Below are 55,713 nucleotides of genomic sequence, written 5' to 3'. Positions count from 1 at the left end.
AAACCAGATGAGGTGGATGGCTCCCGCTCACGGCATCTAGGTGCCAAGGTGTGAAGACCGTCAGGTATTCACGAGCAAAATGGGAGCCACCCAGATGGATATTAGCACGATCGGTCTCGATTTGGCCAAGAACGTTTTCCAGGTTCACGGCGTAGATGCACAGGGCACGGCCGTTGTTCGCAAGGCATTGCGGCGCTCGCAGATGCTTCCCTTCTTCGAGAAGCTTCCGCCTTGCGTGGTTGGCATGGAGGCCTGCGGCACGTCGCATTACTGGGCTCGGGAGCTGATCAAGCTGGGCCATGAGGTTCGGCTGATGCCGCCGGCTTACGTCAAGCCCTACGTGAAGCGCGGCAAGACCGATGCTGCGGATGCGGAAGCAATCTGCGAGGCAGTGACGCGCCCCACGATGCGCTTTGTGCCGGTGAAGTCAGCGGAGCAGCAGGCGGCGCTGTCGATGCACCGCACGCGGGATCTGTTCGTCAAGCAGCGCACGCAGCTAATCAACATGATGCGAGGGCTTTTGGCCGAGTTCGGCATCGACATCCCCCAAGGCATCAATCGAGCTTTGGAGAAGGCACGTGCGATCGTCGACGGGGAAGCGCCTGACGTGCCGTCCGATGCTCTTCGCATCGTTGAGCGGCTGTCGCAGCAAGCCCTCGATGTCCACGCCCAGGTACGGGAGATCGAACGTGATCTGATCGGGTGGCAGCGCAAGAGCGACGTTGCCACCCGCCTCATGACGATCCCGGGCATTGGCCCGATCGGAGCGACGGCACTCGCAGCGTCGGTCAGTGATCCATCTCAGTTCCGCTCTGGCCGGCAGTTCGCGGCCTGGCTGGGGCTAACCCCGCTTCAGAAGTCCAGCGGCGGCAAAGAGCGGCTCGGCCGCATCTCGAAGATGGGCGACAGGTATCTTCGTAAGCTCCTGGTGGTCGGCATGACGGCAGTGGTGCGGAACGCGAAAAGAAAACCGGAGGCGGTCGATCCCAACGTTCTCGCCTTGCTGGCGCGCAAGCCCGCACGGGTGGTCACCGTGGCTTTGGCAAACAAAACAGCGAGAATCGTCTGGGCCATCATGACCCGCGGGGAAGTCTATCGTGAGCGCCACGTGCCTGCGTTGGCGGCGTAGAGGCAAAACGGAATAGCGGCGAAAGCCACTTCAGGAGTTGTGAGAGCAAAGCGAGATGATGGCGAACCGGTCAGACCGGGAACCGGGACAACCCAGCGAATGGCCGAGGCGATACAGCCTGTAAACCAGTTCGGGACCCAGTTCGCGGACACCATCAGGGCCAGCAGTCTACTTCATGGCTGCATCAACAGGCCGGACAGAAGTCTGCACCCGACCCAAGCGCCAGCACATCGCATTTGCCCTTGCAACGCGGGAGCCATCCACAGAAGCCATTCGCCAGATATTACGGCAACGCGGCATTCACGGTCGCTAGGCTTCCGAGGCCACTGACGAAGGCGGCCATCTGCCCTCCGCCCCGCACATTTCACAGGAAGCAACATATTCTTCTTCGTCGGGGCGCCATGTCACGTTGATCTTGAACGAGCTGCAACGCCCACACTTCTCGGGGCTCCGCGCTTTCGATTTAAGCGCTAGCGTGATCAGCTCGTGGACTAGGTGTTCCGTCGCGGAAAGACACAGAGCGGCGTCGGATCGCGTAGCGTTTTTAGCATGGGTAAGCCAGTTGGCGAGTTGCCAGCCTTTTTGGCAGATGGCCTTGAGATAGCCGCGCACATATTCTGCCGCACCGCCAGCCGCCCTGGCTCCGATCACGTGATCCGACCATGCAATGAAATCGCCCTTCTTGGGCGGTTCTCCTAGGTCGTCGAACAATCCAGCTGCGACGACTTCTCGCGTGAATGAGGTCATCGCCTCGCGGCACTGCAGGCCGATGCCTTGGAAATCCTCGATCTCGTCAGCTTCGTCGAACGCGAGTTGGGCCTGATAAATTTTGCGCTGCGTGATCGAGAGGAAGTCGAAAACTTCGTCTCCACCGGCAATCTCCCGACGCGCCTGAACCCGCGCCATCAGTCCAATATGGAACGACAGCGTGTAGTCGAGGCTGGGCATGAGGATCTGGGAATAGAGGTTAGTAGGGTTTGTGATGACCCACCAGCGATTGAGATTCGTGTGCACGTCCCAAACGCTGTAGTCTGTCCCCATTACCCGTTCGGTTTTGATCTTCTCGGCGTGCTGAACGATCTCCTCTGCAAGTTCAGTGGTCCCGGTTTCCTCCAACTCGTGCTCGCGCTTCTTGTTGCACTGCCATTCAATGTAATCGACGATTTCCCGGACTTCATGCTCGGATTGCTCAGACACAAGGTTCCGCAGCTCGGTTTTGGGAAGCTCCGGCGGTATGATGCAGTCATTGGGGTTTTCGGCGTCGGGCTTGTCATTCATTCTGCCGGCATACCTCGTGATCAGATGCGTCGCGAGTCCGCTGCCAGTCTTGCGCAGTCGCAGGCGGACATTCCGGAAGCCGCTCATCGTCGCCAACTCGCGCGCGGCCTAAGTGGCGACCAAACGGCGGGTTTTCACAACAAGGGCGCAAAGCACGCAGGCCGCGACCGAAGGGAGCGGCCCGCGCATTAGGGCGGGCCGGACGGGTCAAACGAAGCGGCCGCCCCGTCAGGGGCGGCCTCGACCGTCGGCGGCTAAGCCGCCTCTTTCCCTTCCTCGAGATTTGCCAGTTGGTGCAGGAAGGCAACGGCGCGCTCGGCGTGAGCAGCGGCTTGGACAATGGCGCGAGCGTCGTTTTGCAGCACTTTGATCCAGCTCGCGATGTAGCTGGCATGATCGGAGCGCGGGTCAATTGCCAAGCCGAGGTCGGCAGCGAGGAAAGCCGCGCCAAGCTCGGCAACCAGTTCCTCGCGCGCGTAGCCTTCATCGCCCCATTTCTCGCGGCCGAAGCTGCGATCAAGGCGGCTCTCATGGCGAGTCCAATGCACGGTTTCATGGCCCCTCGTGGTGTAATACCCGTGGGCATCGTGGAACACCGCGAAGGGCGGTAGCTGGATGCGGTCGGGGCCGGGCGCATAGAAGGCACGGTCGCCGCCGTGGTTCACGGTCGCGGGGATGGCGGCAAAGAATGCGTCCGCCGCCTCGATGCGCTCTTCCTCCGGCGCGGGTTTCGGCACGATGTGAAAATGCTCGGGCAATCCGTCGATCTGTGCCACGTTGAACACGGTGTAGGTCTTCAGGAAGCGGAACGCCTGTTCCCTGTCTTCTCCGGTTTCCTCGTCGCTCACGGTCTTGCGGCTGTCGCCGTAGTAAACAACTGTCGCGCCCGTTTCGCCCTTGCGCACGTTTGCGCCGAGCGCCTGCGCCTGCCGGTAGGTCATCCAAGAGGGCGACACAAAGCCCGACGCTTGCGCCTCGATCCACAAGAGCAGAACGTTGATCCCGCGATAGGGCTCGCCGGTGGCGCGCAGAGGCCGGGGCTGCCCCGATGCGGCCATGTCGCCGCCGCTCCATGGTTTCAGCCAAGGGCGGGTGCCTTGCTCCAGCTCGGCCAGAATGCGGCCGGTGATGCGGTGGTGGGGGTCTTGCTTGGCGGTTCGTTTAGTCATGTTCGCCTCCTTCCGATCCGCGGCAAGCGGGTCATGCCGCGCATGACCCCTGCCGACCCGGCGAGGGGCGGAGAGAGAGGGGGCAAGGTCCGGTGCCGGGGGTGGTGCGGGCGCAGCGCAGCGAGCCTCGGCCCCAAAGCGGCACCTTGCAGGGAGAGAGAGGCAGAGCCTCTTTTTTCCTCGAACTGGAGAATGCGCGACGCTGGCGGCGCTCAACGCAGGGCGGACGAAGCCGCCCTATTCCGCGTCAGGGATGGCAACCCGCATGGGCGGAAACCACCCCTCCGGTTTGCGCGGGGACCGCGCGGCGGGTTCCGTCGCGGCAGCGATAGAGCCCGATCCGAAGGAGACGCCAAAGTAACAAATTGGGCGTAGGTAAAGTATAGGCGATACTAAGCTGGTTCTGAGAGACCCGATTCCTGCCCCGGCGAGGAGGCAAACGGGCAAAGCAACACAGGGGGAAACAAATCAGATGGCCGGATCGACGTTCCAGACCAATCCCATCGACTTGGACGAACTGCTTAAGAAATGCCACAAGGGCGAAATTCAGTTGCCGGATTTTCAGCGGAGCTGGGTCTGGGACGAGGATCGAATCAAGAGCCTGATTGCCTCGGTCTCGCGCGCTTTCCCTGTCGGCGCGCTCATGTCACTGGACACTGGCGGCCCGGTCAATTTCAAGCCGCGCCCCGTCGAGGGCGCACCGGCCGAGGCCCGTCAAACGGCGCCACAATCTCTGCTGCTCGACGGTCAGCAACGCATGACGTCGCTCTATCAGGTCACACTGCGCGGCAAAGTCGTGGAGACCGTCACCCCGAAGAAGAAGCGGGTGAAGCGCTGGTTCTACATCGACATCGCCAAAGCGATTGACCCGACGGTGGACCGCGAAGAAGCGGTGGTCGGCGTACCCGAGGACCGCATGGAGCGCACGGCTTTCGGGCGGGAAGTCACGCTCGATCTGTCAACGCCGACCAAAGAATATGCGGCGCTGATGTTTCCGGTCACCCAGGTGTTCAACTGGGATACGTGGCAGGACGGCTTCAACGATCACTGGTCGGGCGACGAGCATAAGGAGGTGCGCGAGCAATTCCGCACCTTCAAGGAGGAGGTGCTCAAGAACTTCTCCAAATACCGTGTCCCAGTGATTGCGCTCGACCGCTCGACATCGAAGGAAGCCGTCTGCGTCGTGTTTGAGAAGGTGAATACGGGCGGCAAGCCGCTCGACGCCTTCGAGCTGGTCACGGCGATGTATGCGGCGTCCGGTCACGAACTGCGCAAGGACTGGTATGGCGATGAAGGCATCAAAGGCCGCCGCCAGCGTTTTGTCGATACCCTGCGCCCAGCGGATTCCGATGCCGGCATTCTGGCCGGTGTCGGCAATACAGATTTCCTGCAGGCCATTTCCCTCTTCTTCACCCGTGATCGGCGGCGTGCCGCCGAACAGGCGGGCAAAGAAGGCAAGGAATTGCCCGCAGTGTCGGGCAACCGGCAAGCTCTGCTCGATCTGCCGCTCGATGCCTACAAGAAGTATGAAGCGCAGGTGGAGCGCGGCTTCGTCCAGGCCGCGAAGTTCCTGCACATGCTCCATATCTACCGGATATTCGATCTGCCCTATCAGTCGCAGATCGTGCCATTGGCGGCGATCCTCGCCGACATCGGCGATGCGTGGGAGCATGAAGCCAATCGGGCAAGGCTGGTTCAATGGTACTGGAACGGTGTGTTCGGCGAGCTGTACGGCTCCGCGGTCGAAACGCGCATCGCCAAGGATTTCATCGAAGTGCCGCGTTGGCTGAGCGGCGGTCCGGAGCCCGCGACGGTTAGCGAAACAATTTTCCGCTCCGATCGCCTGAAGACCATGCGAATGCGGCTTTCAGCGGCCTATAAGGGTATGAACGCCCTGCTGATGAAGGAGGGTGCGCAGGATTTCCGGTCAGGCCAGGAGTTCGACCACACCGTATTCTTCGGGGAGAACGTGGACATTCACCACATCTTCCCACAGGACTGGTGCAAGACGCGAGGCATCAAGCCGGCCGTGTATGATTCCATCATCAACAAGACTCCGCTATCGTATCGCACCAACCGGATCATCGGCGGTGTCGCGCCAAGCGAGTATCTGGCGAAGCTGGAAAGCGGAAACAGCTCCACGCCGCCAATCGCCAGCGAAAAGCTGGACAGCTATCTGCAATCTCACCTGATCGACCCCGCTCTCCTGCGTGCCGACGAGTTCGAAGCCTTCATGGAAGATCGGCAAAAGCGGCTGCTTGGTCTGATCGAACGGGCGATGGGCAAGGCCGCCTATAGCGGCAACGTGCCGGAAGAGGGCGAGGATGCGGAGGAAAGCGAGGATGGGGCGGAAGCCGCGTTGGTCGCGGCCGCCTGACAGGTCTCGTTTCAGGAATCGGGCAGCACCAGGGGCAAGAATATTCGCCGCACCGTGTGCGGCGAATATGGCGGCTAATCCCCGCAGCGCCAAGAGAGCATGATATTCCGTAGGCAAAAATTCACGAAAGCCGCGAACTTGGACAATCGCGATACAACGGCTGGCGCCGGGGGCTATTGGCCCCCGGCGTCCTCGACCTTGGCTTCCCGCTTCGGCGTATAAGCCCGCATCACGATGCGGCCTTGCAGCGGAACGGCGTCGCAGAGGAGGTTGAAGCCCTTGCCGTCCTTGTTCGGCCAGGCCGCGCCGATCTTGGTCCAGTTCGCATCGCTGCCGTTGCCGGTGACGCGGTAGAGCATGAAAGCGGGGCTGTTGGTTTCGGTGGTCATGTCAGTTCTCCTTCTCGAGGCTGAGCCGCAAGCGTTGCGGCCGGTGTGGAGAACAAGGCGCGGCGAATAGGTCGCGGGGTCATGCCAGCCGCCAGGCTGCCCGGCAGGGGAAGCTGCACAAGACGATAGTCGCGGAAGCGCCCGCAATTGACGCCCGATCTGGCCAAGCCAGTGAATCCACGAACGAGGCCGTGACGCTTGCGGCTGCTCAGAAATGAAGGGAGCGACCGCCCAACCAGCGGCCGGCCTATCCTCTGTGCAAAAGCACCGTCACCATTGCGAGGAAGCTGCCCTGCGGCACCGGGCCAATGCGCGCATCATGTGATGTTGAACACCTTTGTCGCTGATGCCGATCTGCTCGGCGATTTCCCGATAAGTCATGCCTTTCAGGCGGTGCATGAGGAAGATGCGGCGAGTCCTGCGCGGCATGGCCCTGAGCGTCCGCCGATAGATCCGCCGCACATCTGCCTCTTCGATCCGCCATGCCTGTTCGGCATGCACCGGGGCGTCGCGTTCGTCGTCGTAGGGGAGGGCGATACACTGCTCCCGCATCTTCCGGCGCGCGCGCTCGATCAGCAGGTTGCGAGCCGACCGCATCAGATAGGCCGTCGGATTCTCAACCCGGTCGAAAACCCCGCTGCGCAGCAGCCGCGTGAAGGTTTCCTGCACCAGATCGGGGGCTTCGTCGCGGCCAACCTGCTTTCTGAAATAGCGGAGGAGGCGCCCGTGCTCTGCCCGATAGAATACCTCGAACGCGGCGGTTGGATGGGGAGCTGTCATGGCCGGGCTCCCCGGCGCTCGCGTGCATTCAAAGGCGCGTCGCGCGAGGCGCGATAGAGGGTGATGCCCGCTTCGATCCGATCGAGAATGAAGGTGTCGCGCTCGGCCCTGGCGATGCGAATGTCGGCCTTGGAATAGATTTCAAGATCGACTGCGCAGCGGTCGCCGAGTTCGCGGTGTATGATCCAACGGGCGCGATCCCAGCAGCTCTCCTCTTTGAAGAGCGGGTGATTGACGATGACCCAGAGTTCGTAATCGGAGAAGCCGATCGTGCGCCGGTCCTCGTACCATGATCGCCGCGCGTAGGGGCCGATCAGGACGATTTGCTTGATCCGGCCGGGCTGGGGCGACTGGACCTGCGTTGGATCGAAACAACTCCGCAGAATGCGCGTGATCCGTTCGATCTCGTGCTGCTTGCGGCGAATGAGATGGCCGACGCGCGCCATCACGACTTCGCGCGCATACACGTCGAATGGGGGTGTCATGTCGAACTCGCACACTGGCGGTCCACGCATTCGTGCGCGGATGTGCAAGCGGTGTCCGCTGTGCCGGATTTCGGCTTACAACAACTGCCCGACCGTGGTGGCCGGACCTACATGATGCCTGGCAAGGTTATCCTAGAGATGGCCGCCAGTCGTTCCATCCCGTGGCAGCGAATATGCCAGAATCGCGGAGTCCCGGCAAGTTGCCGGACGCGCGGCGGCTATTTCTGCGCGGCGGCTTCCAATTCGGCGATGCGCTCCGAACAGACCTGATGGACGACGCGCCCCAATTCCTCGACGCGCTCGCCCAGCCATTCCAGCTCTTCTTCGCCGATCTTGTAGTGCTTGGAGTATCGGGCCTTGGTGTAGGCCTCCTTCAGCTTCTGGAACATCGCGCGCTCGCGACGATTGGTCTCGGGCCAGATGCCATACAGCCGCCGATCCAAGCCTTCGGCAAGCGATCGAAGGAAGGCGATGTTATGGTTGTAGGGCGCGTAATATTTTAGAGTTAGCAGAAGGCAGGAGTAAAGCCGCTCTGTCGTCTGATGGAAATCAAACGCAGCATCTTTCAGCAAACCTTCCGCCAGGGCGTATCTTGCCAGCTTTTGACGGGACATCGCTCCTGCCATGCCGTCCTCGAAGTATTCCCGCGCTGCCACCAGCGCCTGCTCCGGTGTCTTGGGCTTTGGCGTCGCCAATTCGCGCTCATCGGCCTCATAGAGCGCGATCCCATCCTTGGCGACTTCCATGAAGAAGACGCGGCCATGCGCGAGGCCGTCGTTCACCTCGTGCAGCGAATGGACGATAAAATTGACCGGAGTGCGGAGCGCCTTCTCGATCGTATAAGCTCGGATCAGTCGTTCTTCTGCCTTCGCCCAATAGGTGGCGCGGTCGGTTAGCTCCTTCTGGCTGACGATGATGAGGATGTCGTAGTCGGACTTATACTGGTTTGCCGAAAGCGGCGCATCGACCCAATCGCCGCGCGCATGGCTGCCGAACAGGATGATCTTCAGGATACGCGCACCCTTTCGGCGCCCGGTCGCATTCTCCGTCGCCTGACCGAACTCATCGAAGATGATTTCGACGACACGCTCAAGCTCGCGCTGCTTGGCGCTAGGCAAATGATCGAGGTCGGTGCGCATTGCTAGGAACCTTCAAGCAATGCCTGACCATTGGCAAGCGCTATCAGGGCACCCGAATGGGCCGGGACCACGGGCCCGGCCACGACCCTACTTTCACCCAGTTCGGACGTTTCGCCCGTCAGGCATCATCCTGGGCGACGAACTCCGCCCTTACAGGATCATAGACGTACTGCGTGATAGTCCCATCGCTGATCCGGGAGATCAGTTCGCTGATTATCGAGAGTGGCGCAAAAAACCACTCGCGTGGTTGAACAGTCTTGCCGAACCTGTCTCCGGCGGAGAGGTCGAGACGAGCAGGACCGAGCGCCCGGTGGATCAGCCTTTCCAGCTTGGTCCGATTGATGTTGTAGAGCCGGTATTGGTCGACGATTTCGACATCCGCGAGGAGGAAGGTCGGATCGTTTCGTGCATTTGCGATGCGACTGGCAACGGGCTGACCAGTCACTCCGATCTTATGAATCAGCTCGCGGTGCTCGTCGATGTAAGGATGCGAAGACTTGCTGCGCAGGACATAGATCGTGCCGCTCTCCAGATCGTCTGGCTCAGCCGTGTCCCCAAAGAGCGGACCCGCGCTTTGCTCGCTCACGCGCCGGGCAGACTCATCCCGGTAGAGCGATTTCTGGAACGAGCGGGAGAGCACGGTTGCCTCGGTCGCATTGTCGTAGATGATCCGAACCCGCCGATCGGCGCGCTCGTACTGTGTTGTGAATGCGTCTGTCGACGCAGCGACGTAAGCCAGCTGCCCGCCGACGATAAAAAAGTTTCCAGGCTGAATCTCCGCCAGTGTGACCTCTGAGTTTCCGAGCGGTTTGGTTTGGCGGAGCCCCCCCTTGAGGTCGGCCTCAATGCCCTCGAACAATGGCCTGAATTCCTCGAAATCTTCGCATTTTTCACGGTTGGCGATCTCTTCGGCCGCGCGCTTTTCCGCACGCGAGCTTACGTGACGCAGCTTGGTGATGTCGTCATCGGCGTCTTGCTCGATGCCGAGCTCGGCCAGAAGCGCGCTATCGTCGAGTTCGCTCGAAACTCTCCCCACTGGTTCGGCCGCGTCCAGAATCCCCTCAGAGTCTAGGTTGGCCAGGAGTTCGCGCGCTTCCGGAAGCGCGCGCAGCCTTTCAAGGCGCACCGCATAGAGCCGTTCGAAGATGTCGCGATCCTCGCCGTGTTGCGGCAGGCGGCCGTTTTCCTTCACGAAACGCTGGATGTCCTCGAAGCCGGCAATGATCCGCTCCTGGAGGGGTGTGAGCGTACGCACCGGCTCAGGCGCGGTATCGACGCCAAGCTCGGCCAGCAGTTCGAGATCGCTCAGCTCAGCCATTGCCCGCCTCTTTGGTCGCATGGCGCTGGAGGAAGGCGACACCTTCGGCCATCTTGCGCTCCCACGCGTCCTGCGACGTCAAAGACGGAAGGCGACCGCGCTCGCGCTTAAAGTCGAGCGCTCGTTCGGCAAGCGCGCGGGCTTCGTCGTAGGTCAGCTTCTCCTTCTTCGCGTTGATGACCGCTTGCACTTGCAACAGCGTCTTTGCGTCCATCGCCTTGGCGAGCACGGCATAGGTCGCGCTGAAAGGATTGACTCGGTCGATGAGGTCGATGTCGAGGTCCGTAACGCTAAGTGCGAATTTCCGCACGCCGTCGATAAAGGCGGTGGTCGGCTTGAGTTCTCCATTCGCATCGGTGGTCAGCGCGACCTTCGCCTGCTGTGTCAGCGTCATCGCGGCGATGGCCTGCTGGCGGATCGCTTCCTGATCATGATCGCTCAGTTCCGGATATTTCTCCCGGATGATCTTGCCCATCTTGAGCTGAGTAAGCTCTTCAGGAACGACGTCGGGATCGAACACGCCGCGCTCCACCACCGACTTGTCTTGGACGAAGGTGGCGATGACCTCATTGAGGTCTTCGCGGCAGATGCGCGTTGCCTCGACGCTTTTCGGCAGTTTGAGGCCCTTGATCTCGAAATGCATCTGGCCGTGGTCGTTGACCCCGAAATTCGTTTCACCTTCCTTGTACCCGCCGGGACCATAATCGAACCCCGGCTTTGGTCCGGCATCCTTGGGCGTGAAATCGAACCGCGGTGCAAGCACCTGCTCCATCAGCAGGCTGGCGGCGATCGCCTTCAAATAGTCGTTGATCGCGTCGACCACGAGCGGGTCGTCCGCCGCAGGTTCGGCGATCAGATTGGTGAAGCGCGCGCGGGTCTTGCCGGGTGCATCGCGTGTGGCGCGACCGATGATCTGGATGATTTCGGTAAGGCTGGAGCGATAGCCAACGGTCAATGCGTGTTCGCACCAGATCCAGTCAAAGCCTTCCTTGGCCATTCCAAGCGCGATGATGATGTCGACGAAGTCGCGGTCCTCGCGCGCATTGGGCGATTTCAGGGCTGCGGCGACCCGGTCGCGCTTGGCGGCATCGTCGTCGACGAGGTCAGCGACCTTGATCACATTCCCCGCAGCAGTTCTGATAAGGTGGAAGCCTGTCTCCGGATCGATGCCCTGCCAATCGCCGAGGTGGTTCATGATGTCTTCGGCCTCGCGATGCTTGTCCTTCAGACTCTCGCGCGAGTTGACCGAGGGAATGTGGACGATGGTCTTCACCGTCGGATCAAGCAGTGCCGAGATTTTCTCGGTGTAGGGACCAGTGTAAAAGCTGTAGCCGATATCGAGCGTCTTCAAATACTCGTAGCCGTTGAGCTGTTGGTAGTAGGTGTAGGTGACCGTCTCGAACTTGGCCTCGTCCTCGGGGGCGAGCACCGGAATGGCATCGCCTCGGAAATAGCTTCCGGTCATCGCGACCACGTGCGCCTTGCCGCGGCCGATCAGCTGCGCAAGCTGAGCGCCAAGTCGGTTGCCGGCATCGGCGGAGACATGGTGGAACTCGTCGATCGCGACGAGGCGATCATCGAAGGCTTCCGGTCCAAGCTCGTCGAAGGCGAAGCGGAACGTCGCGTGGGTGCAGACCAGCACCTTCTCGTTGCTCGCAAGGAATTCACCGACCGCCTTGACCTTCGACTTGGCGACCTTCGGATCATCCGCGCCCGGCGTGTTGCACAGGTTCCATTGGGGAGCGACGGTCCAGTCAGTGAAGAATCCGAACCTGCTCAATGGCTCGCTGCCGAAGCTCGCGCCGATTGAGCGCTCGGGCACGCAGATGATGGCCTGCTGGACGTTCTGGTTCGCCAGCTTGTCGAGGGCGATGAACATCAGCGCGCGTGACTTGCCCGAGGCGGGCGGGGACTTGATCAGTAGATATTGCTCGCCGCGCTTCTCATAGGCCTGCGCCTGCATCGGGCGCATGCCCAGCTCGTCGGACTTGGCCGATGCACCTGTCCGGGCGGTATTGAAGGAAACCGCGGGAATGATTTTGTCGTTGGCGCTCATTTGAAAAGCTCGCTGTGTGTTCCAGCCCGCGTGAAGTAGATCGTTCCGGCCCTTCCGATCTTCTCGTCGACATCGTAGATCAGCAGGAAGTCGCCACCGATGTGACATTCACGGTACCCCTGCCATTCGCCCTTGAGGGGATGATCCAGCCATTCGGGGCCGAGGGGCGCGTCATTGGCGACGAGAAGGAGCATAGCCTCCTTCAACCGGTTCATGTCATATCTGCCGGAACGCGAAAGCCGCTCCCAATCTTTCAGGAACGCCTTCGTGTATTCGATCTGGCGCGGAAGAGCCGCGCGCTTGCTCGCGGCGGGCTTTTTCAATTGCCCGGTTTTTCGTTCGCGCGCAGCTTGCCGCTCTCTTCGTCCAGCGAAGCAAACATATCATCGGCGTTGCCGAAACGAGCGCGACCTTTGGCCTTCATCTGCTCGACCTCTTCCATTGCCGCGCGGGTTTCCGCATTGGGAACCTTGAGCTCCAGCGGGAAGGCCTGATCGGCGGCGATGCGATGGAACAGCAGGCGCACGGCATCGGCGGTCGACAAGCCCATTGCCGCCAGCGCCTCGGTCGCGCGCTCCTTCAGATCATTGTCCATCCGGACGTGAATCATCGAGCTATGAGCGTTCATGACACCTCCTGTATCTCAAATGAGATATATGCTTTCTGAGGTTTGGGAGTCAAGATATCTCAGTGGGAAGCGAGCCTGAAAAACGGAGTGCGACGAGCCGCAGCGAGGTCAAAAGGCTTCCGTTCCCCTTTTGCTGGATTGAAAAAGCGCGCCTTGTGCTGCTTTCTGCTGATATCGACCGAGATAGGCGAAAAGCGGGCAAACCATGCCCGAAGGTTTTCTCTTCTGGCTGGAGATAGTAGCTTGGCTAGTTCGGCTGCATGAGAACAATCTCCATGCTTCTCTGCCTTTTCGAGGATCATCACTGCAGCCAAATGAGCAGCTTCGTCTTTCTCGCGCCCCTTCAGGATTGCGATCAGCTGCAAGAGATTTGCTAGTTTCCATTTCCCGCCGCCACCCGGCGCTTTGTACTTTGCCAGTAGTTGGCGCTGCTTCCCGCTCAGCTCGCCTGGCAGCGCTGGCTTGATGGTAGATCGAAGTTTCTTTGCCTTTGATGAGCCGAGCAATTCGGGCAGGTCGATTCCGGCATCAATGAATGCTCGTGGAACTGAAAGCGCATTGGGGATCGAGAACGCAAAGCGCCTCTCGTCTGCGCAAAAGATTAAACGCTGTGGGCCGTCCACGATGACGATCTTGCCGACGAAAGAATCTGCGCCACCCTTAACCAGAACGACCAGGTCCTCCGCTTCACCCACTTCGATCGTGAGAAGAGTGCGTCGTCGATCTTCGCTTATCTCGGAAATCTTGACGACGCCGGTAATGATGCCCTCGCGTTCGCCCAGCTCATCAAGCAATCCGACATCGACGATCGAAGTTCGTTGGTGCGGACCTTCCGAATCTGATCGACCGTCAACATCCATGCAACCGTGCCGGTACCATGGTGGGCCGAGCGGTGGATCGATCCAGACGCTGCCTCCGTTGTGGCGGATGAAGAAGACGGCATCGGAGCACTTCGGGCACTTCGTGCGGATGCAGCTACTCTCGTCACTCCTTCGCACCCGCTCACTGCCGGCAGTTCCTCGACCGCCCGAGCATCCACCTTCGAAATGAAGGGGCGTGGGTCGCCCGTCGATGAAACGGAATTCTACCGGCTGGCCGCACTTGTCGCAGACCTTCATTCCGGGATCGCTCCCTTGGAATGTGCCTGCGTCGTCATCACGCCGCCGTTGCGCTGGTCATTTTGGTGTAGAGTTCGAACAGTTTTTCGAGGCGCTCGGTGTCGTTCTTAAACCGGCGGCCGATGTAGATGCGCTCCAGGACCTCGTCATTGCGATCGTGTGCATGGCGGAGGTTTTCGGGCATCTTCTCCGGATCGTAGAGTTCGGCGATGGTCCTGGGGAAATGCGCCTCGCGGGCGAGGAGGATGTCCTCGGCGCAGCGGGTCAGGTCGGCTTTGTGCTGTTCGGTGAGCTTGGGAATTGGGAAAGCGTTGTAGCACAACGCTGATGAATATCGGAGGTCAGTTTTTAGTCTTCCTGCTACGACACGGACCCATGCCATATGCATCAAGCTCAGGATTATGGACAGGTTCCAAAGCTCTGGATCGTAGATCGCTTGAGCGGAGTCGCTGATAATACTGTTCTGGTCAAGGAGGCCGAATGGGATATACTCGCGTCTCTCTGACGAAACGCGCGGTGCAATGACTGCATAGCGATCAGCTCGGTGGGTATACCTGAATTGATGGGGTCGTGCAGCCAAACTCCTAGCTACATCGCCGCCGCCCTGCCTTGATAATTTAACGTTATCGATCCGCTCGCTGATCTTTGGAATCTGCTTTGCTAACTGCAACTTTCCTTCGTCTATCCAAATGCAAAAACGCTGCTCTCCGTTTAAAAAGTCACGCGACCCGCAAAGCCGTTTCACAAATTGGGCAGCTTCGGGTTCGCTGGCAATTAGCGCATTCTTTTCTTCGTTTGAGAGGACCAAATTTCCGCCGTCATAGGGGCTATTTCCTGTGATAATTGGCGCCATTTCAGAAATGGGCGAAAGCGTCTGGGTTACGATGTCCTCGCTTCCCGGAATTAAATACGGACCAATAAGGTCCACCTGCCGTGCAAGACCATCCGAATACAATGTCTTCCCGCCACCTTGCCTTTTCCTAAGTCCGATAATCGAGCAAATCACTGCAGCATTGCGGGTGGCATTGTTGCTCCATTTGAAGTCTCGATGGGCGAAGAAGATTTCTACGTTCAAACTATATATGTGTGGCCAAAGCTGGTGGACTTGCGCACCTTGGTTGACCGAATTCGTAACCACAAATGCGACGCTTGCAGCGGTTTCTTCTGCGTACTTTGCGCCCTTAATCAACCATCCTGAGACATAATCAAGCTCTCCGATTTTTTTCTTCGTCCCAAACGCTTGGGCGAGTTCGTTCTTTTGTTCTAAAGTCTGCCCTTTGCCTCCCAAATAGGGGGGGTTCCCGCACACATATGTTTCAGCGCCCTCATTTTCGAAACGAATCGTGCCCCTGTCCAATGGGGCGCCATAGAGATCGTCGACGAAAATTTTCCCTCCGCCTCTGCCGCGCGGTTCGCATACGCTGAGCCAGTCCATGCGAAGCGCGTTGCCGCACTTAACCCAGTTCTGGCTATCGAGCGGCAGGAAATCAGCGAGTGCCTCTTTCTGGCCGCGGTAGAGTACATCGCACTGGAACTCGGCGATGATCAGCGCAAGGCGTGCGATCTCTGCCGGGAAATCGCGCAATTCGATGCCACGAAAGTTGGTGAGCGGGATGTCGCTGTCGCGTTCGCTTTCGCCGCGCCGCTTGTTTATCTCGGCCTCGATTGCGCGCATCTGTTTATAGGCGATGACGAGGAAATTGCCCGATCCGCAGGCCGGATCGAACACCCTAATCTTGGACATCCGGGTGCGCAGGTTGAGCAGCTTGCGGGTATTGTCGCCCGCTTCCTCCAGTTGCTGGCGCAGGTCGTCGAGAAACAACGGATTGAGCACCTTCAGAATGTTCGGCACGCTGGTATAGTGCATGCCGAGCGCCCCGCGCTCCTCGTCATCGGCGACCGCCTGGATCATGCTGCCGAAGATATCAGGGTTGATCTGTTTCCAGTTCAAACCGCCAATGTGCAAAAGGTAGCTGCGCGCCATCCGGCTGAAGCGCGGAACCTCCACACTACCGGAAAACAGCGCACCGTTCACATAGGGAAAGGCATCGGCGTGAGGCGGGATATTTGCCGCCTTGCGATAGCGATCGTCCAGCTTGCCCTCGTGTCGCGTGGGCGTGTCCATCGCTCGGAAGATGTTTGAGATGATCTCGTGCGTGTTGGAGCTGTCACGGTCGCTGAACCGCTCGACGGTGGAGGTGAATAGCCCCTCTCCATTAAAGATGTCGGTATCCTCTGCGAAGAAGCAGAAGATCAGCCGTGCCATGAAATGGTTCATGTCGGGCCGACGCTCCGCCGTGGCCCAATCGGGGTTTTTCTTCAACAACTCGACGTAGAGCTTGTTGAGCTTGCTGGTGGCGCGGATGTCGAAGCTGTTCTCGCGGATTTGCTTGACAGTGGTGATGCCCGCGAGCGGCAGGAAGGCGCCGAAGTGGTTCGGGAAATCGGTGTAGGCGCAGGCGACGGATTCGCCGTTGACCAGATCCTCCGCCTGCAGATCGACGCCGTCCGTGGCGAGGATGAACTTCGCCTTCGCCGCGCTCGTCTTGGGGCTCCCCCGCAAGGCCTTCAGCGTCTCGTCGACCGTTCCCGGGTCGCAGGTGGCGATATGGATATTGTTGCGCTGGAGGACGCCGCCTGGAAGGTCCGAGGCATTTGTTGTCCCTGCCCGCAATTGCTTCAGCGTGTTCGCCTTCCGTCCGAATGCCTCGAGAAACGCGAAAGGAAATTCTGCCTGGTCAAATGGCTGGGCAGCCAGCTCCGATATTGCCTCTTCGATTTCCACTGCATTCATGGCGTGACACTACGCCGAGTGCTTGCAGATTCACAAGATGAGAGAGGGATGTGCGGGAGGGAAACGGTGGCGGCTTTGGCGCCGCTTGATCGTTTGCTGGCTCAGTGACGCCGCAGTGAAGAGTAACCGACGTTCGCGATCCTCTCTTGGCGCGAAGCTCGTGGATTGCTTGGCGCTGTTTCCACAACCGAGTGAAGCTGAGGCCGGAGTTTTCCCTATCTGTTCCGCCTGCTCCTGTGGTAGCTCTGCGTCCTATTCGACTCTTCCAAGATTGCGACATGGCGAAAACAATCACGTCCAATCAGCTGATAGGCGAAATCGGCGAAGCGGCCGTCCGGCTGAAGTTCCTTGGCATCGGTTTCCAGTTCGATGCCCGCTCACGTCTCGAAGCCGGCATCGACGGCATCGCCGAAGTCATGGTGCAAGGGCAGCCCACCGCCCGCATGATCGCGGTCCAAGTCAAGAGCACCGCCAGGGGACGCTATTCCTCGGAGACCGACAATGGCTTCTGTTATTTGGTCCGCAGCGCCGATCTCGCTTATTGGCGGGGCTCGAACCTACCTGTGATCCTGGTGCTCTATCGGCAGGATGACGAGAGCTTCTTCTGGAAGGCGATCCCCTCCGACCTCGGTGATGGTGAGCGCCGGCTGCAATTCGACAAGCAGACCGATTGCCTCGACAGCGCGGCGGTGGACCGCCTCGCCGACCTCACAGTGCCAAAGGCCGGCTTCGGTTATTATGTGCCGCCGCTAGGGGGCGGCGAGGAGGCCCTGGTCAACATCCTCCCTCTCACACTGCCCACCGAGCTGTTCGTCGCCACCACACCATTCACCCCAAACAAGGCGGTCGCGACCCTGCTGGACGGCGACGAGACGCCGCGCTTCGATTGGGTCATGCGCGGCGGACGCTTCTGGTCCTTTCATGACCCCCGCACCTCGGCCTGCCGCGAACTCGTCGACGAAGATCAGGTCGAGGCTATTGAGACCGAATATTTCGCGTTTCACGACGACGAGGACGAGCGGCATATTTTTTCGCATCTGCTGCGCGACACGCTGCGCCACCAGTTTCGGGACGATCTGTGGTGGTCGAAAACGCGGAAGCTGCTCTACTTCTGCGCCTTGGAGGAAGGCGTTTCGCGCACCTTCTACTATGAGTCAGCGAAGAAGAAGACCGACGCAGATGTCGTCAATGTGGTGCGCAGCAAGACCGATCCGGACCGGGTCGATTTCGTGCGCCATCACGCCTTCTCGCCGCGCTTCGAGCTCCTCGCTGGCCAATGGTATCTGGTCGTGAATCCGAGCTATTATTTCACCACTAATGGGTTCCGGCCCCATCCGCATCCCGCCGCCCTCCTGGCCGGAAAGAAGCGCCTCGACAACAGCAGCGCGCTACGCGGGCAGGTCATCATGTGGCACCGCTTCCTTTCCGCCAGGCAATCCGAGAAAGGCGATCTTTTTGCTGCCGCACCCGTCATTGAACCTGGCCTGATTTTCGGCGCGCCGCCCAGCATCGAGCTCAGCACGCGCGTACCCGAAGATGTCTGGGGAAGCCCGAAGCGCAGGGTAGAGGACGCCGACGAGCAGGAGGGGCTGTTCGCATGACACCGTTCCCTACAAAGATTTTCGACGAACCAGAGCTCGAATTCGGCGACAGGCACCATCATCCCGATCCTCGGCTCGGTCTCATGGACGCGGGACCGCTCCAGACCTTCGTCGGCGACGTGATCAAGGTGGCTGTGGTCGGCAGCGCCAAAACCGTCGAAGATGCGAAGGGCTTCATCGACACCGCGTCAACCGGCATCGAAGGCAGATCGGAGAAGCATCCCAACCTCCATCCAGCGTTTCCCGGGCTGAGCAATCAGAATCCCTATCGCTGCCGTTTCGAGGTTGATGACGGTGCCACCGCCATTCTGTCGCAGGCACAGATCGACAAGATCGCCAAAGAGCCGAGCCACGAAAAGGCCGTCGAGATGGCAGTCGACGCCATCGTCGAGCAGCTTCAGATGCTCGATGATGGAGGCAGCCGGCCACATGTCGCCTTGGTCGCGCTGCCGGTGCGGCTGATCGAACGAGTCTGGAGCGCCAAGGTCGACTCAGATGGCACTACCGAGGAAGAAGACAGCGCGGGATCCGACGCTCCAAATTTTCGCGGGCTGCTCAAGGCCAGAGCCATGGGCCTCAATTTTCCGATCCAAATCGTCTGGGAGGATGTGCTCGACGACAGGGCCATTATCCCGCGCAAGATCAAGGAAACGAGCGCGCGCAAGATCCAAGACATGGCAGGACGCAGCTGGAATTTGCTGACCACGCTCTATTACAAGGGCAGCGGCCGTATTCCTTGGCGCCGCTTGCCCAAGGAAGGCGAATATACCTCCTGCTATATCGGGATCAGCTTCTACCGTGAGGTCGGCGGCCAGCAGCTTTTCACGAGCTCGGCCCAGATGTTCGATGAACGCGGGCGTGGCTTCGTGCTGAAGGGCAATCGCGCCCATACCGAGAGCCGTGGGCGCCATCCTTATATGGCCCGCGACGACGCCAAGGAACTCGTCGGCCGGGTGCTCGCCGCCTATCGCACCCATCACAAGACGCTGCCGGCACGTGTCATCGTGCTTAAGACTTCCCGGTTCCGTCAAGATGAAGCAGAGGGAATCTACGAAGCGCTCAGCGAGGCCGGCACCGAGCTGCGCGATCTCGTGTGGGTGCAGGAATCCTATTCGGTGAAGGTGCTGCGCGACGGTAACTATCCCGTGCTGCGCGGCACGTTTGTCGATCTCGGCGGAAAGGGCTTGCTCTACACCAATGGCAGCATGCCCTATTACGGCACTTATCCTGGCATCTACGATCCGAGGCCGTTGCTCCTCTGTCCCCATCCCGGCAGCGACAGCACGATCTCGCAAATCGCCGAGGAAGTGCTCTCCCTCACCAAGATCAACTGGAACTCGACCCAGATGAACCAGCGGCTCCCGATCCCCATCCGTGCCGCGCGCATGGTCGGCGAGGTTCTGAAATATGTGAAAGAGGGTCAGGCCGTCAGCACGGACTATCCCCGCTACATCTAGTTTGGTGATGTCGTCGGCCATCGCCTCGGTTTCGCGCTACCATTGTCGCAGCGCCGCATCTCGCGGATAAGGGAGGGTGACTGTCTGGCGATTAAGGGGTTCTCGACGCTCCCGCTGAGGGCGCGATGCTCGCCTCGTCTTTGGAGGCTTTAAAGCGCGATAGGGCTCGAACCTAGTAGTCGCGACCAGGAGTTTGCATCCGTGGGTGTCGAGGAGAACGACACTCACGGAGGCCCACCTTCATCCCAGCCCGGCCATCGCCACCTTGCCGTTGGCGGGAGTCGGCATGAGAGCCTGCGCGATGGCAGTTTGCACCTGTCCCGCTCGTTCGCTGATCGCAGTAGTCAGCTTGCCGCGATCATCGGTGAAAATCGCGACCGACTCCTTCGCGCGAGAAATCCCCACATAGAAGCTCTTTTGATCGACCAGATTGGTCGCCCGACTGTCGGCGTGGATCATCACATGTGTCGCCGTGCGGCCCTGGGCGGCAAAGGCGGTGTCCACGTAGGCATGGGCAATATGCCTGTCGCGGGCGACGTCGAGATTCAGCGTTTCGGTTTTACCGTCGGCGGTCTGGATGGTGGCGGTGCTGGCCTGCCCGTCCAGCGCGATAACTTCACCGCGTTCACCGTTGATCCGGCCCGCCTCCCGGTCATTGCGGGTGAAGCGGACGGTGTCGCCGGTTTTGAGTTCCAATGGCTGTGGTGTGAAGGCCTGAGCATGGCCCGCGCCCCATTGTCGCAATCGCCAATCCACCTCGCGCCCGTTTTCCGATTTCAAGGTGATAGCCGATTTGGCCGGGTCGATGCTTTCGACGCGATATGCTTCGCCGCGCGTCACGCCCTTGGCGGCGTAGTCGCGGGTAAAGCGCACCACATCGCCTTTGTCGTAGCTCAGGGGATCGCGCGCCTCGGCGCGGGTCAGCCCCTTGTTGGCGAGACTCTGCATGGTGACGGCGGGGCCGGCGAGAGCGCCCGATCGGGTCAGGGCGGCACGGATATCCGCAGTCAGGGTATCGCGCCCTTCGCGTGACGGCTCGATCACAAGAGTGCGAGCCCGAACTGCCTTGTCCAAGCGAGCGTATCGCTCGGCGAGGGCGGCGAAGCGAGCTGCCCGATCGGCATGTTCGATGATCTGGCCGCCGCCCCGGTCCAGCGCGGCCAGCGCCTTCTTGGCATCCCCGTCGATCGACGCCAGCACCGCCTCTTTAGTGGCTTTATTGGTTTGCCGCACGATCTCAGCGAGCTTGGCGGTCTCCATGCCAGCAGTCTGCAGCTGCCCAAATGCTGCGCCGGCCTCAACCGAACCAAGCTGCTTTACGTCGCCGACGAGGATGACGCGGGCGTCATGCTTAGCGGCAAGGTCGAAGAGGCGGGCCGTGTCGCGGGCGGACAGCAAAGACGCCTCGTCTACGATCCATGCGGTGGGCTGGCCGGGTTGGGGCCGCTCGGGCGATAGCAGGTGGCGCGCCACGGTATCGCCGCGCGTGCCCAGCGCTTCACCCAGAACCATTGCCGCCGATGCGGTGGGTGCCAACGCGATGACGGACACACCCTGTGCCTCGGCTTCGCGGGCGACGGTCGCCAGGACGGTCGTGGTCTTGGCTGTGCCCGCGTAGCCTTGCAGGGAGGTGATGCGATTGCGGCTGGTTAAAAGGTGCTGGGTCGCGGCACGCTGGTCGGCATTCCAGCCGAAGCCCGCTCGTTCGGCCTGCACTGCTGCGCTGGCGATAGCCTTGGCGGCGGCAAGCGGCGATGCGATGGGGGCGAGGGTGCCGCGCCCTTCGGCCTCGATCCGCAGCATCCCGGCTTCGGTTTCGACATTCGAGCGCGTGGTGAACCCGGCGAACTGTGCACCGCGCCGGTCCAGGAATGTCCGATCGATCAGCTCGCCCTGCTTGGTCGCCGTTTCGATGGCGGCCTCGATCTGCGCGTAGCTGACCTTGCCAAGCCCGATCCGTCCGGCTTCCTCCTGCAAGGCGGCAGCGGAGAACACCGATTGGCGCTCGCCGAGCTTGTCGCACGCCTGAGCGACAGCGCGAACTGCGGCCTCATCTCCCTGTGTGTCGAGACACAGCCGATGGGAAGGCGCGGCGGCCCTGGCCTCGGCTTGCTCGATCATCGCCAGCCGCGCCGCCGGGCCGAAACCGGCGCCGCTCGCCGTCTCCCGCCACTGCGCGACAAGCGAGGCATGGTCGGCGGTAACCTTCGCCTCACGGGTGTCGAGCGTGGCGACCTGCTTTTGGGCGGCGCTGGCGGCGTCACGGGACGCGCCGCGTTCGGCAAGTGCCGCCTCGATCTCGGCGCTGCGGGTGCTGAACGCGGCCATCGCCTCGGCGGACACGCCCTTGATCTCGAACAGCGAGTCCTTTCCCGCCTCGATCGCATAACCCAGTTCGCGCACTTTCAGCGCGAGTTCCTGCCGATAGATTGCGCCGATCTGTTTCTGGAGTTGGTAGATGGCCCGCGGCTCGAGGCTGCGCCAGGTGCCCTGCTCGTCCCGCGTCGCATTCATGATGACGTTGTGGGTATGAAGCTGCGGGTCCTGGGCCCGGCTGGTGCCATGCTGGAAACTCGCGATCACGAGATTGCCGGTGGCCTCGCGGCTGACGGTGCCGCCGTGGCGGATGCGGGTGGCGGCCATATGTTTCTCGACATGGGCCATCGCGGTTCTGACCGCTTCGCCATGCGCGGCGATCAATCGCCGATCGCCTGCGACCTCGGCCATGATGGAAACCGACTTGGGTGCGCTCAGCGTCACGTCCCATCCCGGCCGATGCTCAAGCTGGCCATCGCGGAAGGTGCCAAGCTGCTCACCCGCCACCTCGCCGTCCAGCAAATTGCGAAAGCTGTCGCGATCCACCTCGCCCGACAGGCCTAGCGCTTCCGCGCCCGTGCCCTGCCACTCGGAAGGCGAAAGCCCGCCTTCGGCATAATAGTCGTCCGCCTCGTAATAGCTGCTCGCCTGCGCCGAACTGGTCAGGGCCGAAACCGACGCCACCATCACACCGGTCCTTGGCTGGCGGGCGGGGGTGAGGACGGGGGCAACAGCGCGGGTGCGGCGCCGCCGGTTTGCTTCCAAAGCATGGTTCCCGGATCACTAGCGACAAATCCCGGCTGGCTTGCGGGACCGCGCCGCACGATGTGATCGGCGGTCAACCTGATCCGCGCCACCGGCAAGCCATCGGGAAACAGCAAATACCCTTCGTGCCTGGCCAAGCGCAGTTCGCTTTCCAGTACGGCGGGTCGCATCTTGCGCATCTGGCCCAAGGTGGTGCGCATCCTTTCATCGCCGTCGGCGAGCGCGTCGGTCATGGTCTGGATTTCGATCTCGCACTCGCCGATGGTCCGGCTGGCCCATTGCCGGGTTTCGCTGTCGATGGTCTGCAGGAACAGCTTGGTGTTGCAGCAGCCCAGCATGGATTCGGCGAGCTGCGGGCCATAGCGGTGTCGCATCTGACCAAGCGCCTGGAACGTCAGCACGACCGCAGCACCGAACTTGCGCCCTTCGGGCAGCAGGCGGGCGAGGTTATCGACGCGCGGCAGGTCGGCCAGCTCGTCAAGTACGAACCAGATGCGCCGGTCGGACGACGGAGCAAGCCCCAGCACGGCGCTGGCGGCACATTCGAGCCAGCAGGCGAGAAGGGGCTTCGATGCTTCGAAATAATCCTCTTTGCGCGGCACGAATATCCAGGGTTTCGCGCCCCGGCGCTTGTCCAGCCCATGAATGAAGTCGCGGAACGCGAAGGGCTTTGCGCCGCTGCCCTCCACGCGAAGAAACTGGATCAGGTCGGCCGCCTTGGCGAGCATGAACAAGACGCTGCCGGTCGCCCGGTCGGCATCCTCGGCGAAGGTTCGCGCCGACGACGTGTTCTTCAGCCGCTCCTTGAGTTCTTCCTTGGTGCTGATCTGGAACATGGCCAGCAGTTTGGACAGGCTAGGCGCGCCCTGCTGCCAGAGTTCACGAAGCATGTTGGCGACAAGGATGCGGGCGGTTTCCAGCCACACATCGTTATCATGCTGGCCGGTTTCGGTGACGAACTGATGTGCGATGCGGGCGGCGTCGGCGGGATGGGCGATCTCGGAGAAGGGCGTCCAATAAGCGCAGCGGGCATCGAACGGATTGAGTATGATGTCGCCGCGTCCGGGCCGGTAGTAGTGCGCAACGAACTCGCCGCTGGTGTCATAGACCAGTGCGGCTTCGCCGCGCGCCTCGATCGCGTCGAGCAACTGGCGCAACGCCGTGGTCTTGCCGCTGCCGGTCGTGCCGATCATCGCCATGTGCCGGGTTTCCAGCCGTGTTGGGATCGGCACCTTGCCTATGGCGAGTGAGCGGGCATCGGCGTCGCTGCCGGTCAGTGCTGCCAGCTTCTTCTCGGTCGTAACCAGGGTTCCGGCGATGATGCGATCCTGCAAAGCGCGCTCGCGCCGCCGTTTCACCGCCTGACGAAACAGGATCAGGCATACGAGCCAACCCGCAAATCCGAACTGAGCGCCTCGGATCACGGAGGAGAGGGCGAGGCCGACAGACTGCCGATAGTAGGGGTGCGCGACGACTGCGAGAGCAGATCTACCTTCATATGTCTGGCCGTCGATACGAACGCTGACCTCGGCATCGGCAGCCATACCAGCCATGGCCCAAAGCTTGGCCTTCGCCATGCAAAAGGCGGCGATCGCGTCTATCCTGTCCTGATCCAGCATCGCGTAGGGGACGACCGCCGCGCCTAGGGCGACCGATGACAGTATGATGGCGCAATGCCGTTTGAAACGTGACCACTGACTTTGGCGATGCTGTCTGCGAACGGCGTCGGCATGGATGCGGCGATCATGGGATTGGAGCCCGCCCGTCATTGGCGCTTCTCCCGCGAGAGTTGCCGCTGACGCTCATAGGCCGCGTTGACCTCGGCCGTCACAGCCTCGTCGTCCGTGCGCATTCCCAGCGCCGCGCTGCGGGCATAGCAATAGGCGGCGCAGGCGGTGAACAACGCCCGGTCCAGCACCCGTTCGACATCCACGATGCGGGTGCTGACGGACGCTAGTTCGGTGACGATCTCTTGGGGCGCCGTGGACGGTGCGGGCGGGGCGGCAAGCGTCGCGACCCCGGCCTTCACGCTGCGCTGGAGCATGGCGTAGACGCTGACACCTTGCTGTTCGGCAAGCGAGCGAAGTGCCTTGTCGAGCGAGACCGGCAAGCGGACTGTGTGGCGGACGAGCCTCATCGCCTGTCTCCACCGCGACAGCGATCCGCTGTCTCCGAAAATGGCAGAAGTTCGCCATTCTTGGCGAAGCAAACAAAGGTGCTGTCGGATAGCCGTCCCGAAAAATGGCAGAAAAGCTGGATGCACCCGTGCGTGAGGTGTGTATCCAAATTGCGGGTCCGATGCGCAGCATCGTGGCCCTCCAACATGGCCACATGGGCGATGCTCTCAGTCATGATTGGGCCGATTCCGGCAAGCGCGGCACAAGCTGCCCGAGGTTTTGCCGGAGCAGCAATCGTGTGAGCTGCTGACGCTCAAACCCGAGGTGTTTCCGGCCTCTGGTTTCGAGGAGTGTTCTGCGACCCAGCGGTCGATGACCGCGCGGGCTGCACGGTCTGCTTTCGCGCGGTCGATCTCACGCCGCGCACGCGGCCGATCGTGTAGCCGATGCTCGCAGATCCAGTCGGCGATTGTCTGCTCGATGGCCTCCTGCACCCGGCAATCAAGGCGCTGGGTTTCGACCGGATCGAGATGCGCGGTCACGAAGGGGGCTTCGATCAGCCCGCCGAGTGGGAGGTAGGTTTTGCCCGCAGCCTGCAGAGGGCCATCCACCCGCAATGTCGAGACCACACCGCGGTGGACATGGAGCGGCGGGCGCTCGTTGAAGGGCCATTCGGCTATCGAGCAGCGGTAGGTTTCGCCGTCGGCTGTGTCGGCGAGGAGCCGTTTGATGAGCGGCAGGCTGAAAGAGGCGATGCGAAAGTCTGCGGTAAAGCGCAGCGTGACTTTGCGGCTTGCCCAGAAATCGGCAATCCGGCCCAGGGCACGGGAAATGGGCATGTGGTGTCCTTTCGTGAATCTCACGTTTGCGGGTCCGTGGGGGCGCGAAATGGTGGGGGCGCGGATCGGCCTTGGGGGTTACGGGATCGCCGCAGAGCGAGGGCGGCTCAGTAGCGGCGGGGCTGGAGGCTGTTCAGCCATTCCTCGACATCGCCCGAACGCCAACGAATCTTGCCGGCGCCGATGTGGTAGGGGCAGGGGAAGCTTCCTTTGCGCACGCGGCGGTAGATGGTCGTGCGGGACTTGAAGCCGGTGACATTGAGCACGTCGGTGACGGTCAGAAGCTGGTCTTGATCCGGAGGCATTGCGTCGTCCTTTTATTCACTGGAATGCTGGACGTGCCGCCGGGAGGCGTTGAGCGCTATTCAGTTCCCCATTCACGGGAATTCATGCATCGGCAGCCTGCGCAGAAAGTTATTGAACGGCGGGTACACGCCCGCGTGAATCTTCTCCATCCGGCTGTCGCTGAAGCCTTCCTCGCGGAGCACCGCCTTCTTGTCTTCGAATGGCCTTCCGTCGAGGTCCGGCCGTCGCAGTGCGACAATGATCGCGATGGCGTCGCGAAAGGCGCGAGCGTTACCCGATCGATCCAGGAGCCATTGGATGCGCCGGTCGAACAGATCACGATCTACGGTGTCGAGCAATGTCCTCGATGTGACCAGTGTCGGGGCAACGCGGCTGTCCGGTTTGATCCATAACTGGCTCATCGGGAGTGGGCGATGCGGAATACAGCGCCACAGGCTCTGTTCGCGGCTGAGGACGAGCAGCGCGCCGTGATCGGCGAGGAACGCGCGGCGAGCGCTGCTTGGCAGCGGCCTGATCGTTCCATCGGGAAGTCGCTCCTCACAGGCAATGTCACCGCAGGCGATCAGATGCCGAAAGTCGTCGAGCGCCCGTAAGTTGTGTTCAAGCGCCGTGCCGGGGCCGGTTGCGAGTTCGTCGATTTCCGGCTCTCGGCGCACCTTCAACTGATCGTGAGCCCATAGGAAGGCCACGCCGCCGCCGAGCAGAATGGCCACTCCGATAACCATTGGGGTGAACGCGATAGCCACAATTGTACCGGCCACTGCGGCGGTCGCTGCCGCAATCCGTGCTACCTCGAGCCTGCGGCGGCGCTTGCTCCCGTTCTTCGCCGCCGTGGCCATCGCATCTATCGCGCTCTGGGGAATGATGGTTTCAAGCGGCGTTCCTGGCGGCTGCTTCAGAAACGCGATGAAGCCATCCCGAATTCTGACGAACCCCGGGCGAAGAGGCGACTGCTCTTGCATGTGCCCCATGATCTAAGCGCAACGGGTGCGAATCTTCAATTGAGAATGGCTTGGGCAGGGTCTGGTGCGGATGCATTTTGTAGAGTCGCGTTGCGTTTTATTGCACGGCATCTGCACCACCAGCGCACCACCAGCGGCAAAATCGGGCTTGGAAAAGCCAAACGGGCGGCTCGCGCCGCCCGCTTAAATTATTGGTTTTGCTTGGAAACCACTGGTCGGGACGACAGGATTCGAACCTGCGACCCCCACACCCCCAGTGTGATGCGCTACCAGGCTGCGCTACGTCCCGTATCCAGTGGAGGGCGGCCCTATAGGGCGGGGGTTCGGAGCTGGCAAGCATCGATCTTCGGGGTGTGGCGCCAGCGCGATTCGTTGCCCTGCACTTGCAATGCTGCTAGGCGCGCCCACCTGATCGCCGGGGAGGCGAGGGGTCCGGGAACGATCGGGCCGCGCGTGTTCCCGGCAAGCTCCTGGTCTCAACCTCGATAGGTTCATTTTTCATGCTCGATTTCCTTGCCGCGGCAGCCAGCGCAGATGCGCCGCCTGCGTGGATCAACTGGCTCCCGATCGTCGGCATGATCGCGATCTTCTGGTTCCTGATCATCCGCCCGCAGATGCGCCAGCAGAAGCAGCATCGCGAGAAGATCGCCGGGATCAAGAAGGGCGATCAGGTGGTCACCGCCGGCGGCCTCGTCGGCAAGGTGATCAAGGTCGACGAACACTATGCCGAGATCGAGCTGGCCCAGGGCGTTCGCGTCAAGGCGGTGAAGAGCACGATCGGGGATATCGTTCCGCCCGGCGGCACGGCCGCCAACGACTGAGCGGGAGATAGCGAATGCTCGATTTCCCGCTGTGGAAGAAGGGATGGTTCTGGGGCCTGACGCTGGCTCTCTCGGTCCTCGCGCTTCCGTCGCTCTTTTCGCTGTCGGGCGCTCGCTGGCCGGCGGCGCTGCCTGATCCCGAGGTCAATCTCGGGCTCGACCTTGCGGGTGGCAGTCACATTCTGCTCGAGGCCGACCCGGCCGAGATCGTCACCCAGCGCCTGCGCAACATGGAGGAATCGGTCCGCTCGACCCTCCGCCGCGCAGAGCCGCAGATTCGCGTGGGCGACGTGTCCACCGCCGACCGGCGGCTGAGCTTCATGGTCGAGAGCGTCGCCGACGTCGACCGTGCGCGCCAGCTGCTCGAGCCGTTGCTGAATGGCGAAGGCCTGGTGCGCGAATGGGACCTTTCGGTGGTCGACGAGACGCGGATCATCCTGACCCCGACCGACGCCGGTCTCGATGCCGCGCTCAACGCGGCGATGGATTCCTCGCAGGACGTGATCGACCGGCGCATCAACGCGCTCGGTACGCGCGAGCCGACCATCATCCGGCAGGGCGACAACCGCATCGTGGTGCAGGTGCCCGGTCTGCAGGATCCGGAGCAGGTCAAGGAACTGGTCGGCCGGACGGCCAAGCTGGAGTTCAAGCTCGTCAACGAGAACGCGCTCCCCTCCGACCTTGCCCAGGGCATCGTCGAGCCGGGGCAGCAGATATTCCCTTACGCGCCCGACAGCGGTTTCGCCGGGCAGAGCCTCGCGGTCTATCGTCTCGGCGGGATCGACGGCAGCACGCTGGTCCGGGCTCAGGCGAGCCGCAACCAGGAAAACCAGGACGTCGTCGTCATCCAGTTCGACCAGCAGGGCGGCAATCGCTTCGCCAAGCTGACCTCCGAGAACGTTGGCAAGCAGTTCGCGATCATCCTCGACGGCGAGGTGATCTCGGCGCCGGTGATCCAGGATCAGATCCTGGGCGGCGTGTCGGAGATCTCGGGTAACTTCACCCCCGAAACCGCGCAGCAACTGGCGATCTCGCTCCAGTCGGGCGCGCTTCCGGTGGACCTGACCGTGGTCGAGGAACGCACGGTCGGGCCGGACCTCGGTGCGGAATCGATCCGCCTCGGGATCATCGCGATGATGGTCGGCTCGATCGCCGTGGTCGTGCTGATGATCGCCACGTACGGCCGGTTCGGCGTCTATGCGACGATCGCGCTTATCTTCAACGTGCTGATGATCCTCGGGATCATGGCGGCGATGAACACCACGCTTACCTTGCCCGGCATCGCCGGCTTCGTGCTCACGATCGGCGCCGCGGTGGACGCCAACGTGCTGATCAACGAGCGAATACGCGAAGAGCGCAAGCGCGGGCGGCGCGTGATCGCAGCGGTTGAGAACGGCTACAGGGAAGCCAGCCGTGCGATCTTCGACGCCAATATCACCAACTTCATCGCCGGCGCGCTGCTGTTCATGTTCGGGACCGGGCCGGTGCGCGGCTTCGCCGTCGTGCTGGTCATCGGCTTGTTCACGAGCGTGTTCACCGCCGTGTCGCTGACCCGCCTGTGGGTCGCCGGCTGGCTGCGCAGGGCGCGGCCGCAGGACCTCCATCTGTAAAGGGGATCGGGAAATGAAACTGCTCAAGCTCGTCCCCGACGACACGAACATCAAGTTCCTCAAGTGGCGCATCCCGTTCTACGTGATCAGCATGGTGCTGATCGCCGCGAGCTGGGGGCTGGTGCTGACCAAGGGGCTCAACTACGGCGTCGACTTCGCCGGCGGTCTCAACATCACCGCGACCTTCACCGAAAGCACGGAAGCGCCGGTCGGCGACTTGCGCGACCGGGTGGCCGGCCTCGGCTACGGCGAACCGGTGGTGCAGCGCTTCGGCGAGGACAACCAGGTCTCCATCCGCGTGCCGCTGCCCGAGAGCGCCGAAGGCAACCCGGAGGCGGCGCAGGCGATCGCGAACGAGATCGTCGACGAGTTGCAGACGAACTTCGACGACTTCCGGCTCGACGGCAACGAGAACGTCTCCGGCAAGGTCTCCGACGAGTTCCGGCAGGATGCTGCCCTCGCGCTGATCGCCGCGATGCTGGCGGTGGCGCTCTACATCTGGATTCGCTTCGAATGGCAGTTCGGCGTGGGCGGCCTGTTCGCGCTGTTCCACGACGTGTCGCTGACGCTGGGCATGTTCGCGCTGTTCCAGATGGAGTTCAACCTGCAGAGCATCGCCGCGATCCTCGCGATTATCGGTTACTCGCTGAACGACACGATCGTGATCTACGACCGCATCCGCGAGAACCTGAAGAAGTATCGCAAGATGCCGCTGCCCGAACTGCTCGACCTCTCGGTGAACGAGACGCTGGCCCGCACGGTGATGACTTCGCTGACGCTGTTCATCGCGCTCATTCCGCTGCTCCTGTTCGGTCCGGCGAGCCTGTTCAGCATGGTCGCCGCGATCACGCTCGGCCTGTTCGTCGGCACGTACAGCTCGGTCTACATGGCGGCGCCGATCCTGATCTGGCTGGGGGTCGATTCGCACAGCTTCGTGCCGCAGGAATCGGCGGCCGACCGGCAGGAGAAGGCCGCGCGCGGGGAGGTCTGAGCTAGATCAGACCTTCGTAGCGCCGCGCCAGTTCCGCGGCGTGCGCGGGCCAGCCGAAGCGGTCGACCGTCGCCGCCACGCGCTCGCGCGGCGGCGGGTCGGCGAACAGCTTGCGTAGCGCCGACGCGATCGACTCGATATCGCGCGGAACGACATACCCGGCCTCCGGCCCGGTCACGAGTTCGCGCGCGCCGCCGGCATCGGAGATCACGATCGGCGTGCCGCAGGCGAGTGCCTCGACCCAGGCATTGGCGAGGCCTTCCTTCTTCGAAGGCAGCGCCATGGCGTCGGCGGCCGAGAGCACGACCGGCAGCATGTCGTGGTCGACGGAGCCGAGGAAATGCACCCGATCCTCGACCCGCAGATCGCGCGCGAGGCTGCGCAGGTGTTTCTCGTCCTCTCCCCTGCCGACCAGCAGCAGCCGGGTGCCCGGGATGCTCGCCACGGCGCCGATCACCAGATCCTGACCCTTGCGGTCGATCAGCGCTCCGACCGTCGCGACCACCTTCTCCTTCTCGCCCAGCGGGATGCCGAGCGAAGCGCCCAGCTTCGTGCGCAGACCCGAGTGGGCGAGGGGGCGGAAGCGGTCGCGGTCGAGCCCCGTGTAATGGATCGCGATCCGGCCCGGCGGCATGCCGAGCGCGATCATGTCCTCCTTCAGCGCCTCCGACACCGCGAGCAGGCCGCGCGCACCGGCTGCCGCCTCGAGCATCTGCTCGCGCGCGAAGGATCGGGCGCCCCAGTAAGTGATGTCGGAGCCGCGCGCCTTGATCGCGCAAGGCAGGCCGAGCTGGCGCGCGATCCATGCGGCCGCGGGCCCATCGGGGTAGAAGAACTGCGCGTCGACCAGATCGAACGGGCGCTCCTCGTGCAGCCGGCGCACGAGCGGCAGCACCGCGCGCGCGATCATGCTCGGATTGATGCGCGCGCCGACCCGCGGGACCAACATATAGCTCGGCCGATGCACCTCGACGCCGTTTTCGATGCCGTCGGTCGCGGCCTTGGCCAGCGCGCGATAGCGGCCGAGCGCGAGCGGCGGGATGCCGATCGGGTTGATCACCGTGACCTGCCAGTCGCCGCGCGCCGCCAGTGCTTCGAGCGAGCGGGCCACGAAGGTGCCGAACTGCGGGGTGTGCGCGTTGGGATAGAGCGTCGCGATCGAAAGCAGGCGACGAGGGGATGTCACAGGCGCCGCACCAGCATCTCCGCAACGGCGATCCAGGGCGGCGATTCGACCACCTGCTGCTTTTGCCCCGGGCCGGGGGGGAGAACGCCGACGAGGCCGCCCTGCCGATCGATCAACCGCCCAAAGGCGAAGCGCCCGCCCTTGCGTGGCACCAGCACGTCGCGGTTGATCGCCCGCGACGCCTCGTCGGGGTCGAGCTGGCGCATCCAGAGCTGATCGCCCGCGAGATAGGGACCCGTCGAAGCCTCGACGGTCAGCACCACGAGCGGGGCATCACCGCCGAGTTCGGTCGGCGGAATCGCGTCCCGCGGGCGAGGAACGGCGTCCGCGCCGTTCGCCCCCAGCGTGGCGACGACTTGCGGATGCTGCGACTTGTCGGACCGAACCAGCGTTTCCGGATCGACGCCGAGCGCCTGGCCGATCCGGTCCATCCACTTGGTCGAGAGATTGCGCATCCCGGTTTCGAGCCGGCCGATCGTCTGCGCGGTGGTCGGCGGATCGCAGGCGGCGGCCAGATCGGCGAGCGTCAGGCCTTTCTCCCTGCGAATGTCCCGGATTCGGTTGATCATGACACTTCCCTGCTTAACCCATCTGGTTTTCACTTTCCTACATGCGTGTCGTTTTGGCAAGTGATGATTCGCAGGTCGCCAAGGAGACAGTCATGCCCCGCAAGCTCGCCGAACGTGAATTCACTCCCGAAGGTCCGGGCCGTCGCGCGCCCGCCCGGGCAACCCGGCGAACGGTGACCGTAAACATCGCCGAATCGCCGCTTGCCTGGCTCCATGCACGCGGCCACCTCACCGACCGGCTGTTCGCCGCGGGCGAGTGCCTGCGCGCCGATTACGAACGCGCGGGTCTGGGGCCGAGCGTGACCATGCGCTGGGATCCGGTCCGCATCAAAATCCAGGGCCGCGGGCCGGGGCTCTCCCCCACCGAGGGCCAGATCGCGGCCAAGCAGCGTTTCGACGGCGCCATCGCGCTTGCGGGAAGCGGGCTGGCCGACATCCTGTGGCGCGTGGTCTGTGGCTGCGAGAGCCTCCCCAATGCCGAACGCGCGCTTTCCTGGCCCGCCCGCAGCGGCAAGCTCGTGCTGAAGATCGCGTTGGAGCGGGTGGCGGATTTCTATGGCATCCCCTGACACGCTCTGATCCTCCCCATTTGGCTTTGCAAAATGGGGAGGATTTCAGCCCTCGACCATCTCCGCCAAGCTCAGCCAGCGCTCCTCCGCAGCATCCTTCTCGGCGCGGGCGTTCTCGAGGCCCTTGCTGATGTTGGCGAACTTCTGCGGATCGCGCGTGTAGAGTTCTGGGTCGGCGAGGATTTCCTCGCCGCGGGCGATGGCCGTTTCCAGTTCCTCGATCCGCGCGGGCAGAAGCTCGTAGTCGCGCTGGTCCTTGTAGGAGAGCTTCTGGCTCCCCTTTCCGCTTGCGGGAGAGGGCTGGGGGGTGGGCGTGTTCGGAGCCTTGGCAGACCCACTCCCCGTCCGTCCCGCACGCGGGAGAGGAGACTTGCGCTCCTTCCGCTTGGCCTCCCAATCCTCGTAGCCGCCGGCGACGATGTCGACCACGCCGCTGCCGTCGAGGCCGAGCGTCAGCGTGACCGTGCGGTCGAGGAAGTCGCGGTCGTGGCTGACGATCAGCACGGTGCCTTCGTAGTCGGCGATCACTTCCTGCAGCAGGTCGAGCGTTTCGAGGTCGAGGTCGTTGGTCGGCTCGTCGAGCACGAGCAGGTTCGACTTGCGAGCGAACTCGCGCGCCAGCAGCAGCCGGCTGCGCTCGCCGCCCGACATGATCCCGACTTTGGTGTCGACGACCTTGGGATCGAACAGGAACTCCTTGAGATAGCCCTGCACGTGCTTGCGCACGCCGCGCACCTCGATCCAGTCGCCGCCCTCGGCGAGCACCTGACGCACCGTCTTGTCGCCTTCGAGCAGGCTGCGCTGCTGGTCGATCATCACGCCGGTGAGCTTTTTGGAAATCTCGACCGTACCTTCGTCGGGCGCGATCTCGCCGGTCAGCAGCTTGAGCAGCGTGGTCTTGCCCGCGCCGTTCGCTCCGACGACGCCGATCCGGTCTCCGCGCTGGATGCGCAGCGTGAAGTCGCGGATGATCCTGCGCTCGCCGTAAGACTTGGAAACGTGCTCGGCGACGATCACCGACTTGGACTTGAACTCCTCCTCGGTCGCGAGGCCCAGCTTGGCGGTGCCCTTGGGCGCGATCATCGCGGCGCGCTGGGCGCGCATCTGCCACAGTTTCTCGAGCCGTCCCTGATTGCGCTTGCGCCGCGCGGTGACCCCGCGTTCGAGCCAGTGCGCCTCGATCTTCAGCTTCGCGTCGAGCTTCTCCGCCGCACGCGCTTCCTCGGCGTAGACTTGCTCTTCCCACGCCTCGTAACCGCCGAAGCCGACTTCCTTGCGCCGCAGCGTCCCGCGGTCGAGCCAGATCGTCGCGCGGGTCAGGCGCTTGAGGAAGGTGCGGTCGTGGCTGATGACCACGAATGCACCCTTGTAGCGGTCGAGCCAGCCTTCGAGCCAGTCGATCGCCGCCAGGTCGAGGTGGTTGGTCGGCTCGTCCATCAGCAGCAGGTCGGGTTCCTGCGCCAGCGCCTTGGCGATCGCCGCGCGGCGCCGTTCCCCGCCGCTCGCGCCCTTCGCCGGCGTGGCCATGTCGATGCCGAGCTGGCCCGCGATCGCCTCCACCTCGTGCTCCGCCGGCGCGTGCTCGCCGCGCAGGGCGAAGTCCATCAGCGTGTCACAGCCGGTGAAGTCGGGATCCTGCTCCAGCAACACGATCCGCGTCCCCGGCTTGACCTTGCGAATGCCGCGGTCGGCCTCGATCTGGTCGTCGATCAGACGGAATAGTGTGGTCTTACCCGCGCCGTTGCGGCCGATCAGCGCCAGCCGGTCGCGCGGGCCGATGTGCAGGTCGATATCGGCCTGTTCGGGCCCGCCGAACAGCCAGCGGCCGCCCTGCTGCAGCCCGAGGCCTTCCCAGGAGAGGATCGGTGGTTGTGCCATGAGGCGCGCGAGGTAGGCGAGGGCGCGCCGTGCCGCAAGCGGCGAAGGGCTACTGTCCCTGCGCCGCCCGCTGCTCCTCCACCATCCGCGCCACGCTTTCGAGCAGGGCGGGCGCGTCGTAGACCACGCCGTCCTTGATCGTCCAACGCACGCCGCCGACGGTTTCGATCTGGTTCGTCTCGCGGTTCAGGCGCTTGTGGCCGGTGCCGTAGAGTACCTTCAGATTGTCGAGCGGGTTCTCGGGCACGATCACCAGATCGGCCAGCTTGCCGGCGCGGATGCTGCCGATCGGGGGCTCGATCCCCTTGGGCTCGTAGATTTCGCGCGCACCGTTGATCGTCGCCGCCTGGATCACCTCCAGCGGGCTGAGCCCGGCTTCGCGCAGCATTTCCAGCTCGGCGATATAGGCGAAGCCCCAGGTCTGGTAGATATAGCCCGGGTCGGAGCCCGCGGTGACGCGGCCGCCCTTGTTCTTGAACTCGTTGGTCAGCCGCATCCACGGACGGTAGAAATGGCGCCAGGCCACTTCGTCCTCGGTCGTCCAGTCGTGGTAGTAGCTGCCGTGGTTGGTCAGGCTCGGCTCGTAGAAGTTCATCAGCGAGGGCAGGGTGTACTTGTCGTGCCACTCGAGCGTGCGGGCACGCATCACGTCGCGGCTGGCAGAGTAGATGTTGAACGTCGGGCTCAAGGTCACGCCGCTTTCAACCAGGAAGTCGACGTACTCGTCCCACTTCTCGCTGCCCGGCGCGACGATCTGGTCGGCGAGGTCGGCGACCTCGCCGAAGCGGTCCTGCTCGTCGAGATAGTTGTAGCCGGCCGGATACTGCGGCACGGTGCCGTCCTTCAGCAGGCTCTCGAAATGGCCGTAGAAGTGCGTCACCCCATCGAGCCCGAGCTCGACCGCCTTGCGCGCGTTGACCTGCGCCACGCCGACTTGCGCGAGGTGCGCGACACTGCCGAGGCCGAGCTTGTCCGCCTCGTCCAGCGCGGCGCCGAGCACTTCGGGCGTTTCGGAGTTGAAGAACTTCACCCCGTGGAAACCGGCCTGCTTGATCCAGCGCACCCAGGCGCGCGCCTTCTCCGGCGTGTCGGGCGTGCCGCCGTCCCACTTGTCGCCGAACGCCGCGTAGGGAATCAGCCGCGGGGCGGCGATCGTGTTCGCTTCGCTGCGGGCCGCGTCGCTCAGGTCGGGCTGGTCGGGGCCGAAGTAGAACGAGACGCCGCGCACCGTCGTCACCCCGTGCGCCAGCCACAGCTTGTAGCCGTAGGAGGGCTGCGGTGCCTTGCCGGGATCGCCGTTGTGCCCATGCACGTCGACGAAGCCCGGGAGCACGTACATGCCGCTCGCGTCGATCGTGCGGCTGGCGCTGTCGAGCACCTTCTGCGGCGCACCCGTCAGATGGACCTCGGCGATGCGGTCACCCTCGACCACGATGTCGACCGGCCCCATCGGCGGGGCGCCGGTGCCGTCGATCATCGTCGCGCCGCGGATCACCAGCGAGGGGTAGGGGCCTTCGCCTTCGCCTGCCGGCCGGTCGGGCACCGGTTGCATTCCGGGCTGCGCGGCGGCCGCGGCGCTCCACGCCAGCGCGAAAATCATGGTAAGTGCGCGCAAGATCGTCATTCTGACCCTTCCTCCCTTTGTGCCCCCTATTGCCGTGAAGGCGCTTCGGAACAACCCGGTTCAGCCACGCGTAAGCGTGACGGACCCAACAAAAGGCGAGAATTCGCCAAGGAGCTTCCAAATGATCCGTTACGCCGTTCCCGTGCTTGCCATGACCGCGCTGGCCGCAACCACCGCCCACGCCGCCGAAGTCCAGATCCAGGCTCAGGGTCCGGTGATCGAGCTGACCGTGAACGAGATCGTCCACTCCGCGCCCGACGTCGCCCAGATCGGCGCCGGGGTGACGACCCGTGCGCCGACCGCGCAGGAGGCGGTGAAGCAGAACGCGCAGGCGATGGAACAGGTGATCGCGAAGCTGCGCCAGCTCGGCATCGCCGCGCGCGATATCCAGACCTCCAACTTCAACCTCAACCCGCAGTACGACTTCGACCGGAACGGCGGCTCGCGCACGTTCGTCGGCTACGACGTGAACAACCAGGTGCAGGTCAAGCTGCGCGATCTCGAACGCGCGGGCGAAGTGCTCGACGCGCTCGTGTCGGCCGGGGCGAACAACATCTACGGCCCCAACTTCATGCTCGAAGCGGACGAGGCCGCGAAGCGGGAGGCGCGCACCAAGGCGTACCAGAGCGGTCAGGCCATGGCTCAGGAATATGCCCGTATGGCCGGCTTTTCCGGCGTGCGCCTGCTGGAGATCTCCGAAACCTTCCAGAGCTATGGCGGTCCGCAGCCGGTCATGATGCGCGCCAGCGCGGAGGCGGCCGACGCGGGCACGCAGATCGAGCCCGGCGAAGTCGGCACCGGCGTGACCGTCACGGTCAAGTACGAGATGACCCGCTAGAGCGCTGGTTTCGTTGCTGAACGCTACGCCGTGCGTGCATTCAGAGCTTGTTCAATCCGTGCAGTCTAGGCAGGTTGGCACTATGCGAAAGCTCATTGCCTCCTGCCTTGCTGCCACGCTGGTGGTCTCCGGCCTTGCGGCCGCACCGGCGTTTGCCCAGTCGCGCAACGACCAGGGCGAGGCGCGCAAGGAAATGCGCGCGGGCAACGTGCTGCCGCTGCGCGAGATCGAACGGCGCGTGCTGCCGCAGATGAGGGGCGCGGAATATCTCGGCCCGGCTTACGATTCGACGGCCATGATCTACCGCCTCAAGTTCATCCGCGACGGCCGCGTGACCTTCATCGACGTCGACGCGCGGACCGGCCGTGTCGTGCGCCGCAGCCGCTGATGCGGGGTGGGTTTCGGCAGGGGAGGGAAACCTGCTCCCTTGTTGACGCGTTCACCCCGAAAGCCCACTTAGCGTCAGCCTGATCCAGGGGGAACGAACCAGCAATGCGCATCCTGATCGTCGAGGACGAACCCACGCTCGGCCAGCAGCTCAAGTCCACGCTCGAACAGAACGGATATGCCGTCGATCTCTCGACCGATGGCGAGGACGGTCACTTCCTCGGCGCGACCGAGGACTATGATGCGGTCATCCTCGACCTCGGCCTGCCGGAAATCGATGGGCTCACCGTGCTCGGCATGTGGCGCCGGGAAGGGCGCGGTTTTCCCGTGCTCGTGCTGACCGCGCGCGATAGCTGGTCCGACAAGGTTGCCGGGCTCGACGCCGGGGCCGACGACTATCTCGCCAAGCCTTTCCAGACCGAAGAGCTGATCGCCCGCCTGCGCGCTCTGATCCGCCGCGCCTCGGGCAATACCTCCAGCGAACTGACCGCCGGCGACGTGCGGCTCGACACGCGCTCGGGCCGGGTCACGCTCAAGGGGGAGCCGGTCAAGCTGACCGCGCAGGAATACAAGCTGCTGAGCTACCTCATGCACCACAAGGGCAAGGTGGTCAGCCGCACCGAACTGATCGAGCATATCTACGATCAGGATTTCGACCGCGATTCGAACACGATCGAGGTCTTCGTCACCCGCATCCGCAAGAAGCTGGGTGCGGAAGTCATCACGACCATCCGTGGCCTCGGTTACAGCCTCGACGACCCCGCAGACGCCCCGCGCGCCTGACGCCCCGAAGTCGGCGCCCGCCTCCGGCGAGCCGGAGGCTCCGTCCGGCGACGGCGCCGTGGACGGCGAGAGCGACGGCCAGACGCCGCATACGGGCAGCCTCGCGCGGCGCATGCTGCTCATTGCCGCGGGCTGGATCCTCGTGCTCCTCGTCGGCGGCGGGATCGCGCTCGAACGCACGCTGACCAATCAGGTCCAGAACAGCTTCGACGAGCAGCTCGGCTACCTGCTCAACACAATGATCGTGATTTCCGAAGTGGGCCCGGACGGCGAGGTCTACTTCATCCGTCCGATCGGCGAGCCGCGCTTCCTCGAACCGAACAGCGGCATGTACTGGCAGATCACCGCCGAGGGCCGCGAGGGCTTCGAATCGTTCTCCCTCGGCGCGCAGCCCTCGCAGTCGCTGTGGGACCGGACGCTGAAGCCGCAGGGCGACCACGTCGATCACGAGCCGCACTTCTACGACAACAACCAGTTCCCCGAAGAGCCGCTGCGCGTGGTCGAGCGCACGGTGATCCTGCCCGAAAGCAACACGCGCTGGACCTTCATGGTCGCCTCCGCGCGCGAGAATCTCGATGCGCAGATCGCGCGCATCCGATCGATCCTGGTGTGGAGCTTCGCCGCGCTTGGCCTGGGCCTGTTCGCCATGGCCGTGCTGCAGAGCTACTACGGCCTGCTGCCGCTGCGCCGTATCCGCGCGGCGATCCAGCGGATCCGCACGACCGGAAGCAACCGGGTGTCGGACCCGCTGCCGCTGGAGGTCCAGCCGCTGGTGGAGGAGATTAACATGCTCCTCGCCCATTCCGAGCGGCAGGCGGAGGAGGCGCGCACCCACGCCGGCAATCTCGCCCACGCGCTCAAGACGCCGCTGACCGTGGTCAACAACGCCGCCACCGCGCACGCGCCCGATCTCGCCGACACGGTGATCCGCGAGGCGCGCGCCATGCGCCGCCATGTCGACCACCACCTCGCCCGCGCGCGCGCCGTCGGCCGGCGCTCGGTCGGCCATGCGCGGACGACGGTGTGGGACAGCGCGGAAGCGGTGCGCCGCGCGGTCGAGCGGCTCTATCCGGACGTTCGCTTCGACATCGACGGCAACCGCGAAGTGCGCGTCGCGATCGAGCGGCAGGACCTCGACGAGATTCTCGGCAACCTGATCGAGAACGCCGCCAAGTACGGCGGCGGCAGCGTGTTCGTGACCATCGACGCCGAGCCCGAGGCCGAACGCTGCGTGATCTGGGTCGAGGACGACGGCACCGGCATTCCCGAGGAAGAGCGCATCCGCATCTTCGATCGCGGCGCGCGGCTCGACACCGACAAGCCGGGCACCGGCCTCGGCCTCGCCATCGTGCGCGACGTGGCGGAGATCTACGGTGGCAGCGTGGACCTTGGGGAGAGCGAAGACCTCGGCGGATTGCTGGTCAGACTGCTGCTGCCCCGCAGCGGGTAGCCCTTCGGGCGCGGGTTCACGCCGGGTTCAATACGGAGCGCGCAAGCTCCTGGCTTCAAAAAGCAAATTCGCCCGGGTCGACTCGGGCCGAAGAGCAAAATCGCTCGGGAGAGAGCAAATGGCATCACCCCTCACACGCTCCGCGCTCGCCGTGGCGGCGACCTTCGCCGTCGCGGGATGCAGCACTTACGGCGACGGTTATGGATACGGCAGCGCGTCGTACGGCTATGGCGGCTATTACGACGGGTATTACGACGGCTACGGCTCGTCGTACTACGGCTGGTACGACGACTATTACTATCCGGGCACCGGATATTACGTCTATGATCGTAGCGGCAGCCGTCATCGCTGGAACGATTCCACGCGCCGCCACTGGGAAGCGCGCCGCCGGGCCTATCGCGAGCGGTATCGCGATCACGAATGGCGCGACAATTGGTCCGATTATCGCCGCGACCGCCGCCGTGATTGGCGGGAAGACCGGCGCGAGCGTCGCCGGGACTGGCGCGAAAACCGCCGCGAGCGGCGCGAGGAGTGGCGCGACGATCGCCGCGACCGGCGTGAAGATCGGCGCGACCGCCGTCGCCACCGGCGCGACCGCGACGACTGACGCGGCGCCTAGCCGCCGCGCGCGCGTTCGTGGTGGCGGATCACTTCATCGATGATGAAGCGCAGGAACTTTTCGGAGAATTCGGGGTCCAGGCGGGCTTCCTCGGCCAGCTTGCGCAGCCGTGCGATCTGCTTCTGCTCGCGCCCCGGGTCGGCCGGAGGCAGCGCATTGGCGGCCTTGTACTCGCCCACGGCCTGGGTGATGCGGAACCGCTCCGCCAGGATGTGGATCAGGGCGGCGTCGATATTGTCGATGCTGCGGCGGAAGGCGGCGAGCTGCGCATCGCCTGCAGAGTTGGAATCGGGCATCACGGCTGGGCTTATCACGCAGCAGCGCGCAATTCCAAGCTTGCCAAGCTCTGTTTGCCGCAGCAATGCGTGCGCCCCATGACAGCCGACGTCGTTCCCCTGCCGCGCCGCCGCCCCACGCTCGACCCGATGCTTGCGCTGACGGCGCACGGGATGAACGCGGTCAATGCCGTGATTCTCGAGCGGATGCAGAGCGACATTCCGCTGATTCCGCGCCTCGCCGGGCACCTGATCTCGGGCGGGGGCAAGCGCCTGCGCCCGATGCTGACGCTCGCGGGGGCGGAGCTGGTCGGTTACCAGGGCGCGCGCCACCACAAGCTCGCCGCGGCGGTCGAGTTCATCCATACCGCCACGCTGCTGCACGACGACGTCGTCGACGGCAGCGAGCTCCGGCGCGGCAAGGCCGCCGCGAACATCATCTTCGGCAATCCGGCGACGGTGCTGGTCGGCGACTTCCTGTTCAGCCGCGCGTTCGAGCTGATGACCGAGGACGGTAGCCTCAAGGTGCTCAAGATCCTCTCCGGCGCGAGCGCGATCATCGCCGAGGGCGAAGTCTCCCAGCTCACCGCGCAGCGCCAGATCGAGACGAGCGAGGAACGCTACCTCCAGATCATCGGCGCCAAGACCGCTGCGCTGTTCGCCGCCGCCAGCCGGATCGGCGCCGTGGTCGCCGAATGCGGCGAGCGGGAGGAGCAGGCGCTCGACGATTACGGCCGCAATCTCGGCGTCGCCTTCCAGCTCGTCGACGATGCGATCGACTACGATTCCGACGCTGCCGAAATGGGCAAGGACCAGGGCGACGACTTCCGCGAAGGCAAGATGACGTTGCCGGTGATCTTCGCCTACGCCCGCGGCACGCCGGAGGAACGCAAGTTCTGGCAGGCCGCCATCGCCGGCCACCGGACGTCGGACGACGACCTCGCCGAAGCGATCGCGCTGATCGGCAAGTACGACGCGGTCGAGGCGACCCGCGACCGCGCCCGCCACTTCGCCGCCCGCGCGGTCGACGCGATCTCGATCTTCCCCGACGGCAAGGCCCGCGCAGCCATGGCCGAAGCCGCGCATTTCGCGGTGGCGCGGGGGTATTAGGGGGTCACGCTCTCTCCCCTTCAGGGGAGAGATACGGAGGCTTGCGAGCTTGCTCGCTAGCCGAAGTTGAGAGGGGCTGAAGCCGCAACGGACGGCGAACGTTGCGCGGGTCCTCCCTCTCCCAACCCTCTCCCCTGGAAGCGAAGCTCACCCGAAGGGTCAACGGGAGAGGGCTTTGGTCGGGCGATCCGCTTTCCCCCGAATGGCGAGGTCGGTAGAGCGGACGAAATGCCAGACCACCTCCCCATCCATACCGTCCTGCCGGACCTCCTCGCCGCGCTGCGCACGTCCGGCGCGGCGGTGCTGGTCGCGCCGCCGGGCGCCGGCAAGACGACCGCCGTAGCGCCTGCGCTGCTTGGCGAGCACTGGTGCACGGGGCAGGTGATCCTCCTCAGCCCGCGCCGGGTCGCCGCGCGCGCCGCGGCCGAGCGGATGGCCGAGCTGCTTGGGGAGAAGGCGGGCGAGACGGTCGGCTATCTGACCCGGCTCGACAGCCGCACTTCGGCCCGCACCCGCGTGCTCGTCATGACCGAGGCGATCTTCGTCAACCGGATCGTCGAGGACCCGGAGCTCGCCGGTGTCTCCGCCGTGCTGTTCGACGAGGCGCATGAGCGGCATCTCGACAGCGACCTCGGCCTGGCGCTCGCGCTCGAAAGCCGCGCGGTGCTGCGCGAAGACCTGCGCCTCTGCGTCATGTCCGCGACGATCGACGGTGCGCGCTTCGCCCGCCTGCTGGGCGAACAGGCGCCGGTGATCGAGAGTGAAGGCAGGGCCTTTCCGCTGGAAATCAGATGGTTGGGATCGTCACCCGACAAACGGGTCGAAGACGCCATGGCGCAGGCCGTGCTCACCGCCTGGCGCGAGGAGAGCGGCGACGTGCTCGCCTTCCTTCCCGGGGTGCGCGAGATCGAGCGCACGCGCGAGCGGCTGGCCGAGCGCCTGCCGGACGTGCCGATTCTCCCGCTGCATGGTCAGGTCGAGCCGGCCGGGCAGCGTGCCGCCATCCGCCGCGATCCGCAGGGCCGTCGCCGCATCGTCCTCGCCACGGCTATCGCCGAGACCTCGCTGACGCTCGACGGCGTGTCGGTGGTGGTCGACAGCGGCCTCGCCCGCCATGCCGAGTTCGACCGCGCGGCCGGCACCACGCATCTCGTCACCCGCCGGGCGAGCCAGGCTTCGGTCGGGCAGCGCGCGGGCCGCGCAGCGCGGCAGGGACCGGGCGTCGCCTACCGCCTGTGGGAACAGGCCGCGCACCCCGGCCGCCCGGAATTCGACCTGCCGGAGATCGCCACGGCCGACCTCGCGCCGCTCGCGCTCAGCCTCGCGCGCTGGGGCACGGCGGACCCGGCCTCGCTCGCCTGGCTCGATCCGCCGCCCGCCGCCTCGATCGCCTCCGCGCGCGAGCGCCTGATGCGGCTTGGCGCGCTGGACGGGGAAGGGCGGATTACCCCGCGCGGCGAAATGCTTGCGGCCCTGCCGCTCGACCCGGCACACGGCGCGATGGTCCTGTTCGGCGCGGAGCAGGGCGCAGCGCGCGAGGCCGCGAAGATCGCACTGCTGCTGCAGGAACGCGGCCTCGGCGGGCGCGGCGAGGACCTCGGCGCGCGCCTCCAGCGCTGGAACGCCGACCGCTCCCCCCGCGCCGAGGCGAGCCGCAAGCTCGCGGCGCGCTGGGCGGAGCGGGCGGCGCGGCAAGTCGCCGGGCCGGCAGATGGCGACGTCCCTTCCGCCATTCTCCTCGCCGCCGGCCTGCCCGACAACGTAGCGCGTCGCCGCGATCCCTCGGGCGAGCACTGGCTTTCGGCGGGCGGGCGCGGCTTCGTGCTCGATCCGGCGAGCCCGCTGGCGCGCGCGGAATGGCTGGCGATCGGCGACGCGCAGGGGCAGGCGAAAGGCGCGCGGATCACCGCCGCTTTGGCGCTGGAGGAGGCGGACCTGGAACGCTGGCTGCCCGAACGGATCGAGCGCCGCTCGGTCCTGCGCTGGAACGGGGGCGAGGGCAGGGTCGAGGCGCGGCTCGAACGCCGCCTCGGCGCGATCGTGCTCGCCAGCGGCCCCGATCCCGCGCCGGACCCGGCAGCGGTTGTGGATATCCTTGTGGAAAAGGCGGTGGAGAGCCTGGGGACGCTGCTCCCGCCCGAACTCCTCGCCCGCGCGCGCTACGCCGGGATCGAAGCGCTTTTGCCGGAAGCGCTTGCGGAAACGGCCGACCTCTGGCTGCGGCCCTTGCTCGAAGGGCGCCGCGATCTCGCGGTGTCGCGCGGCAAGCTGGTCGACGCGCTGCTCGGCCAGCTCGACTGGGACAGCCGCCAGCGCCTCGACCGCGCCGCTCCGCGCGAGTTTGTCTCGCCCGCCGGCACGCATCACGCGATCGACTATACCGGCGACGACGCGCCGAGCGTCGAGGTGCGGGTGCAGGCGCTGTTCGGGCTCGAGCGGCATCCGATGGTCGGTGATACGCCGCTGCTCCTCAAGCTCACCAGTCCTGCCGGGCGGCCGATCCAGGCGACGCGCGATCTCCCCGGCTTCTGGCGCGGAAGCTGGGCCGAGGTGCGCAAGGACATGAAGGGCCGCTACCCCAAACACCGCTGGCCGGAGGAGCCGTGGGCCGAAGCTCCGAGCCTCAAGACGAAGAACGCCTTCTCGAACGGAGGCGCTTGATTTTGGCGGCCTCGGGCCGCAAAGACGGCCCGCAAGCGCGACTGCGAAGCCAAGACGGGCGGATGCCCGCCGCCCGGCGTTTGAGGACGAAACGAGAATGTCTGCACGAATCTATCAGCGACCCAAGAATGCGATGCAGTCCGGCAAGGCGCGCACCGACGAATGGGTGCTCGAATTCGAACGCTCCGAAGCGCAGCGCCCGGACCCGCTGATGGGCTGGACCGGCAGCGCCGACACCCAGTCGCAGGTCGTGCTCACGTTCCCCGACATGGCAGCCGCGCAGGCCTATGCCGCGAAGTACGGCATTCCCGCCCGCGTTCATGCGACGCCTCCGCGCCACCTCAAGATCCAGGCCTACGCGGACAATTTCCGCTAATGAGGTGAAAGCGTAGGGCGCACCGGTTACCCCTCCCGCCTGCGGGAGGGGCGCGAGACTTGCCAGCTTGCTGGCTAGTCGCAGCAGGGTGGGCCTCGACGGTTGCAATTCGCCCGGTCCCCCGCCATATGCGCCGCGGGAGTCGGGTGGACGTTCGCGTCCGCCAACCTGGTCAGGTCCGGAAGGAAGCAGCCATAACGGATGGCAGCGGGTCGCTCGGCTCCTTTTTCACCCGCTTTTCACACCCCGCCGTCGCGCACGGCCGTTTTCACCGCCGGTTTGAGCCGCCATGCATGACATTGGCGGCGGTTGGCCCTACCTAAACGCGCATGGGTGATTCACCGGACACTTCGGGCGATCTCCCCTGGGATACCGGGGAGGAGGACCAGACCGAGCCGAGCGCCGCCGAGCTCGAGGCGGCGGGCCAGTCGGCCATGTTCGGCGACGCGCCGCCACCGCCGCCCGAACCCGCGTCTGCGCCCGCCGCCAAGCCCGAGACCTCCGCGCAGCCCTACCGCGTGCTCGCGCGCAAGTACCGGCCGCAGACCTTCTCCCAGCTCATCGGGCAGGAGCCGATGGTCCGCACGCTCGCCAATGCGATCGCGCGCGACCGGCTGGCCCATGCCTTCCTGATGACCGGCGTGCGCGGGGTCGGCAAGACCTCGACCGCGCGCCTGATCGCCAAGGCGCTCAACTGCGTCGGGCCGGACGGTGAGGGCGGCCCGACGATCGATCCCTGCGGCGTGTGCGAACCGTGCAAGGCGATCGCCGAGGGGCGCCATATCGACGTGATCGAGATGGACGCCGCCAGCCATACCGGCGTCGACGACGTACGCGAGATCATCGAGGCGGTCCGCTACGCTGCAGTCAGCGCCCGCTACAAGATCTACATCATCGACGAAGTTCACATGCTGTCGCGCAATGCTTTCAATGCCTTGCTGAAGACACTTGAGGAACCTCCGGCGCATGTGAAGTTCCTCTTCGCGACAACCGAGGTCGACAAGCTGCCGGTCACGGTGCTCAGCCGCACCCAGCGCTTCGACTTGCGCCGCATCCCGACCGAGCTGCTCCAGGCGCACTTCGCCTGGGTTTGCGAGGAGGAAGGCGTGGCGGCCGAGCCCGAGGCGCTGCACATGATTGCCGCCGCAGCCGAAGGCTCGGTGCGCGACGGGCTCTCGATCCTCGACCAGGCGATCGCCCATGCCGACATGGGCGAAGAGGGCAAGGTGACGGCGGCGCTCGTGCGCGACATGCTCGGCCTTGCCGACAAGAGCGCCCAGCGCCGCCTGCTCGGCACGATCCTCGAAGGCGATGCCAAGGGCCTGCTCGCCGCAGTCGCCGACCAGTATGCGCTCGGGGTCGAACCGCTGGCGCTGATGCGCGGGCTGATGGACCTCGTTCACCGCATTACCGTCGCCCAGATCGGCGGCGGCGAGCCCGAAGCGCCGAGCGCCGAGGAGCGCGCCGCGCTGGCCGAATGGGCCGGCCGCCTGTCCGCCGGGCAGCTCCACCGCCTGTGGCAGCTCCTGCTCAAGGGGCATGAGGAAGTGCGTCAGGCGCCAGATCCGCTGGTCTCGGCGCAGATGGCGCTGCTGCGCGTGCTCCATGCCGCCGACCTGCCCGACCCGGGCAAGCTGGCGAAGAAGCTCGATGAAATGGCTGCGAACGGCATCGCCGTGCCTGCGGGCGGCGGGCAGGGCGCGGGCGGCGGTGCCCCGGCGGCGGCGCTCGACTGGCGGCAGCTGGTCGATCAGGTCCGGGCCGCGGGACACCACCACGCAGCGAGCATCATGGAACTGCAGATCCGCGTGGTCGCGCTCGAAATGGGCACGCTGCGCTACGCTCGCGCCGCCCATTTCCGCGACGACATCGCGCCGCAACTGCGCGATGCCCTGACGGCCGCGACCGGTCAGCGCTGGATCGTCGAACAATGCGAAGAACAAGGTGCGCCCTCGCTCGTTGAGCAGGATGAGGCCGCCAAGGCCGCGGAGCAGGCGAAAGTGCGTGCGCACCCGCTGGTCGAGGCTGCCTATGCCGCGTTTCCCGAGGCCGAACCGGTCGAGGAAGCCGAGATCCACAGCTCCGGCCGTGCCGCCTGGGGCCGTTGACGAGACGAAAGAGGACTATTCGATGCAATCGATGGAAGAGATGATTCAGGCCGCGCAGAAGGCCGCCGAGACGATCCAGAGCCAGATGGGCGAGATGCAGGCCAAGCTCGACGCGATCGAGGTCGAGGGTGCCGCCGGCGGCGGGCTGGTCAAGGTCCGCGCCAGCGCCAAGGGCCGTATCCTGCGCGTGGAGATCGACGAGAGCCTGATGAAGCCGGAAGAGAAGCAGATGGTCGAGGACCTCGTCACCGCCGCTTTCAACGACGCCCGCGACAAGGCGGACCGCGTCTCGGGCGAGGAAATGAAGAAGATGCAGGGCGGCCTGGGGCTGCCGCCGGGATTCAACCTGCCGGGAATGGGATGATCGCCCGGGGGGCAGACCGATCCGGCCGGAGGTGCGTGTGAGGCCCGCCGCAGGCGCGAGCCTCGCGGGCGCCGCGGCCTGCCTGCTGGCCGCTTGCGCTCCACCCGCTCCGCCAGTGGATACGCCGCCCGCGCCCGCCGCGATCGAGGTCCAGACCGAAGACGTCGCGCGCTTCTACGATCTCTACGAAGCCACCGGCGGGCAGCCGAGCGCCGAACAGATCCAGCGTGACTATCTCGACCGGGGATCGACCGGCCTGCGTCACCTGCTCGCGGCGCGCAACGTCAACGCCGAGAACATCGCTCGCGCGCTTGCGGAAAGGCCCGAACTCTACACCAACGCGCGGACCTGCCTCGCCTCCCTCCCACGGATCGCCGACCGGCTGGAGCGGACCTTCCGCAACCTGCTCGAGATCTATCCCGAAGCGGAGAAGCCGCCGGTGACGATCCTGGTGAGCCGCGGCAAGCCGATCGCCATCGCCGAGCGCGGACACGGCGTGCAGGTCGCGCTCGAAGGGATGTGCTCCGACCTGGCGGCGAAAGTCCTCGGCGGCGATGCCGACGACCGCTTCGTCAACGTGATCGCGCACGAATACATCCATGTGCAGCAGCCCGCCGAGCGCGACGCGCCGACCGTGCTGCAGCGCACGATCGCGGAAGGCGTGGCCGAATTCGTGGGCGAGCTGATTTCGGGCGGCCTTGCCAACGTTGCGGTCCACGCCTCGGCCGAGGGGCGCGAGCGCGAGATCGAAACCCGCTTCCTCGCCGACGTCGGCAAGACCGACCTGTCCGCCTGGTTCGACAACACGACCGCGGAGGATCCCGGCCAGCTCGGCTACTGGGTCGGCTACCGCATCGCCAAAGCCTACTACCGCCGCGCACCCGACAAGCGCGCCGCAATCCGCGATCTGATCGAGGCCCCCGACGCGCGTGCGCTCCTGGCGCAGAGCGGATGGTATCCGGGGATCGCGCTGGACTGACCGGGCGAGGGCCGGGCGATCGGACCTGCCCGCCACGTGCTCACCTCACGGCGAATTCAGCATCTCGAGCAATTCCGCCAGCCGCTGCCGGCGCGGCAGGAGCTCCTGCCGGGCCGTGCGGCTGCTTTCGTAAGTGGTCGCCGCGATGGAGACGATCAGGAAGGCGGCGGTCCCGGCAGTCAGCCAGAGGTCCTCGATCCCGTTGATCTCCATGATCAGCCAGACGATCAGCGAGGCGCTCGCCACGATCGGAGCCGACCAGAGCAGCAGGTTGCTCCAGCGCCCGACCTGCGAGAGCCGGTAGTCGATCAGCGAGAGGTTGCGGCGGACCTCCTCCTGCAGCGTGCTGCCGAACTCGCGTTCCCGCACGGACTGACGGCGGCGGCTCAGCCACAGCGCCCCGATCCACAGCATGGCGGCGCCCAGCGCGGCCGACATTGCCGCGACGGCCGGAACCGACATGCCGCGAAGATGGAGAAACGCCCATAGCGAAGCGATCGCGACCGCCGCCATGACCGTTCCGACCACGTACGTCGTCCACTGGTCCCAGCGCAGCGCGCGGCGGATATCGGCCTGCTCGTGCCGGAGGACCAGCCGCAGCAGGTCGCCGTTGACGCCGTAGAGCGGCCGCTCGTCCTGCGATTTCCAGGCGTCCATCATCTGGTCAAAGTCCATCGGTCTGCTCCTTCGCCAGCCGGGCGGTCAGCGCCGCCTTGATGCGGTTGATCCTGACCCCGACGTTGCTCTCGCCGAGGCCGAGGATCTGCGACATGTCGCGGTAGCTGAAGCCGTCGAGCATCAGCAGCGCGAGCGACCGGTTCACCTCGTCGAGCTCGGCGATTTGCCGGTAGATCCACTCGAGCCGCGGATCGCGATCCGGCGGGGCAACCAGCAGCGCGGTCGCCGCGTCGAAGTCCTGTCGCCCGGTGCCGTGCTTGCGCTCCTTCCGGCTCCACGCGAGGGCGGTGTTGAGCGCCACGCGGTAAATCCAGGTGGCGACCGCGGAATCGCCGCGAAATGCCGCGACCGAATGCCAGACCTGCAGTGCGATCTCCTGGAACAGGTCTTCGCGGTCCGCATGCGTCGAGCCGTAGGCGCGCGCCACCTTGAACAGGATCGCCTTGTGCGCCTCGATCCACTCCTCGAAAATCCGGTTGCGTTCGGCGTCGGTCATTTTCCCCACCTTCGCGCCGTTAGTAGCAGGCGGGAGGGGATTTCTTACACGCGGCCGAAAGCACCGGGCGGCCGGCGCTAGGTTCCGATTGCCATTCTGATCGCCTGCTCGACCGGCGAGTAGGCACCGTCCTCCCGCTCGAGACGGATCGGCTCGCGCGGGAGGAGCGGGGGCTGGGCCATGAAGCGGGGCTCGGTTCCGCGATGGCGCTGCGCCGCATGGACCAGGAACGGGTGGCACAGATACACCGTGCCGGCCTCGCCGGTGGCGAGCACCTCGGGCCGGTCGGCCGATGCCGCAAACCCATCGGCGGCCAGTTCGCGCAGCGTCAGCCCGACCTCGCCTGCGGGGGCGAGCCGGCGCGCGACGTCGATATGCGACCCGGCACGAATGCGGGTCGGCGCATCCTCGGGCCCGACGTCGGAGAACAGGAACAGCATGAGCAGCGCGCGGCCTTTGCTGTGGATGTTGACGCGCCATTCCATGAAATCCGGATTTTCCTCGCCGAAGCTGACGTCGACGTGCCAGCCGTCGTCGCCCGAATCTTCGGGCGAGGGGAAGCGGACCGGAAACGTGCCGAGTGCCATCGGGGGCAGCCACCGCCCGGGCCCGACCAGCGCGTCGAAGGCCGCGTGGAGCGCGGGGCCGTTCGCCGCATCGCGGAACGGCGGCTGCGCATAGTGGCCGAGTCGTACGACGGGTCGGGTCCAGGTCGAGCGGTCGTGCGGATCGCAGCCGGTATCGCGCCAGAGGATCGCGCGGGCTTCCTCGGCCATCGCCTGGGAGAACGCGCGGTCGATGCGGATGAAGCCGTCGGCAAGGAACGCGGCAATTGCGTCGGCATCGGGCGCAGCGGTGGTGTCAGGGGTCATGAGGGACTTCCAATCGAATGTGCAGGAGTTCGCGGCGCCCGCTCATCGTGGCGCCGATCGGTTCGCTATCGCGATCCGCTCAAACGAGCGGGAATGCCGCTGCGCGATGGAAGATCATGAACGTCATGCGGTGATATTAGGCGCTGCCGTGCCGGTTGCAAAGCCGCTTCGCCCTAAACCATTTTCCTACATGGCCCCGATTTGCCATCGTCATCCGATGCCGAGTCTCGTTGCCTCGTCCCGCCGAGCCAGCTCCCCCGCGCCTCCAGTATGCGCGGACCGGCTCGGGGAAAGCGGCGCCACAAGGTGACACTTTGCCCCGCCACCGCGTCACATGTGTCAACAGCTTCGGCCATCGCCGGCATTGCGGCCCGCGCGGCGGGTTCCCATATCCAGGGTCAAACGGGGCGCGCTGTCCGCGCTCCACGGACGGATTGACAGCATGAACCAGCAACACCCTCTCCTCCCCCTGCGCGACATCGTCGTCTTCCCCGGCATGGTCGTCCCGCTTTTCGTCGGCCGCGACATGTCGGTCGCGGCGCTGGAAGCGGCGATGGAGGGCAGCAAGGACATCTTCCTGCTCTCCCAGCTCGATCCCGGGTGCGATGATCCCGGCGCGGACGATCTCTACGACGTGGGCGTGGTCGCCCAGGTGCTCCAGCTCCTCAAGCTGCCCGACGGCACGGTCCGCGTGCTGGTCGAGGGCACGGCGCGGGCGCGGCTGGAGGAGATCAGGCCGAACGGTGATTTCATGGTCGCCGAAGTCTCCGTGCTGGAGCCTGAAACCGCCTCGGGCAGCGAAGTCGTCGCCATGATGCGCCAGGTGGTCGAGCAGTTCGGCGAGTACGCCAAGCTCAACAAGAAGCTGGGCGAGGGCGCGGGCGACGATCTCGAGGAGATCGACGACGCCGGCCAGCTTGCCGACACGATCGCCGCCGCGATCAGCGCCAAGGTCGCCGACAAGCAGGCCGTGCTGACCGAGCGCGACCCGCTCAAGCGGCTGGAGATGGTGCTCTCGTTCATGGAGGGCGAGCTCTCGGTCCTGCAGGTCGAGCGCCGGATCCGCGGCCGCGTGAAGCGGCAGATGGAGAAGACCCAGCGCGAATATTACCTCAACGAGCAGCTCAAGGCGATCCAGAGCGAACTCGGCGGCGGCGACGGCGAGGAAGGCGACGAGATCGCCGAGCTGCAGGAGAAGATCGACACGCTCGAACTCTCCGCGGAAGCCAAGGCCAAGGCGCAGAGCGAGCTCAAGAAGCTCAAGTCGATGCAGCCGATGAGCGCCGAGGCGACCGTCATCCGCAATTACCTCGACGTGCTGCTCGGCCTGCCGTGGGGCAAGACGAGCGAGCTCAAGAAGGACATCGCCGAAGCGCAGGCGATCCTCGACGAGGACCACTACGCGCTGGAGAAGGTCAAGGACCGGATCGTCGAATACCTTGCGGTGCAGGCGCGCACGCAGAAGCTCAAGGGCCCGATCCTGTGCCTCGTGGGCCCTCCCGGCGTCGGCAAGACCAGCCTCGGCAAGTCGATCGCCCGCGCGACGGGCCGCGAATTCGTGCGCCAGAGCCTGGGCGGCGTGCGCGACGAAGCGGAGATCCGCGGCCACCGGCGGACCTATATCGGCTCGCTGCCGGGCAAGATCGTCACCAACCTGCGCAAGGCGGGGGCGAGCAATCCGCTGTTCCTGCTCGACGAGATCGACAAGCTCGGCCAGGATTTCCGCGGCGATCCCGCCTCGGCCCTGCTGGAAGTGCTCGATCCGGAGCAGAACTCCAAGTTCCAGGACCACTACCTGGAGCTCGACATCGACCTCTCCGACGTCATGTTCGTGACCACCGCGAACAGCCTCAACCTGCCGCAGCCGCTGCTCGACCGGATGGAGATCATCCGGCTTGAGGGTTACACGGAGGACGAGAAGGTCGAGATCGCCCAGCGTCACCTGATCGCCAAGCAGATCGAGGCGCACGGCCTGGCCGAAGGCGAGTTCGAGCTGACCGAGGACGGGCTGCGCGACCTGATCCGCTACTACACCCGCGAGGCCGGCGTGCGCACGCTGGAGCGCGAGATCGCGCGGCTGGCGCGCAAGTCGCTGCGCCGGATCCTCGAGAAGAAGGCGGAAAGCGTCGTCATCACGCCGGACAACCTCGGCGAGTTCGCCGGCGTGCGGAAGTTCAAGCACGGTATGTCGGAGGAAGAGCCGCAGGTCGGCGCGGTCACCGGGCTTGCCTGGACCGAGGTCGGCGGCGAGCTGCTGACGATCGAGAGCGTGACCACGCCGGGCAAGGGCGAGATCAAGACGACCGGCAAGCTGGGCGAGGTCATGACCGAAAGCGTCGCGGCCGCCTTCAGCTTCGTGAAGGCGCGCGCACCCGCTTACGGGATCAAGCCGTCGATCTTCCAGCGCAAGAACATCCACATCCACCTGCCCGAAGGCGCCGTGCCCAAGGACGGGCCCAGCGCGGGCATCGGCATGGTCACCTCGATCGTCTCGATGCTGACCGGCATCGCGGTGCGGGCCGACGTTGCCATGACCGGCGAGGTTACTTTGCGCGGGCGCGTGCTCCCGATCGGTGGGCTGAAGGAGAAGCTGCTCGCGGCGCTGCGGGGCGGGATCAAGACTGTGCTGATCCCGGAAGAGAACGTGAAGGATCTGGCCGAGATTCCGGACAACGTGAAGGACGGGCTCGAGATCGTGCCGGTCAGCCACGTCGACCAGGTGCTGGAGAAGGCGCTCGTCGCCGTGCCGGCGCCGATCGAATGGACCGAGGCCGACGATATCGCCAGCCAGCCGGCCCATCCGGGCCATCCGCTCGGAGACCGCCCCGCCACGGCGCACTGAGCGCAGTAGCCTCGTCGGGACCTCACGATCCGGCGCGATTTGGGACGAATCGTGCCGGATCGCGGGCGCGTATCCGTATTCGGCGGGATTTGCCTTTGACAGCCTCGTCAAAAACGCGTTCAAATCGCTCCTTTCGGAGAGGCGATTCACCGAAACCGGTTTTCATCGAGACTTTAGGGGGTTCCCAGAATGAACAAGAACGATCTGATCAGCGCCGTCGCCGATTCCAGCGGTCTTTCGAAGAGCGATGCCTCGAACGCGGTCGAAGGCGTGTTCGATTCGATTACGAAGGCCCTGTCCAAGGGGGATGAAGTGCGACTGGTCGGATTCGGAACGTTCTCCGTCGCGCGGCGCAAGGCGTCGACCGGGCGCAACCCGCGCACCGGTGAGCCGATGACGATCAAGGCCTCCAATCAGCCCAAGTTCAAGGCCGGCAAGGGTCTCAAGGACAGCGTGAACTGAGCCATTCGCTCTGATTTCCCGGGCCGCACCTCGCGGCCCGGGCGACGAACACGCCGCGCCGTCACCTGACGAGCGCGGCGTTTCTGTTCCTACCTTTGGGCTAGGGGGTTCAGCCCGCCTTCGCCCGCTCGATATACCGGCCGACGTTCTTCGCCATGACGTCGAGCGGCGCATTGCCGCCGAGCACCACCGCGTCGTTGAACGCCTTGAAGTCGTAGGCATCGCCCAGCGCCTCCTGCGCGCGGGTGCGCTGGCGGACGATCTCGCTGTGGCCGATCTTGTAGCCGCAAGCCTGGCCGGGCCAGGAGCAGTAGCGGTCGACCTCACTCGCCACTTCGTCGGGATGCGAGCCGTTGCGCTCGACGAAGAACTGGCGGCCCTGCTCGCGGGTCCAGCGCTTGTGGTGGAGGCCGGTGTCGACCACCAGCCGGCAGGCGCGGAAGGCGAGGCTCTGGAGATAGCCGAGGCGGCCGACCTTGAAATCGTCGTAGGCCCCGAGCTCGTCGGCGATCTGCTCGGCGTAGAGGCCCCAGCCTTCGGAGAAGGCGCTGAACGAGAGGATCGAGCGGATCAGCGGCAGGCGGTTCGAATATTCGCCTTCCCAGACGTGCCCGGGGATCGTCTCGTGATAGGTGAGGTCCGCGAGGTCGTATTTGCGGTGCATGTCGGTCGAACGGAGATTGATCCACATCCGCCCCGGGATCGTTCCGTCCTTGCTCCCCGCGCCGCCATAGGCGCCCGGCGCGCCGGGTTCCTCGGCCGGGGGCAGGCGGCGGACTTCGAGGTTGGGATCGACCAGCGTGTTGAACGCGCGCGGCATCTGCGCGGTGATCCACTCGATTCGCTCGTGGATGAAGTCCATGATCTGCTTGCGGCCGGGATCGCCCTCCGCGAACTTGTAGCGCGGATCTTTCGCCAGTGCCCGCATCCGCTCGCCGACCGAACCCGAGGTGTACCCGATCTCCTTCAGGATCGGGTCCATCCGGCCATGCAGTTCGTCGAGCTCGTCGAGGCCGATCTGGTGGATTTCGTCGGGCGAGAGCGTGGTCGTGGTCGCCGCCTTCAGGCCCCAGGCATACCATTCCTCACCCTGCGGCCGCGCCCACATGCCGGCGTCGGACTTCGCCACCGCCCGCTCGGCCTTGAGTTCCTCGAGCTGGCGCTTGAGCGCTTCGGTGACCGGCCCGGTAACCAGCGGCCGTGCCTGAGCATCCCAGTCCCCCGCCAGGCTCGCTTCCTTCGCGCGCGTCACGAGCGAATCGACCATCGTGCCACCGCCGGAGGTCTCGGCGATCGACTGCTCCATCTGCGAGATTGCCGCATCGAGCAGGAAGTCGGGCGGCACAAGGCCCATGTCCCGCGCGGCCTTGATCCGCGCGAGCTCGCCGTCGAGCGCGGCTGGCAGCGCTTCGAGCCGAGCGACATAGGCCTCGGCATCGGCGGCCGTCTTCACCGGATGGCTGGTGTCCAGGAAGCGCGGCATGTCGAGGTAAGTGCCGACGTTCTGGATCACCACGTAAGGCGAATTGCGCCAGCTCCCCACCGCGACGTCGCCATAGGGCAGGGCGAACCCGTCGAGCGCGGTCGAATAGGCGCTCTCGACCACTTCGAAACTCGTCCGGGTGTCGGCGTCGAGCGAGGCGGTGTCGAACGCGCGCACGCGCGCGAGATCGGTGCGCAGCGTCTCGGCATAGGCCTTCTGGCCGGCCGGCGACTGGTCCTCGAGCTCGGCCCGCAGCGCGGCGTGCGCGCCGGTGTCGACGCCGAGGCTGGTCGCACGCTCGGGCTCGTGGCGCAGCAGGTTCCAGGCGACATCCTCCAGCAGCGCGGCGCCTTCGCCGGATTGCGTGGAGGCGGACTGGCTGAGCACGCGCTCGCATCCGCCGAGCGCGAGCAGGGAGGCGCCGGCGCCGAGGCCTGCAAGTGCCTGGCGGCGGGTGATTTCGGTGGTGATGTGAGTCATGCGCAATGTCTGGCGCGCGCTCGCCCGGCTGTCAAACCAACTGGCGGCGGGCGCGCGATGCGGTTAGGCGGAGCGGCGTTAGCGGAGGAGTATCGCGCACATGATGGGTACCGTACTGTCGATCGTCATGCTGGCGGGTCTGCTGCTGCTGCTCGGCGCGTTCGTGCTCTGGCGCCGGG

General features: G+C 64.7%; 49 protein-coding genes, 1 tRNA gene and 1 other RNA gene (1 of these 51 only partly in view). 23 read left to right on the top strand and 28 right to left on the bottom strand.

What is annotated here, in order from left to right:
* The first annotated feature begins 94 nt into the window (after nt 1-94).
* Nucleotides 95-1,129, top strand: a complete 1,035-nt coding sequence (locus D2V04_RS08300; protein WP_119511379.1) for an IS110 family RNA-guided transposase — start codon at nt 95-97, stop codon at nt 1,127-1,129.
* A 309-nt stretch (nt 1,130-1,438) separates the two neighbouring features.
* Here the strand turns inward: D2V04_RS08300 and D2V04_RS17765 are convergent, their stop codons facing one another.
* Nucleotides 1,439-2,407, bottom strand: coding sequence for a hypothetical protein (locus D2V04_RS17765; RefSeq protein ID WP_147391802.1), 969 nt, complete (start codon nt 2,405-2,407; stop codon nt 1,439-1,441).
* A gap of 254 nt (nt 2,408-2,661) precedes the next feature.
* Nucleotides 2,662-3,576 (bottom strand): ArdC family protein, encoded by a 915-nt coding sequence (locus tag D2V04_RS08290; protein WP_119512948.1) that lies wholly within the window; start codon nt 3,574-3,576, stop codon nt 2,662-2,664.
* A 472-nt stretch (nt 3,577-4,048) separates the two neighbouring features.
* On the opposite strand from D2V04_RS08290, the gene D2V04_RS08285 reads away from it, so the two are divergent.
* Nucleotides 4,049-5,953, top strand: coding sequence for a DUF262 domain-containing protein (locus tag D2V04_RS08285; RefSeq protein ID WP_119512946.1), 1,905 nt, complete (start codon nt 4,049-4,051; stop codon nt 5,951-5,953).
* A 173-nt stretch (nt 5,954-6,126) separates the two neighbouring features.
* Here D2V04_RS08285 and D2V04_RS08280 read toward each other — a convergent pair whose 3' ends face one another.
* The 10 genes from D2V04_RS08280 to D2V04_RS08235 form a co-directional block, all read right to left on the bottom strand.
* On the bottom strand, nt 6,127-6,342 hold the full coding sequence (locus D2V04_RS08280) for a hypothetical protein (RefSeq protein WP_119512944.1): 216 nt from the start codon (nt 6,340-6,342) through the stop codon (nt 6,127-6,129).
* Nucleotides 6,343-6,612: 270 nt separating this feature from the next.
* Nucleotides 6,613-7,122, bottom strand: coding sequence for a sigma-70 family RNA polymerase sigma factor (locus tag D2V04_RS08275; RefSeq protein WP_119512942.1), 510 nt, complete (start codon nt 7,120-7,122; stop codon nt 6,613-6,615).
* A complete protein-coding gene (locus tag D2V04_RS08270) occupies nt 7,119-7,637 on the bottom strand; it encodes a hypothetical protein (RefSeq protein ID WP_228766325.1) in 519 nt (172 codons plus the stop codon). Before D2V04_RS08270 ends, D2V04_RS08275 begins: the two co-directional genes overlap by 4 nt.
* A gap of 188 nt (nt 7,638-7,825) precedes the next feature.
* Nucleotides 7,826-8,746: a nucleotidyltransferase and HEPN domain-containing protein gene (locus D2V04_RS08265; protein ID WP_119512940.1), complete on the bottom strand. Its 921-nt coding sequence runs from the start codon at nt 8,744-8,746 to the stop codon at nt 7,826-7,828.
* Nucleotides 8,747-8,864: 118 nt separating this feature from the next.
* A complete protein-coding gene (locus tag D2V04_RS08260) occupies nt 8,865-10,064 on the bottom strand; it encodes a GIY-YIG nuclease family protein (protein WP_119512938.1) in 1,200 nt (399 codons plus the stop codon).
* Entirely contained in the window at nt 10,057-12,120 is a 2,064-nt protein-coding gene (locus D2V04_RS08255) for a DEAD/DEAH box helicase (RefSeq protein WP_119512936.1), read from the bottom strand. The genes D2V04_RS08260 and D2V04_RS08255 overlap by 8 nt, the downstream gene beginning before the upstream one ends.
* The gene (locus tag D2V04_RS08250; protein WP_119512934.1) at nt 12,117-12,443 is read right to left on the bottom strand and encodes a type II toxin-antitoxin system YafQ family toxin; all 327 of its coding nucleotides are present in this window, start codon (nt 12,441-12,443) and stop codon (nt 12,117-12,119) included. Before D2V04_RS08250 ends, D2V04_RS08255 begins: the two co-directional genes overlap by 4 nt.
* Nucleotides 12,440-12,748: a type II toxin-antitoxin system RelB/DinJ family antitoxin gene (locus D2V04_RS08245; RefSeq protein WP_228766324.1), complete on the bottom strand. Its 309-nt coding sequence runs from the start codon at nt 12,746-12,748 to the stop codon at nt 12,440-12,442. Before D2V04_RS08245 ends, D2V04_RS08250 begins: the two co-directional genes overlap by 4 nt.
* A 59-nt stretch (nt 12,749-12,807) precedes the next feature.
* Nucleotides 12,808-13,866: a hypothetical protein gene (locus tag D2V04_RS08240; RefSeq protein WP_147391801.1), complete on the bottom strand. Its 1,059-nt coding sequence runs from the start codon at nt 13,864-13,866 to the stop codon at nt 12,808-12,810.
* Nucleotides 13,867-13,903: 37 nt separating this feature from the next.
* Nucleotides 13,904-16,660 carry a class I SAM-dependent DNA methyltransferase gene (locus D2V04_RS08235; RefSeq protein WP_119512930.1) on the bottom strand — a complete coding sequence of 919 codons (2,757 nt, stop codon included), beginning with the start codon at nt 16,658-16,660 and terminating at the stop codon, nt 13,904-13,906.
* Between the two features lie 278 nt (nt 16,661-16,938).
* Here D2V04_RS08235 and D2V04_RS08230 point away from each other — a divergent pair, with 278 nt between their 5' ends.
* Complete coding sequence (locus D2V04_RS08230; RefSeq protein WP_119512928.1) at nt 16,939-18,261, top strand: DUF4365 domain-containing protein; 1,323 nt, start codon at nt 16,939-16,941, stop codon at nt 18,259-18,261.
* Nucleotides 18,258-19,718, top strand: coding sequence for an argonaute/piwi family protein (locus tag D2V04_RS08225; RefSeq protein ID WP_119512926.1), 1,461 nt, complete (start codon nt 18,258-18,260; stop codon nt 19,716-19,718). Before D2V04_RS08230 ends, D2V04_RS08225 begins: the two co-directional genes overlap by 4 nt.
* A gap of 240 nt (nt 19,719-19,958) precedes the next feature.
* Here the strand turns inward: D2V04_RS08225 and mobF are convergent, their stop codons facing one another.
* From mobF to D2V04_RS08190, 7 genes are all read right to left on the bottom strand, one after another.
* Nucleotides 19,959-22,721, bottom strand: a complete 2,763-nt coding sequence (gene mobF / locus D2V04_RS08220) for a MobF family relaxase (protein WP_119512924.1) — start codon at nt 22,719-22,721, stop codon at nt 19,959-19,961.
* Entirely contained in the window at nt 22,721-24,568 is a 1,848-nt protein-coding gene (locus D2V04_RS08215) for a type IV secretion system DNA-binding domain-containing protein (RefSeq protein ID WP_119512922.1), read from the bottom strand. Before D2V04_RS08215 ends, mobF begins: the two co-directional genes overlap by 1 nt.
* Nucleotides 24,565-24,936, bottom strand: coding sequence for a hypothetical protein (locus D2V04_RS08210; RefSeq protein ID WP_119512920.1), 372 nt, complete (start codon nt 24,934-24,936; stop codon nt 24,565-24,567). The genes D2V04_RS08215 and D2V04_RS08210 overlap by 4 nt, the downstream gene beginning before the upstream one ends.
* Before the next feature lie 207 nt (nt 24,937-25,143).
* Complete coding sequence (locus D2V04_RS08205) at nt 25,144-25,755, bottom strand: hypothetical protein (RefSeq protein ID WP_182849709.1); 612 nt, start codon at nt 25,753-25,755, stop codon at nt 25,144-25,146.
* Nucleotides 25,756-25,862: 107 nt separating this feature from the next.
* Entirely contained in the window at nt 25,863-26,060 is a 198-nt protein-coding gene (locus tag D2V04_RS08200; RefSeq protein WP_119512918.1) for a helix-turn-helix transcriptional regulator, read from the bottom strand.
* 72 nt (nt 26,061-26,132) lie between these two features.
* Nucleotides 26,133-27,023, bottom strand: coding sequence for a hypothetical protein (locus tag D2V04_RS08195; RefSeq protein ID WP_147391800.1), 891 nt, complete (start codon nt 27,021-27,023; stop codon nt 26,133-26,135).
* 212 nt (nt 27,024-27,235) lie between these two features.
* A tRNA-Pro gene (locus tag D2V04_RS08190) sits at nt 27,236-27,312 on the bottom strand.
* A 211-nt stretch (nt 27,313-27,523) separates the two neighbouring features.
* Between D2V04_RS08190 and yajC the strand changes: the two genes are divergently transcribed.
* Genes yajC through secF form a run of 3 tightly spaced genes read left to right on the top strand, consistent with a single transcriptional unit; the run spans nt 27,524 to nt 30,445 of the window.
* Nucleotides 27,524-27,844 carry a preprotein translocase subunit YajC gene (gene yajC, locus D2V04_RS08185; protein WP_119512914.1) on the top strand — a complete coding sequence of 107 codons (321 nt, stop codon included), beginning with the start codon at nt 27,524-27,526 and terminating at the stop codon, nt 27,842-27,844.
* A gap of 14 nt (nt 27,845-27,858) precedes the next feature.
* On the top strand, nt 27,859-29,454 hold the full coding sequence (gene secD, locus D2V04_RS08180; protein WP_119512912.1) for a protein translocase subunit SecD: 1,596 nt from the start codon (nt 27,859-27,861) through the stop codon (nt 29,452-29,454).
* A 13-nt stretch (nt 29,455-29,467) separates the two neighbouring features.
* The gene (gene secF / locus D2V04_RS08175; protein ID WP_119512910.1) at nt 29,468-30,445 is read left to right on the top strand and encodes a protein translocase subunit SecF; all 978 of its coding nucleotides are present in this window, start codon (nt 29,468-29,470) and stop codon (nt 30,443-30,445) included.
* A 1-nt stretch (nt 30,446) separates the two neighbouring features.
* Here the strand turns inward: secF and D2V04_RS08170 are convergent, their stop codons facing one another.
* A complete protein-coding gene (locus tag D2V04_RS08170; protein WP_119512908.1) occupies nt 30,447-31,631 on the bottom strand; it encodes a glycosyltransferase in 1,185 nt (394 codons plus the stop codon).
* Nucleotides 31,628-32,200 (bottom strand): helix-turn-helix domain-containing protein, encoded by a 573-nt coding sequence (locus D2V04_RS08165; protein WP_119512907.1) that lies wholly within the window; start codon nt 32,198-32,200, stop codon nt 31,628-31,630. Before D2V04_RS08165 ends, D2V04_RS08170 begins: the two co-directional genes overlap by 4 nt.
* A 92-nt stretch (nt 32,201-32,292) precedes the next feature.
* On the opposite strand from D2V04_RS08165, the gene D2V04_RS08160 reads away from it, so the two are divergent.
* On the top strand, nt 32,293-32,769 hold the full coding sequence (locus D2V04_RS08160; RefSeq protein WP_119512991.1) for a DUF6456 domain-containing protein: 477 nt from the start codon (nt 32,293-32,295) through the stop codon (nt 32,767-32,769).
* Between the two features lie 45 nt (nt 32,770-32,814).
* Here D2V04_RS08160 and D2V04_RS08155 read toward each other — a convergent pair whose 3' ends face one another.
* Both D2V04_RS08155 and D2V04_RS08150 read right to left on the bottom strand, forming a co-directional pair.
* Complete coding sequence (locus D2V04_RS08155; protein WP_119512905.1) at nt 32,815-34,647, bottom strand: ABC-F family ATP-binding cassette domain-containing protein; 1,833 nt, start codon at nt 34,645-34,647, stop codon at nt 32,815-32,817.
* A 49-nt stretch (nt 34,648-34,696) separates the two neighbouring features.
* Entirely contained in the window at nt 34,697-36,271 is a 1,575-nt protein-coding gene (locus D2V04_RS08150; RefSeq protein ID WP_119512903.1) for an amidohydrolase family protein, read from the bottom strand.
* Nucleotides 36,272-36,392: 121 nt separating this feature from the next.
* Between D2V04_RS08150 and D2V04_RS08145 the strand changes: the two genes are divergently transcribed.
* The 5 genes from D2V04_RS08145 to D2V04_RS17920 all read left to right on the top strand — a co-directional run bounded on the left by D2V04_RS08145 (nt 36,393) and on the right by D2V04_RS17920 (nt 40,336).
* Nucleotides 36,393-37,109 carry an SIMPL domain-containing protein gene (locus D2V04_RS08145; protein WP_119512902.1) on the top strand — a complete coding sequence of 239 codons (717 nt, stop codon included), beginning with the start codon at nt 36,393-36,395 and terminating at the stop codon, nt 37,107-37,109.
* Nucleotides 37,110-37,191: 82 nt separating this feature from the next.
* Nucleotides 37,192-37,497 carry a hypothetical protein gene (locus D2V04_RS08140; RefSeq protein ID WP_119512901.1) on the top strand — a complete coding sequence of 102 codons (306 nt, stop codon included), beginning with the start codon at nt 37,192-37,194 and terminating at the stop codon, nt 37,495-37,497.
* A 104-nt stretch (nt 37,498-37,601) separates the two neighbouring features.
* Nucleotides 37,602-38,279 carry a response regulator transcription factor gene (locus tag D2V04_RS08135; protein ID WP_119512900.1) on the top strand — a complete coding sequence of 226 codons (678 nt, stop codon included), beginning with the start codon at nt 37,602-37,604 and terminating at the stop codon, nt 38,277-38,279.
* Nucleotides 38,230-39,729 carry a sensor histidine kinase gene (locus D2V04_RS08130; protein WP_228766323.1) on the top strand — a complete coding sequence of 500 codons (1,500 nt, stop codon included), beginning with the start codon at nt 38,230-38,232 and terminating at the stop codon, nt 39,727-39,729. The genes D2V04_RS08135 and D2V04_RS08130 overlap by 50 nt, the downstream gene beginning before the upstream one ends.
* Nucleotides 39,730-39,847: 118 nt before the next feature.
* A complete protein-coding gene (locus tag D2V04_RS17920; protein WP_182849708.1) occupies nt 39,848-40,336 on the top strand; it encodes a hypothetical protein in 489 nt (162 codons plus the stop codon).
* 8 nt (nt 40,337-40,344) lie between these two features.
* Here the strand turns inward: D2V04_RS17920 and D2V04_RS08120 are convergent, their stop codons facing one another.
* Nucleotides 40,345-40,644 carry a chorismate mutase gene (locus D2V04_RS08120; protein ID WP_119512898.1) on the bottom strand — a complete coding sequence of 100 codons (300 nt, stop codon included), beginning with the start codon at nt 40,642-40,644 and terminating at the stop codon, nt 40,345-40,347.
* 78 nt (nt 40,645-40,722) lie between these two features.
* On the opposite strand from D2V04_RS08120, the gene D2V04_RS08115 reads away from it, so the two are divergent.
* The 7 genes from D2V04_RS08115 to D2V04_RS08085 all read left to right on the top strand — a co-directional run bounded on the left by D2V04_RS08115 (nt 40,723) and on the right by D2V04_RS08085 (nt 48,221).
* Nucleotides 40,723-41,733, top strand: coding sequence for a polyprenyl synthetase family protein (locus D2V04_RS08115; protein ID WP_119512896.1), 1,011 nt, complete (start codon nt 40,723-40,725; stop codon nt 41,731-41,733).
* Nucleotides 41,734-41,961: 228 nt separating this feature from the next.
* Nucleotides 41,962-44,394 (top strand): ATP-dependent helicase HrpB, encoded by a 2,433-nt coding sequence (gene hrpB / locus D2V04_RS08110; protein ID WP_119512894.1) that lies wholly within the window; start codon nt 41,962-41,964, stop codon nt 44,392-44,394.
* Between the two features lie 97 nt (nt 44,395-44,491).
* A complete protein-coding gene (locus D2V04_RS08105) occupies nt 44,492-44,770 on the top strand; it encodes an NADH dehydrogenase ubiquinone Fe-S protein 4 (RefSeq protein WP_119512892.1) in 279 nt (92 codons plus the stop codon).
* Nucleotides 44,771-44,905: 135 nt separating this feature from the next.
* An RNA gene (gene ffs, locus D2V04_RS08100) (signal recognition particle sRNA small type) lies at nt 44,906-45,000 on the top strand.
* Nucleotides 45,001-45,099: 99 nt separating this feature from the next.
* A complete protein-coding gene (locus D2V04_RS08095) occupies nt 45,100-46,878 on the top strand; it encodes a DNA polymerase III subunit gamma/tau (protein WP_119512890.1) in 1,779 nt (592 codons plus the stop codon).
* Between the two features lie 22 nt (nt 46,879-46,900).
* Entirely contained in the window at nt 46,901-47,242 is a 342-nt protein-coding gene (locus D2V04_RS08090) for a YbaB/EbfC family nucleoid-associated protein (protein ID WP_119512888.1), read from the top strand.
* A 115-nt stretch (nt 47,243-47,357) separates the two neighbouring features.
* Nucleotides 47,358-48,221, top strand: a complete 864-nt coding sequence (locus D2V04_RS08085; protein WP_182849707.1) for a gliding motility protein GldB-related protein — start codon at nt 47,358-47,360, stop codon at nt 48,219-48,221.
* Between the two features lie 45 nt (nt 48,222-48,266).
* Here the strand turns inward: D2V04_RS08085 and D2V04_RS08080 are convergent, their stop codons facing one another.
* From D2V04_RS08080 to D2V04_RS08070, 3 genes are all read right to left on the bottom strand, one after another.
* Nucleotides 48,267-48,896 (bottom strand): hypothetical protein, encoded by a 630-nt coding sequence (locus D2V04_RS08080; RefSeq protein ID WP_147391799.1) that lies wholly within the window; start codon nt 48,894-48,896, stop codon nt 48,267-48,269.
* On the bottom strand, nt 48,886-49,395 hold the full coding sequence (locus D2V04_RS08075; RefSeq protein WP_119512987.1) for an RNA polymerase sigma factor: 510 nt from the start codon (nt 49,393-49,395) through the stop codon (nt 48,886-48,888). The genes D2V04_RS08080 and D2V04_RS08075 overlap by 11 nt, the downstream gene beginning before the upstream one ends.
* A 77-nt stretch (nt 49,396-49,472) precedes the next feature.
* The gene (locus D2V04_RS08070; RefSeq protein WP_119512882.1) at nt 49,473-50,267 is read right to left on the bottom strand and encodes a phytanoyl-CoA dioxygenase family protein; all 795 of its coding nucleotides are present in this window, start codon (nt 50,265-50,267) and stop codon (nt 49,473-49,475) included.
* Between the two features lie 442 nt (nt 50,268-50,709).
* Here D2V04_RS08070 and lon point away from each other — a divergent pair, with 442 nt between their 5' ends.
* Nucleotides 50,710-53,109, top strand: coding sequence for an endopeptidase La (lon, locus tag D2V04_RS08065; RefSeq protein WP_119512880.1), 2,400 nt, complete (start codon nt 50,710-50,712; stop codon nt 53,107-53,109).
* 189 nt (nt 53,110-53,298) lie between these two features.
* On the top strand, nt 53,299-53,571 hold the full coding sequence (locus tag D2V04_RS08060; RefSeq protein WP_119512878.1) for an HU family DNA-binding protein: 273 nt from the start codon (nt 53,299-53,301) through the stop codon (nt 53,569-53,571).
* A 109-nt stretch (nt 53,572-53,680) separates the two neighbouring features.
* Here D2V04_RS08060 and D2V04_RS08055 read toward each other — a convergent pair whose 3' ends face one another.
* Nucleotides 53,681-55,534: a DUF885 domain-containing protein gene (locus D2V04_RS08055; protein ID WP_119512876.1), complete on the bottom strand. Its 1,854-nt coding sequence runs from the start codon at nt 55,532-55,534 to the stop codon at nt 53,681-53,683.
* A 100-nt stretch (nt 55,535-55,634) separates the two neighbouring features.
* Here D2V04_RS08055 and D2V04_RS08050 point away from each other — a divergent pair, with 100 nt between their 5' ends.
* On the top strand, nt 55,635-55,713 hold the 5' portion of the coding sequence (locus tag D2V04_RS08050) for a hypothetical protein (protein ID WP_119512874.1). Its footprint extends 134 nt past the window's final position; only the first 79 of its 213 coding nucleotides appear in the window; its start codon is at nt 55,635-55,637; its stop codon lies off the right edge, out of view.

The organism is Pelagerythrobacter aerophilus (genome assembly GCF_003581645.1).
Classification (GTDB): Bacteria; Pseudomonadota; Alphaproteobacteria; order Sphingomonadales; family Sphingomonadaceae; genus Pelagerythrobacter; species Pelagerythrobacter aerophilus.
Note: the sequence above shows the minus strand (reverse complement) of the source record. Positions and strands in the feature narration are given on the sequence as shown.

Coding starts and splice junctions, on each gene's coding strand:
- D2V04_RS08055 (WP_119512876.1), bottom strand. CDS start 55,534: ATGACTCACATCACCACCGAAATCACCCGCCGCCAGGCACTTGCAGGC.
- D2V04_RS08200 (WP_119512918.1), bottom strand. CDS start 26,060: ATGCCTCCGGATCAAGACCAGCTTCTGACCGTCACCGACGTGCTCAAT.
- D2V04_RS08115 (WP_119512896.1), top strand. CDS start 40,723: ATGACAGCCGACGTCGTTCCCCTGCCGCGCCGCCGCCCCACGCTCGAC.
- D2V04_RS08290 (WP_119512948.1), bottom strand. CDS start 3,576: ATGACTAAACGAACCGCCAAGCAAGACCCCCACCACCGCATCACCGGC.
- D2V04_RS08075 (WP_119512987.1), bottom strand. CDS start 49,395: ATGACCGACGCCGAACGCAACCGGATTTTCGAGGAGTGGATCGAGGCG.
- D2V04_RS08240 (WP_147391801.1), bottom strand. CDS start 13,866: ATGAAGGTCTGCGACAAGTGCGGCCAGCCGGTAGAATTCCGTTTCATC.
- D2V04_RS08120 (WP_119512898.1), bottom strand. CDS start 40,644: ATGCCCGATTCCAACTCTGCAGGCGATGCGCAGCTCGCCGCCTTCCGC.
- D2V04_RS08255 (WP_119512936.1), bottom strand. CDS start 12,120: ATGAGCGCCAACGACAAAATCATTCCCGCGGTTTCCTTCAATACCGCC.
- secF (WP_119512910.1), top strand. CDS start 29,468: ATGAAACTGCTCAAGCTCGTCCCCGACGACACGAACATCAAGTTCCTC.
- D2V04_RS08280 (WP_119512944.1), bottom strand. CDS start 6,342: ATGACCACCGAAACCAACAGCCCCGCTTTCATGCTCTACCGCGTCACC.
- D2V04_RS08060 (WP_119512878.1), top strand. CDS start 53,299: ATGAACAAGAACGATCTGATCAGCGCCGTCGCCGATTCCAGCGGTCTT.
- D2V04_RS08105 (WP_119512892.1), top strand. CDS start 44,492: ATGTCTGCACGAATCTATCAGCGACCCAAGAATGCGATGCAGTCCGGC.
- D2V04_RS08205 (WP_182849709.1), bottom strand. CDS start 25,755: ATGCCCATTTCCCGTGCCCTGGGCCGGATTGCCGATTTCTGGGCAAGC.
- D2V04_RS08135 (WP_119512900.1), top strand. CDS start 37,602: ATGCGCATCCTGATCGTCGAGGACGAACCCACGCTCGGCCAGCAGCTC.
- D2V04_RS08235 (WP_119512930.1), bottom strand. CDS start 16,660: ATGAATGCAGTGGAAATCGAAGAGGCAATATCGGAGCTGGCTGCCCAG.
- D2V04_RS08285 (WP_119512946.1), top strand. CDS start 4,049: ATGGCCGGATCGACGTTCCAGACCAATCCCATCGACTTGGACGAACTG.
- D2V04_RS08275 (WP_119512942.1), bottom strand. CDS start 7,122: ATGACAGCTCCCCATCCAACCGCCGCGTTCGAGGTATTCTATCGGGCA.
- D2V04_RS08165 (WP_119512907.1), bottom strand. CDS start 32,200: ATGATCAACCGAATCCGGGACATTCGCAGGGAGAAAGGCCTGACGCTC.
- D2V04_RS17920 (WP_182849708.1), top strand. CDS start 39,848: ATGGCATCACCCCTCACACGCTCCGCGCTCGCCGTGGCGGCGACCTTC.
- D2V04_RS08095 (WP_119512890.1), top strand. CDS start 45,100: ATGGGTGATTCACCGGACACTTCGGGCGATCTCCCCTGGGATACCGGG.
- D2V04_RS08270 (WP_228766325.1), bottom strand. CDS start 7,637: ATGCGTGGACCGCCAGTGTGCGAGTTCGACATGACACCCCCATTCGAC.
- D2V04_RS08265 (WP_119512940.1), bottom strand. CDS start 8,746: ATGCGCACCGACCTCGATCATTTGCCTAGCGCCAAGCAGCGCGAGCTT.
- lon (WP_119512880.1), top strand. CDS start 50,710: ATGAACCAGCAACACCCTCTCCTCCCCCTGCGCGACATCGTCGTCTTC.
- D2V04_RS08210 (WP_119512920.1), bottom strand. CDS start 24,936: ATGAGGCTCGTCCGCCACACAGTCCGCTTGCCGGTCTCGCTCGACAAG.
- D2V04_RS08260 (WP_119512938.1), bottom strand. CDS start 10,064: ATGGCTGAGCTGAGCGATCTCGAACTGCTGGCCGAGCTTGGCGTCGAT.
- mobF (WP_119512924.1), bottom strand. CDS start 22,721: ATGGTGGCGTCGGTTTCGGCCCTGACCAGTTCGGCGCAGGCGAGCAGC.
- D2V04_RS08160 (WP_119512991.1), top strand. CDS start 32,293: ATGCCCCGCAAGCTCGCCGAACGTGAATTCACTCCCGAAGGTCCGGGC.
- secD (WP_119512912.1), top strand. CDS start 27,859: ATGCTCGATTTCCCGCTGTGGAAGAAGGGATGGTTCTGGGGCCTGACG.
- D2V04_RS08215 (WP_119512922.1), bottom strand. CDS start 24,568: ATGACGGGCGGGCTCCAATCCCATGATCGCCGCATCCATGCCGACGCC.
- hrpB (WP_119512894.1), top strand. CDS start 41,962: ATGCCAGACCACCTCCCCATCCATACCGTCCTGCCGGACCTCCTCGCC.
- yajC (WP_119512914.1), top strand. CDS start 27,524: ATGCTCGATTTCCTTGCCGCGGCAGCCAGCGCAGATGCGCCGCCTGCG.
- D2V04_RS08245 (WP_228766324.1), bottom strand. CDS start 12,748: ATGAACGCTCATAGCTCGATGATTCACGTCCGGATGGACAATGATCTG.
- D2V04_RS08080 (WP_147391799.1), bottom strand. CDS start 48,896: ATGGACTTTGACCAGATGATGGACGCCTGGAAATCGCAGGACGAGCGG.
- D2V04_RS08150 (WP_119512903.1), bottom strand. CDS start 36,271: ATGACGATCTTGCGCGCACTTACCATGATTTTCGCGCTGGCGTGGAGC.
- D2V04_RS08145 (WP_119512902.1), top strand. CDS start 36,393: ATGATCCGTTACGCCGTTCCCGTGCTTGCCATGACCGCGCTGGCCGCA.
- D2V04_RS08090 (WP_119512888.1), top strand. CDS start 46,901: ATGCAATCGATGGAAGAGATGATTCAGGCCGCGCAGAAGGCCGCCGAG.
- D2V04_RS08140 (WP_119512901.1), top strand. CDS start 37,192: ATGCGAAAGCTCATTGCCTCCTGCCTTGCTGCCACGCTGGTGGTCTCC.
- D2V04_RS08225 (WP_119512926.1), top strand. CDS start 18,258: ATGACACCGTTCCCTACAAAGATTTTCGACGAACCAGAGCTCGAATTC.
- D2V04_RS08070 (WP_119512882.1), bottom strand. CDS start 50,267: ATGACCCCTGACACCACCGCTGCGCCCGATGCCGACGCAATTGCCGCG.
- D2V04_RS08195 (WP_147391800.1), bottom strand. CDS start 27,023: ATGCAAGAGCAGTCGCCTCTTCGCCCGGGGTTCGTCAGAATTCGGGAT.
- D2V04_RS08300 (WP_119511379.1), top strand. CDS start 95: ATGGATATTAGCACGATCGGTCTCGATTTGGCCAAGAACGTTTTCCAG.
- D2V04_RS17765 (WP_147391802.1), bottom strand. CDS start 2,407: ATGAATGACAAGCCCGACGCCGAAAACCCCAATGACTGCATCATACCG.
- D2V04_RS08230 (WP_119512928.1), top strand. CDS start 16,939: ATGGCGAAAACAATCACGTCCAATCAGCTGATAGGCGAAATCGGCGAA.
- D2V04_RS08155 (WP_119512905.1), bottom strand. CDS start 34,647: ATGGCACAACCACCGATCCTCTCCTGGGAAGGCCTCGGGCTGCAGCAG.